General features: G+C 36.1%; 31 protein-coding genes (2 of these 31 cut by a window edge). 13 read left to right on the forward strand and 18 right to left on the reverse strand.

Annotated features, from left to right (window positions below; translation table 11 throughout):
- On the forward strand, positions 1-2,239 hold the 3' portion of the coding sequence (locus J2Y60_RS09860) for an efflux RND transporter permease subunit (RefSeq protein ID WP_309917048.1). Its footprint begins 941 nt before the window's first position; only the last 2,239 of its 3,180 coding nucleotides appear in the window; its start codon lies off the left edge, out of view; its stop codon occupies positions 2,237-2,239.
- Positions 2,240-2,246: 7 nt separating this feature from the next.
- Positions 2,247-3,665 carry an efflux transporter outer membrane subunit gene (locus J2Y60_RS09865; protein ID WP_309917051.1) on the forward strand — a complete coding sequence of 473 codons (1,419 nt, stop codon included), beginning with the start codon at positions 2,247-2,249 and terminating at the stop codon, positions 3,663-3,665.
- A 67-nt stretch (positions 3,666-3,732) separates the two neighbouring features.
- Here the strand turns inward: J2Y60_RS09865 and J2Y60_RS09870 are convergent, their stop codons facing one another.
- The 4 genes from J2Y60_RS09870 to J2Y60_RS09885 form a co-directional block, all read right to left on the reverse strand.
- Positions 3,733-5,256, reverse strand: coding sequence for a RagB/SusD family nutrient uptake outer membrane protein (locus tag J2Y60_RS09870; protein WP_309917054.1), 1,524 nt, complete (start codon positions 5,254-5,256; stop codon positions 3,733-3,735).
- Between the two features lie 68 nt (positions 5,257-5,324).
- On the reverse strand, positions 5,325-8,645 hold the full coding sequence (locus J2Y60_RS09875; protein WP_309917058.1) for a TonB-dependent receptor: 3,321 nt from the start codon (positions 8,643-8,645) through the stop codon (positions 5,325-5,327).
- Between the two features lie 38 nt (positions 8,646-8,683).
- A complete protein-coding gene (locus tag J2Y60_RS09880; RefSeq protein WP_309917061.1) occupies positions 8,684-9,586 on the reverse strand; it encodes a hypothetical protein in 903 nt (300 codons plus the stop codon).
- Between the two features lie 139 nt (positions 9,587-9,725).
- Positions 9,726-10,988, reverse strand: a complete 1,263-nt coding sequence (locus tag J2Y60_RS09885; RefSeq protein ID WP_309917064.1) for a YdcF family protein — start codon at positions 10,986-10,988, stop codon at positions 9,726-9,728.
- 411 nt (positions 10,989-11,399) lie between these two features.
- On the opposite strand from J2Y60_RS09885, the gene J2Y60_RS09890 reads away from it, so the two are divergent.
- Positions 11,400-12,029 (forward strand): murein L,D-transpeptidase catalytic domain family protein, encoded by a 630-nt coding sequence (locus J2Y60_RS09890; RefSeq protein ID WP_309917067.1) that lies wholly within the window; start codon positions 11,400-11,402, stop codon positions 12,027-12,029.
- An 83-nt stretch (positions 12,030-12,112) separates the two neighbouring features.
- Positions 12,113-13,786, forward strand: coding sequence for a L,D-transpeptidase family protein (locus tag J2Y60_RS09895; RefSeq protein ID WP_309917070.1), 1,674 nt, complete (start codon positions 12,113-12,115; stop codon positions 13,784-13,786).
- Between the two features lie 47 nt (positions 13,787-13,833).
- Here the strand turns inward: J2Y60_RS09895 and J2Y60_RS09900 are convergent, their stop codons facing one another.
- The 11 genes from J2Y60_RS09900 to J2Y60_RS09950 form a co-directional block, all read right to left on the reverse strand.
- Positions 13,834-15,114 carry a bile acid:sodium symporter family protein gene (locus tag J2Y60_RS09900; RefSeq protein WP_309917073.1) on the reverse strand — a complete coding sequence of 427 codons (1,281 nt, stop codon included), beginning with the start codon at positions 15,112-15,114 and terminating at the stop codon, positions 13,834-13,836.
- A complete protein-coding gene (locus J2Y60_RS09905) occupies positions 15,114-15,773 on the reverse strand; it encodes an aspartate/glutamate racemase family protein (protein ID WP_309917074.1) in 660 nt (219 codons plus the stop codon). The genes J2Y60_RS09900 and J2Y60_RS09905 overlap by 1 nt, the downstream gene beginning before the upstream one ends.
- Positions 15,774-15,803: 30 nt before the next feature.
- On the reverse strand, positions 15,804-17,141 hold the full coding sequence (locus J2Y60_RS09910) for a four-carbon acid sugar kinase family protein (RefSeq protein ID WP_309917076.1): 1,338 nt from the start codon (positions 17,139-17,141) through the stop codon (positions 15,804-15,806).
- Position 17,142: 1 nt separating this feature from the next.
- Positions 17,143-18,387, reverse strand: coding sequence for a ribulose-bisphosphate carboxylase large subunit family protein (locus J2Y60_RS09915; protein WP_309917079.1), 1,245 nt, complete (start codon positions 18,385-18,387; stop codon positions 17,143-17,145).
- Positions 18,388-18,394: 7 nt separating this feature from the next.
- Positions 18,395-20,428 (reverse strand): glycoside hydrolase family 127 protein, encoded by a 2,034-nt coding sequence (locus tag J2Y60_RS09920; protein ID WP_309917081.1) that lies wholly within the window; start codon positions 20,426-20,428, stop codon positions 18,395-18,397.
- A 28-nt stretch (positions 20,429-20,456) separates the two neighbouring features.
- Entirely contained in the window at positions 20,457-23,744 is a 3,288-nt protein-coding gene (locus tag J2Y60_RS09925; protein WP_309917083.1) for a glycoside hydrolase family 2 TIM barrel-domain containing protein, read from the reverse strand.
- Positions 23,745-23,960: 216 nt separating this feature from the next.
- Complete coding sequence (locus J2Y60_RS09930; RefSeq protein WP_309917085.1) at positions 23,961-25,034, reverse strand: mandelate racemase/muconate lactonizing enzyme family protein; 1,074 nt, start codon at positions 25,032-25,034, stop codon at positions 23,961-23,963.
- Positions 25,035-25,247: 213 nt separating this feature from the next.
- Positions 25,248-28,694, reverse strand: a complete 3,447-nt coding sequence (locus tag J2Y60_RS09935) for a glycosyl hydrolase (RefSeq protein WP_309917087.1) — start codon at positions 28,692-28,694, stop codon at positions 25,248-25,250.
- 74 nt (positions 28,695-28,768) lie between these two features.
- Complete coding sequence (gene galB / locus J2Y60_RS09940; protein ID WP_309917090.1) at positions 28,769-31,180, reverse strand: beta-galactosidase GalB; 2,412 nt, start codon at positions 31,178-31,180, stop codon at positions 28,769-28,771.
- A gap of 38 nt (positions 31,181-31,218) precedes the next feature.
- The gene (locus tag J2Y60_RS09945; protein ID WP_309917092.1) at positions 31,219-32,322 is read right to left on the reverse strand and encodes a glycosylase; all 1,104 of its coding nucleotides are present in this window, start codon (positions 32,320-32,322) and stop codon (positions 31,219-31,221) included.
- A gap of 22 nt (positions 32,323-32,344) precedes the next feature.
- Positions 32,345-35,107: a family 78 glycoside hydrolase catalytic domain gene (locus J2Y60_RS09950; protein WP_309917095.1), complete on the reverse strand. Its 2,763-nt coding sequence runs from the start codon at positions 35,105-35,107 to the stop codon at positions 32,345-32,347.
- 1,681 nt (positions 35,108-36,788) lie between these two features.
- Here J2Y60_RS09950 and J2Y60_RS09955 point away from each other — a divergent pair.
- Positions 36,789-38,189 (forward strand): replication initiation protein, encoded by a 1,401-nt coding sequence (locus tag J2Y60_RS09955; protein WP_309917098.1) that lies wholly within the window; start codon positions 36,789-36,791, stop codon positions 38,187-38,189.
- A gap of 85 nt (positions 38,190-38,274) precedes the next feature.
- Here the strand turns inward: J2Y60_RS09955 and J2Y60_RS09960 are convergent, their stop codons facing one another.
- The 3 genes from J2Y60_RS09960 to J2Y60_RS09970 form a co-directional block, all read right to left on the reverse strand.
- Positions 38,275-39,132: a hypothetical protein gene (locus J2Y60_RS09960; RefSeq protein ID WP_309917100.1), complete on the reverse strand. Its 858-nt coding sequence runs from the start codon at positions 39,130-39,132 to the stop codon at positions 38,275-38,277.
- Between the two features lies 1 nt (position 39,133).
- Complete coding sequence (locus J2Y60_RS09965) at positions 39,134-40,078, reverse strand: ParA family protein (RefSeq protein WP_309917105.1); 945 nt, start codon at positions 40,076-40,078, stop codon at positions 39,134-39,136.
- Positions 40,079-40,444: 366 nt separating this feature from the next.
- Positions 40,445-41,314, reverse strand: a complete 870-nt coding sequence (locus J2Y60_RS09970) for an AraC family transcriptional regulator (RefSeq protein WP_309917109.1) — start codon at positions 41,312-41,314, stop codon at positions 40,445-40,447.
- A gap of 452 nt (positions 41,315-41,766) precedes the next feature.
- Between J2Y60_RS09970 and J2Y60_RS09975 the strand changes: the two genes are divergently transcribed.
- From J2Y60_RS09975 to J2Y60_RS10010, 8 genes are all read left to right on the forward strand, one after another.
- Positions 41,767-42,459, forward strand: coding sequence for a DUF3826 domain-containing protein (locus J2Y60_RS09975; RefSeq protein WP_309917111.1), 693 nt, complete (start codon positions 41,767-41,769; stop codon positions 42,457-42,459).
- A gap of 272 nt (positions 42,460-42,731) precedes the next feature.
- A complete protein-coding gene (locus J2Y60_RS09980) occupies positions 42,732-46,016 on the forward strand; it encodes a TonB-dependent receptor (RefSeq protein WP_309917113.1) in 3,285 nt (1,094 codons plus the stop codon).
- 75 nt (positions 46,017-46,091) lie between these two features.
- Entirely contained in the window at positions 46,092-47,951 is a 1,860-nt protein-coding gene (locus tag J2Y60_RS09985; RefSeq protein WP_309917117.1) for a RagB/SusD family nutrient uptake outer membrane protein, read from the forward strand.
- A 315-nt stretch (positions 47,952-48,266) separates the two neighbouring features.
- Positions 48,267-49,907, forward strand: a complete 1,641-nt coding sequence (locus tag J2Y60_RS09990; RefSeq protein WP_309917119.1) for a polysaccharide lyase — start codon at positions 48,267-48,269, stop codon at positions 49,905-49,907.
- A gap of 474 nt (positions 49,908-50,381) precedes the next feature.
- A complete protein-coding gene (locus J2Y60_RS09995) occupies positions 50,382-53,528 on the forward strand; it encodes a DUF6298 domain-containing protein (protein WP_309917122.1) in 3,147 nt (1,048 codons plus the stop codon).
- Complete coding sequence (locus J2Y60_RS10000) at positions 53,525-54,934, forward strand: glycoside hydrolase family 140 protein (RefSeq protein ID WP_309917125.1); 1,410 nt, start codon at positions 53,525-53,527, stop codon at positions 54,932-54,934. Before J2Y60_RS09995 ends, J2Y60_RS10000 begins: the two co-directional genes overlap by 4 nt.
- Positions 54,935-54,941: 7 nt before the next feature.
- Entirely contained in the window at positions 54,942-55,865 is a 924-nt protein-coding gene (locus J2Y60_RS10005; RefSeq protein WP_309917128.1) for a glycoside hydrolase family 43 protein, read from the forward strand.
- A gap of 10 nt (positions 55,866-55,875) precedes the next feature.
- On the forward strand, positions 55,876-57,671 hold the 5' portion of the coding sequence (locus J2Y60_RS10010; RefSeq protein WP_309917131.1) for an exo-alpha-sialidase. It continues 46 nt past the right edge of the window; 1,796 of the gene's 1,842 nt are visible here — the first part of the coding sequence; its start codon is at positions 55,876-55,878; its stop codon lies off the right edge, out of view.

Consider the following 57,671-nt stretch of genomic DNA (forward strand, 5'->3'; position numbering starts at 1 on the left):
TAAAGATTTCCCAAAAGGTGTAAAGTACCTTATTTTATATAATACCAAGGATTCGCTTGACCAATCTATCCATCAGGTAATCACTACGTTAATAGAGGCATTTATCTTAGTGTTCATTGTAGTGTTTATTTTCTTACAGGATTTTCGGTCAACACTTATTCCTGCTATCGCAGTGCCAGTGGCTATTTTAGGAACATTCTTCTTTATGTCCCTTTTTGGATTCTCGATTAATCTACTTACTCTATTTGCTTTGGTATTAGCCATTGGTATTGTGGTGGATGATGCCATTGTAGTAGTAGAAGCTGTTCATGCAAAAATGGAACATCGACTACTTCCTCCGAAAGCAGCTACAACGTCGGCGATGAGTGAAATTACGGGAGCAATTATTTCAATTACTTTAGTAATGTCGGCCGTATTTTTACCTGTTGGTTTTATGAGTGGCTCAACAGGCGTTTTCTATCGTCAGTTCGCTTTTACCTTGGCCATTGCCATTGTTATTTCAGCTATCAATGCCTTAACGTTGAGTCCAGCGTTAGCAGCCTTATTTTTAAAAGCCAATCATTCACACCATACGGGCAGTCAAGAAAAACCTAGTTTTAAAGAGAAGTTTTTTATTGGCTTTAACAAAGGGTTCGATAAGCTTACTAATAATTATGTAAGAAGTCTATATTTTTTGGTAAGAAATAAATGGTTAAGTATTGGTGGACTGGTAGTGGTTATCGCAGTGACCATCTTTATGGTAAAAAGAACTCCAACAGGCTTTATTCCTTCTGAAGACCAAGGTTTTATTGCTATATCCCTTTCAATGCCTGCTGGTGCATCGTTAGAAAGAACTACGAATGTAATTCATCAAGCTGAAACAGTATTAGGCAGTATGGAATCTAAAAAAACTTTGATGGGTCTATCGGGCTTCAATATCCTCACTCAATCTTCAAGCCCTTCGTCGGGTGTTGCTTTCGTGTTGTTGAAACCCGCTAAAGAAAGAGGAGCCGTAACAGACATTAATGCAATTATGAATGAAGTAAGACAAAAGCTTGGCGGTATCAAAGGAGCGAATTTCTTTGTCTTTACTTTCCCAACTGTTCCAGGTTTTAGTAATGTCGATGGACTAGACTTAGTCCTACAAGATAAAACTGGTGGTAGTCTAGTTAAATTTAGTGAGGTCGGCAATAAATTCCTTGGTGAATTGATGAAACGACCAGAAATCGCATTTGCGTTTACTGCCTTTAAAGCAGACTATCCACAATACGATATGGAAGTGGATGATGTAAAAGCCGAGCAACTGGGCGTAAACGTAAAAGATATTCTTCAAACAATGCAAGCCTATTTTGGTAGTGCTCAGGCATCCGACTTTAACAGATTTGGGAAATACTACCGAGTAATGGTTCAGGCAGAAAAGAATGCTCGTACTGAACTCTCTTCAATGGACGGCATTTTTGTAAAGAATAGATTAGGCAACATGGTTCCTATCAATACTTTAGTAAAATTAAAACGAGTTTATGGCCCTGAAACAGCTTCTCGTTATAACCTCTTCAATTCTATTGGTGTAAATGCCATTGCTAAGCCGGGGTATAGTTCTGGAGATGCGATTCTGGCAGTAGAGGAAGTAGCAAAGCAACACTTACCAACAGGATATTCTTTTGAGTTTTCTGGTATGACCAAAGAAGAGATTTCTTCGGGTGGGCAATCTACCGTCATTTTTATGCTATCATTATTATTCATCTATTTCTTACTGGCTGCTCAATACGAGAGTTACATCTTACCTTTTGCCGTTATTCTATCAATACCTACGGGGATATTCGGAGTATTTGTTGCGATTGGTTTGAAAGGAATAGAAAATAATATTTATGTACAAGTAGCCTTGGTTATGTTGATTGGACTATTGGCTAAAAATGCTATTCTGATTATAGAGTTCGCCTTACAACGCAGAAAAGCAGGCAAGAAGCTCGTCGCAGCATCAATAGAAGCTGCAAAACTACGTTTAAGACCTATTATTATGACCTCATTAGCTTTTGTAGTAGGCTTAATTCCGATGATGGATGCCAAAGGACCTTCGGCTCAAGGTAACCACTCTATCAGTATTGGAGCAGCAGGCGGAATGGTCTCTGGCGTAGTCTTAGGCTTGTTTATTATTCCAGTGTTATTTGTAATTTTTCAATACTTACACGAAAAAATTTCTAGAAAAAAACCAGAGATTAATTCTATCATTCATGAAGATTTAGTCGCTACTTATAATTAAGCATACAATGAAAAATCATATAAAAACCTTGTCGATAATGTTATTATTATCGATAAGCATTATTTCTTGTAAAGTTTCAAAAGACGTTAAAATTCCCGAAGACGCTATTCCTGTTACTTTCAGAGATGTAAATATTTCAGATAGTACTACTAGCGTAGCAGATTTAAACTGGAAAACGTTTTTTACAGAAACTACCTTACAAAAACTAATTGATAGTGCCATTCATCGTAATAATGACTTGCTGGTTGCTCAAAAAAACATTGAAATTGCACAGTTGCAACTAAGGCAATCTAAGTTTAATAATATTCCTAATTTGAATCTTCAGATTACTTCAAATTCTACCAATCCTTCCAACAACAGTTTGAATGGAATTAGTTTGAATCAGTTTTTGAAAAAGGAACATATTGAAGACTTTACTGCGGCAGCAAGTTTATCTTGGGAGGCAGACATCTGGGGCAAAATTCGTAATCAAACGAAAACTACCCTCGCACAATATGCTCAGTCGGAGGAAGCTAAAAAGGCTTTGCAAACAACCATTGTAGCGGCTGTTTCAAAAGGATTTTACACTTTATTGATGTTGGATGCACAAGTGGAAATCGCTAGAAAAAATCTGGAATTAAATGATAAAACTCTTTTTATGATTAATCTTCAGTTTGAATCGGGTCACGTTTCACTATTGGCCAAACAACAAGCAGAAGCACAAAGACTAGTGGCTGCACAATTGATTCCTTTGTTGGAACAAAATATCGTTATTCAAGAAAATGCGTTGAGTGTATTAACGGGAGGTTTTCCAAAAGCAGTTGAACGCAAAGTGATGTTGAGTGCCATTGAATCTCAAAATCAACTTTCGGTAGGTGTACCGTCTGCTTTAGTTGGAAGAAGACCCGATGTAAAAAATGCGGAATTGCTATTGCAAGAAGCAAATGCAAAAGTTGGCATTACCAAAGCAAGTCTATATCCCTCATTGACAATTACCGCAACTGGTGGCTTAAATGCTTTTGAAGCAAGTAATTGGTTTTCTCTTCCTACTTCATTATTCGGAGTGGTTGCAGGAGGAATTACTCAACCTTTATTAAATGGCAAAAGACTTAGTACACAGTATGAGATTGCGAAAGTTCAACGAGAAAAAGCAGTGATTGGTTTCCGTCAATCCGTTTTAGTTGCCACTGAAGAAGTTTCAGATGCTTTGATTAAAATACAAAAAATAGAAGAGCAAAACACGAAGCTTTCTTTAAGAGTAAAAACCTTACAAGAAGCCATCGGGAATGCAGATATGTTATTTAAGAGTGGCATGGCTAATTATTTAGAAGTAATTACCGCTCAAAGTAATTTATTACAAAGTGAGTTAGAATTGGTTTCCTTGAAAAAAGCCAGACTAGAAGCAGATGTAGATTTATATCGGTCGTTAGGTGGTGGTTGGAAATAAGTAGTATTGCAGGATTTGTATTTAAACAAAACAGCTCAGCCCTATAGCTGAGCTGTTTTGTTATTAATTAATAACCAGTATTTTGATACATTTTCACTGGATTTAATTTGTATTCGTCTGCAGGAATTGGGAATAAATAATCCTTCAAACCAAAGTTAGACACTTTAGCCGTTCCATAATCTGCTTGTGGTTTACTTTGGATATATGATACCAACTCTGTCGCTGTAAAGAAACGAAGTAAATCAAACCAACGGTGATGTTCAAATGCTAATTCAACTCTACGTTCATGAAGAATAGCCAATTTTAAAGTTGGGTATCTCTTAGCGTAATCAGCATCATTTTTCATTACTTCATACGTTGGCATTTTAGCTCTTTCACGGACTTGATTTAAGTATTGAATGGCACTCGTTTCATCACCCAAATACATATTTACTTCAGCCAACATCAGTATTACATCTGCATATCTGATAATTGGCCAGTCGTTTCCGCCATAACCGTTGGCCGTAGCTGCCGCACTAGCATCTCTGAATTTAGTGATATACCAATCTTTTACAGTAGCATCATTAGCATATTTGATAGAAAAATCCTTACGTAAATCGTTCGTTTCGTATTCTTTTACTAAATCAAGTTTTACATTTCCACCTACGCCGCTACTTGGTTTCAACGAATTAATTGTTTCCCCTTTTGCTTGATTGTTAGCAGCAATTGAAGATGAATACGTTATATCGCCTTGTTTATTAACAATCTGGAAAATGATTTCTGGATTAGTTGATTTTTTATTTACATCAAAAACATCTACATAAGGTATTTCCTTTAAATCCGTAAAGGCTCTCATGTTATAAGCTGCCATTAAATACGTTTTTGCATTCGCTAAATTACTAGCACGGTTAGCTTGGTCTAAAGTAGTAGCCATTGTTAAGTACACCTGTCCCAATAAAGCGTTCGCTGCTGCTTTTGACACTCTTCCTTTACCTGTAAGTGGCTGTTGATTAGGCAATCCACTTGCTACAGCCTCTTTCAAATCTGCAATGATTTGTTCATATACTTTTTCTTTTTTCTCACGGAAAGTATTAGTAACAATCTCATCAGAATTTAGTTGTTTAGTAACCAAAGGAACATCACCCCATTTCCTTACTAAATGAAAGTAAATCATCGCACGAACAAACTTTACTTCTGCATTGTAAATATCTTTATTGGCAACAGTGGTAAATGTTACTTTATCAATGTTTGAAGTAACTTGATTACAACGGGCAATTGTTTGATATAACGACAGCCAGTGGCTTTTTAAATAGGTGTTACTTGGCAAAATAGAAAAATCATTGAACTGAAAAGGCTCTCCTGCATTCGACTGGTTATCATTTCTACCAGCATCATCCGAACGCTCATCTGTATAAAGTCCGCTGTTCTCGCCAATATTATTTGAGCTACGAAGCGATTGGTACACACCATTGACTGCTAGAAGCACATCATTTTCTGTACGAAAATAATCAGAAGCAGCTACAGAGTTAGGGTCTGTTTGTAGGACAAAATCATCACTACAACTTGTAAGGGCTGTCGCCATTACAAGTAATACTATTAGTTTCTTTATCATTGTTATGAATATCGTTAAGGTGATTTTCGAGAAAGCATCACAAGAGATTACTTTCCTTGAAAATCAATTTAGAATGTCAATTTTGCACCAATATTATAAGCTCTCATCAAAGGATATTTTCCGTAATCAACACCAGGTGTAAGGTTCGCTCCGTCGTTATAATCAACTTCTGGGTTATAGCCTTTGTACTTTGTGATGGTAAAAGCGTTATCAATTCCTATATAAATTCTTGCATTTGATACCGATTTTTGTTTTCCTAACCATTGTGTTGGTACAGTAAAACCAAGCGTAAGATTAGTACAACGTAAGAAAGAACCATCTTGTAAATAGAAACTTGAAAGACGAGTACTATTACTTTGTGTACCACCACGAGAAGCACGATATACCGAACCATCTCCAGGTTCTGTTTCTGAACGATAACGATTTGCTACTGAAGCATATTGATTACCAGAACCTTCCATGTTATAAACATAGTAATCTTGACCGTCCAATACTTGGTTACCATAAGACCCATTGAAAGATGAGCTTAAATCAAAGTTTTTATAGGTTGCTGATAACGCAAACCCATAAGTAAATTTGGCGTAAGGTGTACCAATAACCGTTTTATCTAAATCGTTTACTACTCCGTCACCATTAACATCTTCAAAATAAATATCCCCTGGCTTTAAAGTATTGCTGGATGCGGTTGAGCGAGCAGGTCCTTTGATTTTATACCCTGCTGGGAAAGACTGCGTAGCCGTATTATACACTAAGTTATCAGCCGCTAAATTATCCATATCCGACTGACGAACCATTCCTTTTACCTTAAAACCATAGAACATACCGATTGGCTGGCCTTGCTGTGTAATATGTGTTAAATACGAACGCTCAGCACCATTAGTAATAATCGTGTTAGCACCACCAAGGTCTAATACCTCATTACGATTAATTGAGATATTACCGCTTAAATTAACTCTTAAATCACTTTTCTGTATGATACGTGTGTCAATCTGCAAGTCTAACCCTTTATTCTGTACTTTGGAGTTTCTTAGATTTGTTAACATCGTTGCAGCACCAGAAATAGCAGAAACGGGCTGATTAAACAATAAATCGGATGACTGACTGATATAATAGTTAGCCATTACAAAAATACGATTATTGAATAAACCGATGTCTGTACCAAAGTTGAACTGAGAAGTAGATTCCCATCCTAAGCGTTGGTCACGAATGGTATTTGCATAAACAGCAGACTGAATTGTTCCATTGCCAAAAACGACTCCTGTGGGGCTAGACATCGTTTGTAAATAGTTATAATTACCAATATTATTATTACCACTTAACCCCCAGCTTGCTCGTACTTTTATTGATGTTTGTTCTCCGAATCTATCCGCATAGAAAGGTTCTTGAGAAAGATTCCAGCTAGCAGAAACAGAAGGGAAATTACCCCAACGATTCAAAGGACCAAAACGAGAAGAAGCATCACGTCTAAAAGATGCCGTTAAGAAATATCTATCTTTATAATTATAAGCCACACGTGCTAAATATGAAAGTAAAGTAGCTGTCGATTTACCCGTGTTACTATTTAAGGTAAACAAAGTAGCATCAGCTCCTTTTCCAGTAATTTCCTCAATTCTATCGTTTTGGAAACCTTTAGCAGTTACGCTAATCACATCAATATCAAGCTCTTGGGCAGTATAACCAGCCAAAGCATTAATAGTATGATTTCCGAATTTACCATTATAATTCAAAGTAAACTCTGCCAATTTATCCATTTCAGATCTAGTCTGAGCAACTGCATTAGCAGCAGCAATAGATTGTGCAGAACCTGGAGGATTAGCACCATTACTCAAAGAGGTCGGCAAATAGAATTCATATTTTTCATTATATGTCTGTAAGCCTACATTTACTTTAGCAAATAAGCTTGGTACAATTTCATACGTAGCATTTCCACTAAAAGTACCACGAACACCTTTACGAGAAATATGGGTTTCGGTTGCCAATGCTACAGGGTTTTCTACCGATTGATAAGCATACAATGCAGATTTAGCAGCCGCCTCGTTTTTCTTTAAGCTTCCGTCTTCATTATATGCAGCAAAAAACGGCATATAAATTAAAGCCCCAAGAATTGGCCCTTGGTTGAAACGTCCTTCTTGTACTTCACGGTTTTCATTGGTAGTAACCGCTAAATTCCCAGCCACTCTTAGTTTTTTGCTTACCTGACCGTCAATATTTGCACGGAAATTAATACGTTCCTGCTTGGTACTTTTAATAATACCTGGCTGGTTTAGATAACCACCACTGATAGCATAACGAGTTGAGCTATTTCCGCCTGAAAATGATAAATTATGACGTTGTGCTAGCGATGTCTGATAAAGCTCATTTTGCCAGTCAGTATCAATCTTTGGTTTAATCAATGTCTGAGTACCAAAATTGTAGAATTCCTCAGGAATACTTACCGAAGAAGCATTTCCTACTTTAGCAACTCTGGTAGCGTTATCATCAGAGAACATCGCATCTGACCATACTCTACCAGAATTCACGATTAAATCACGATAAGTATTATTATGACCATCAATTAATAATTGGGCAAATTGTTCAGAGTTTAGCAAATCTACTTTTTTACTTAACTGATTCAGACCATATTGTACATCATACTGAAACTGTCCAGTTCCTTCTTTTCCTCTTTTAGTAGTAATCAACACTACACCGCCTGAGGCTCTTGAACCATAAATCGCAGCTGAAGCAGCATCTTTTAAAATGTCGATTGATTCGATATCGTTTGGATTAATGAATAAATCATTTCCTACAGGATAGCCATCTACCACATAAAGTGGGTCTGAACTCGCATTGATTGACCCTACACCACGAACACGAATTTTAGTACTTACATACGGTGCACCACTTACTTGTGATACCTGTACCCCTGCTACTTTCCCTACTAAAGCCTGACCTACTGTTGGCGTACTAAGGTTTAATTCTTTAGCTTTTACACTTGAAATCGCTCCTGTTACATCACCTTTACGCACTGTTGAATAACCAATGGCTACCACTTCTTGTAACTCTTGTGAATTCTCGGTCAACTTAACATTGATTACAGCCGATTTTCCAACAAGTATTTCTTTTGATTCGTAGCCTACAAAAGAGAATACCAATGTTGTTCCTTCGTTCGCTGTAATTGAATATTTACCATTAGCATCTGTAACTGTTCCTTTTTTTGCCGTTTTATCAAAAACGTTTACGCCTGGCATCGCTTGCCCTATTTCATTCGTCACGGTACCTGTTACAGGCACCGCCATTTGTTTTTGCTGGGTAAAAGCATTTGCTTTTACCGCCCCAATTACTTGAGAACCAGCCATTACAATTAACAGCAGGACTCTTAGCCACATCTGCTTTTGTAGTTGTTTTTGCATTTTTAATTGATTATTAATTGGAAACTAGGATTATATTCTTACCATTTTAAACTTGTTAGATGCACATTTGCTTTGCGAGAAGAAGTAACAGCTATGCCTTTTTGGAGATTTTTAGTCAACGAGAAGCCTTCTAACTCATCCGCTTTATCTACATCTATTACTTTTAATACTACTTCGTGACCACTTTCTAAAGATTTTTCAAAATCCAAGAAAGTAAATCGCCAGCGACGACCTTCTATTTGATTTTGAATTAATACTAACACCTTTTTTTCGGGTACCCACAATAGGTTTTGTACAAAAGGGCTACAAGTAAATTTCTTATAAAGGACACCTTCTTCCGAAGTCTTTTTAGCAGTTTTTAGCGCTAACGGATTGTATAAACGTACTTCATTTTTTTTGTTACCATAATCGGCTGTAGCTACAAACCATTTATTTTTGTATTGCACATATTCTGGTCGAGTTCCTTGAATACAAGCATCGTCGTCGATAGTATTTAATAGATTACCATCCAATGTTTTTGTTTTTTGCAAGCCTTCCCAATCCACTAAATAAATCACAGCCTTCCAGAGCGTCCCTTCTGGATTCAGCCGAATGCTATTACCAATAAAAGTGGGCTGGTCTTTGTGAAAAGCAATGCCCGTAGGATGATTGATAACGTCCTTCCCTTCTAAGCTTAATTTTATTTCTTTGCCCGTGTAAGCAAGCGAATCATCTTTCAAGATATATTCACGAATCATCCCTACTTCACGGTCGCCATAAATAAATGTTTTCTCATTTTGTATGCTGATACCTTGTCCAGCACCCAATGAATCTGTAGTAAACTCTTTTTGGAGTGTTAGCTGAATATCTTTAGGCAACGTTTTTTGCGATAAAAAGCAAAAACTCAAAATACCTGAGAGGATGAGTCCACTCATTTCGATGATTGTTCTTTTCCTTTTCATGATGAGATAGTAATTGTGAGTTAGTGAATTGTGAATGTGTGAGTTAGTGATTGAGCGAGTGGGTTTTATAAAGAATATCTTCTTTACATCAACGTAATAATACACAACTCACTCAATCTCACTAACTCACACCTAAATTCTATGGGTCAAGCGGTTCTAAGGGATTAATTTGCAAGGCTTCGATAAGCGGGTAAAATTCGGCTTCCGTTTCTGACAAACGTTTGCCTTTACGATAAGGCACATGATTCAATTCTTTTTCGCAACGTTTATCCAAATTCAATTCTTGGATATACATACTTTGTGATTTTGAAGTAGAGGTAATACAAGCTTTATCGAAAGGAATGCCATAACGGAAAATCAAACGAGCTGTATTACGCATATTGGTGGTAGTGTGGCGTGCATGGGGTTCTACAATCACGGCATTGGCTGGTACATGAAGTTTCTCAACCATAAACTTTCTCATTTCGATGGCCTCATTATAAGGAGTTTTATAAGGATGAACGTTACCCCCCGAAACAACAACTAAGGGTGCTAACCCTTCAAAATAGCGTAAAGCGGCTACTCTACAACGCAACATTCCCTCAGCACTTAAGGCTACCTTTGGCTCGTCGGGACCAGCACCAGGTACTAGAATTACAGCATATTTGTAGGCTTTCCAGTTGATAGTCTTGATACGCTCGAATGCTAATTTGTTTACGGTAGAAGCCATCGGTTCATAATCCGCCACTTGTTCACGTTCATTGATTTCTAAGGCAAGTAAAGCGGACGTTAAAGAAGGCTCGAAAAACAAAGTTACTTTTTTACTTTCTTCTTGAACAGTTGTGTGCAAATCTCCAACTAATTGGGAATAATTTTTATTACTAACCTTAAAACTGATGGAATCAATCGCTGGATAATTTGCTTTTTGTCCTTCTATGTAAACACCAATTGCAAAATTGATTCCATGTGCATCTTGCTCCCACGCCTTAATAAGTTGTTCTTTAGCAGAAAGTTTTTGTGATAAAATATAAGCCCCCGAAGGAATTAAATGATTGAACACCAACTTCCCCAAAGCATTATTATCATTATACAATTCGCCTAAACGACGACTAACTTCCTGAATATCAGCTTCACTTAATTTCATACTTTCGCTTAAGCAAAGGAATTTATTTTGGCATTCCTTAGAAGCCTCACTCAAACCTTTTAGTTTTTGCTGGGTGATTTTCTGTAAAGAAGCATCCTTACTAAGTAATTGTTTTACCTCAGGAAGATTTTGGAAAAGCGTTAAGAGGTAATAATTTTTTGATTGAACAAAGCTTTTTCCATGCATCAACGTATAATTTGCTTTCGCATTTTGGGCTTTTAATGCATGAAAACTACAAAATAATAGTCCACAAAAGACTAAACTGTATATTTTTTTCATCAATTTGATATTTATATAAATAAGTTATTTCTTCCGAAAAAGAGACCCCTTATTCAAGTTTTTGGATAATAGTATTATTAATGAAGTTGTCTTCTGCAAGGCATACTTTTAAAGCGTTGTTCGCTTAACGTCGGAAGGTGTTTTGAAAAATGTCATCTTTCTGGAGCACTTTTATGTTGCAAAAGTACACTGGCTGTTTAACCTGAAAATAATTATAATAATATCTGTTTGTTAATAAAAATATAATTTTTGAATCATTTTATGATTAAATTGCACTAATTAATGTATATGTACAAATCCTTCGTATTCAAGTGATTAGTAATTACTTTTTTTCAAAATATTCAGAAAATTTGCAATGTTAACGGTGCATTTGCTGTTAGTATAAAAACAAAACTCAAGGAAATTATCAATATGACATTCACTTTTCAAGTAATTGCTCTTCTGTTAAACCTTTGTTTAGCAACACCTTCTGCACACAAAGCGAAAACAATCGCAGTAGTAGATGAAATCCAAACCCTGTATATTGATTGCCAACTTAACGGTGTTGTTAGCTACGATGCTTTTAAAGAATCCGTTGAAGGCGTTCATACTTTTCACCCTTCAAAACCCATCGTTACCATTGTAGATTTTTCTCTACCATCCAGTGTGGAACGTTTTTTTGTGATTGACTTAGCAAAAAAGAAATTGCTTTTTTCTTCCTTAGTAGCGCATGGGAAAAAATCAGGTGATAACATTGCTCATTTATTTTCAAATAAAATAGACTCTCATCAAAGTAGTTTGGGCTTTTATTTGGTTGGCAGTAAAATTACGAGTCCAAAACATGGTATGGCATTGTTATTACATGGTTTACAAAAAGGAATTAACGATAATGCTCGCAGAAGAGAAATCATTATTCACGGAGCATCGTATGTAAGTCCTTCATTTGTTCACCAATTTGGTCGTCTAGGACGAAGCTTCGGCTGTCCAGCATTGCCGAACGATTTAATCCCTAAAGTGGTGCCTGTATTGGCAAATGGAAGTTTACTATATATTCATAGTTAACAAGTTTGTACATATTTGTAAATAGTAGATTTTTAACCGCGGTTAGCAATCTACTATTCATCAACCTCTAATCTTATACTCCTATGCAGAAAACTAAAATCACATATTTGTTATTTTTAGTATTGTTTGGTACTTTATTATTCCTAGTTGTAATGGAAGGATGTAATAAAAGGAAAAAGAAAAATAGAGGCGTTCTACCAGATTCAAGCATTTATCAGTCACAGAATTATAATGATTTATTACTAGATTCTGCCTCCATTACGGCTTTCCTCAAAACATTTTCTGTGTCAGATACCATCAAAGAGGAGATTAATGAATTTTATGTACGACGTAATTACCAATTCGCTTGGATTAATAATAACGGTTTGTCGAATTCAGTCTCTACCTTTTATAATCAATTACAGAACTACCAAAAGGATTTTGCGGATAATAGCCTTGATAACAGACAGATGGAAGAGCTTATATTAGCCTTTCAGGCCGATGAGAAAGGATTTCTTGCTCAAAAAAATCAAGTCCAACAATTAGAATTATTACTGACGACAACTTTTTTCAAGTTTGCCGAGAAGGCTTATGGTGGTATTAATAAAAGTCCATACGACCTTGAATGGTTTATCCCTAGGAAAAAGAAAAACTATCAAGTATTGCTTGACTCATTGGTTTCGCTTGCTAAAGGCGAAACTATTCAAGAACCTGTGAATCAATATTATTTACGGTTGAAAGATAAGCTTAAACAATATAGAGTAATTCAAAAAAATGGTGGTTGGAAAAGCGTCGTTACTAGCAAAAAGAAAATAGCGGTGGGCGATAGCGATTCTTGTGTCGTAAATATCAAAGAGCATTTATTTTTGACAGGCGACCTAAGAGCAAATGATAAAACTATGCTGTATACCGATTCACTCGCTTATGCTGTAAAAAGATTTCAGCAAAGAATGGGATTACCGCTAACAGCCAAAGTAGACCTTCCTACTATTAAGGAACTCAACCAAAGTGTCGATGTTAGAATTAGACAAATCATGATTAATATGGAACGCCTAAGATGGGTTCCAGTAGAAATTGAAAGTGATAATTTGTTAATTAATATCCCAGAATTTAAACTTCATGTCATTGAAAAAGGCAAACAAGTTTGGGAGATGAATGTAGTAGTAGGTAAAACAGCTAGTCAAACTAGTATTTTTAAAGGTAATTTATCCCAAATTGTATTAAATCCTTATTGGGGTGTGCCGACTAGCATCGTTCGCAATGAAATCTTGCCTAAGTTAAAACAAAGTACTTCTTATTTATCCCGAAATCATATAGAAGTACTTTCTGGCAATAAGGTAGTTAATCCCAATTCAATTAATTGGCGAAAATATGAAGGAAATGTTCCTTTTAATTTCAGACAACTACCTGGAGATGATAATGCCCTTGGTAAAATAAAGTTTTTATTCCCTAATAATTTTAATATTTATTTGCATGATACTCCTTCTAAAGGATTATTCAATGAACCAAAAAGAGCGTTTAGTCATGGTTGTATTCGTGTATCACAGCCGAATAGATTAGCCCTTTATTTATTAAGAAATGATAAGGCTTGGAATAAAGAGAGAGTAGATAAGATATTGAAAACCGATAAGGAATATGGGATTAAAGTCAGCCCGAGGGTTCCTGTTTATATTGTTTACTTCACTTCGTGGGTAGATAATACTGGACAAATCAATTTTAGAAAAGATTTATATGGCTTAGATGCTAAGCTTTCAAAAGAAATTTTTGGAGATAGTTAGAAAATAAAATCCCTTAAAATATTTTAAGGGATTTTGTTTTTTTATACCTATTCATTCTCAACACTTTTCTTTCGCCAGTAATTAGCTAAAATTGAGCCTGATATATTCATCCACGGACTAAAAACGGCTGCTGGTAAGCCAACAGTTCCGAGTTTGCCCATCCCCCCAGCTAAGCCAGAGGCCATTCCACCATTTTGTAAGCCTACTTCAAAAGCAATTGTCCTAGAAGAATTTTTATCTAAGCCAAACAAACGACTCAGCCAATAGCCAAAGAAATACCCAGAAGCATTATGAATTACTGAACTGATAAAAAGTAGTATTCCTACTTTCATCAAGTTATCTCGCCCTGCTGCCGTAGTTACTGTAGTAAAATAGATAATACCAAACATAGAAATATAAGGCATGATGGTATCAAGCTTTGGAAAATAATTAACCGCTTGATGATACAACACTCCGACTAATATTGCTGCCAATAAGAAACTTAGTACTTCTAAAGACTGAAGAATTTCAGGAGAAAGCTGTGATGATGCTAAAAAATGCCAAAGACCAAATGGTAAAGCAATTAACCAAAGTGAGGCAATTACCACAAGGATATTTACATTTTTCTTTCCTTGAGGTGAAGCTGTTTTCAAGTAATCATGCAATAAAGCCGCACTAATCGGTACAATCACGATTTTGATGATTTCCATCATCATATTGATAAAATGAATTTCTATTAATGTACCCGCTAATAGTTTCATGATTAAGGGTGTCAAAAATGGAGCAGCTAAAGTAGCCATTGCTGTTACTACCACCGATAAAACCAAATTTGCTTTGGCTAAATAAACCATCACATTAGAGGCTAACCCGCTTGAACATGACCCAATTAAAATAATTCCAGCAGCAATTTCTGGTTCAAAATCAAAGACTTTAGTAAGTAACCAACCCATAAAGGGCATAATTGAAAAATGACAAAGTAAACCAATCGCTACACCTTTGCCAGTAGAAGCCAAGCCAGAAAAATCACGAATACTCATCTGAATGCCCATACCGAACATTACAAATTGAATAATGATTAGTATAAGCCATTTGTTTCTTAAATCAATCGTTCCCCAGTGGGTGAAAGCAGCAGGATAAACCATCCCCGCTACTACTGCGACGATAATCCATGCCGTGTACTGGTAGCTTTTTAAAGCAGAAATGCTTCCCATTCCTAGTGTAAAACTCAGCACAGCCACTACAAGGGCTACTTTGCTGATAGCTGAATTTTCTTGTATAAACGTATATACCAAAACCAACAGAGCAATGGCACTGATTCCTAAAAGAAATTGCTGGATATTTTTCATCATCAAAGAATAGTAGCAAGGTGTTGAACAGCAATGATTGGACTCGCCAAGATGGGTACTTTTTTATCTGCTTCATCTAACGTATCTACTACTCTCGCCATAGAAGCCTGCGCCAGCAAAATAACATCTACTTGAGTAACTAACTTTTTCAAGGCTGCCGAAACAATCTCATCGTGCTTTCCTGCATCTCCACTCATCAATGCTTCAAAAGCTCCTTCACATAATATTGAAACTAATTCTATTTCCTTTCCTGCTTTTTGTGCACGACGCACTACTAAATCACTGGTTGGGCCTAATGTAGTTGGTAAGGTAGCTATTACGCCTATTTTCTTTCCAGTTTGAACCGCCAAATCAGCCATTGGTTGGTCAACTCTCAATACTGGAATACCCGTCAAGGCAGCAGAAGCTTCAACTGCCGAGCCAATGGAAGAACAAGTAACCATGATAAAATCTGCCCCTGATGCTTCAGCCGACCCTACATAGTCAACCACTCTCCTAGCAACATCTGGTCTGAGTTCTCCATGCTTAATCACATTTTTAATTAAACTATCATCTACAATATTAAATACCTGAACTCCTGGCAAGTATTCATTACAAAGTTGTTGGAAAATAGGCACCAATGTTGCCGAAGTATGAATAAGACTTAATGTTTTTGCTTGCATTTTTATATTGTTTTCTAAATTAGCTATTCATTATAATTTACCTTCTAATAAAATACCGAAGTATCGTTCATCACCTACCTGCCCTCCTTTGAAGTTGACTTCTATGTTATTAATCAAAGGGTTTGTAGAACGAGCTTTGCACAATGGTGCCCCAGCTACTAAAGGTGCTATCATTTCTACCGCTTCTATTTCCATGGCCCTTGCTGCATAGCTAGAAGTATCTCCCCCAGCAATTACTACCCTCCTGACATTAGTGGATTCCACCACCTTTTTAGCGATTAAACCTAAGGCTTTACCTAATTTTTCTGAAGATAACGTTGTCGAAACATTCTCTCTGCTTCCATTAGTATGAACAATTAGATGTTGTCCCTTTTTAGCAATATTTATTGCACTTTGTATATATTCATCAATAATCAACGTATTTAATTCAGACTCACAAATGGCTTGTGCATCAATTACCATCTCTTTAAACCCATGTTCTAAAGCCCAAGAAATTTGTCTGGATGTAACAGGCGAACAACTTCCTGCAATTACTAATAATGGGACCGCTTTTTCTAATGTCTGCCATGAAGTGACAGCGTGCAATATTTGAGTTTTATTCCAATACTTACCCAAAGCCATTTCTACACCAGAAGAACCTACTGAAAATAACAGCTGTTCTTTATCGCCTAATTCATCTATTAGCCGACCAATATTCAAAAATTGGTCTTCATACATGGCATCAATCAATACTACCTCGGCTTCTTCATCTATCAGTTTTGCTAAACTTGCTGATAGTTCTTGAAAAGGTTTAGCTACTTGAAGAATATCCAATAATCCTATTTTTTTGTCTGTCTGCTTAGCTAAATGTAACCTCAAATCGCTTTCGTCCGCAGGCGTTACAGGGTGTTTAATCATAGCAGGGTGGCGGTCGAGCCTATAAATTTGCCCTGTACTACCTATTCCCATTCTAGCAAATAAATTCCCAAAAGCACAGTATCGTCCTAACGATGGTGCCGCTACCAATAACGGAACACACGTATTTTGAAAAACAGAGATACCTACGTCAATGGCTTTTCCAATGCTTCCAGTTTCAGGAGAAGAATCAAACGTTGAGCAAACTTTATAATGTACATGCTTTACGCCTAATTGCTTTAAGGCAGAAAACGTCGGCAAAAGAGTTGTTTCCATTTGACTAGGCGACATAGAGCGAGACAAACCCGCCACGCCGATAGCATTCAAATCAGTATAAGCAGCCAATTGAGTAGCCGTTGGTGCATCAATAAATAGTGCGGTTTTTGCTCCTGCCTTACTCAAAAATTCTAGTGCATCAGTCGAGCCCGTAAAGTCATCGCCATAATATGCTAAAAGTAAATTATGATTGACCATCTTATTTTGTACCAAATTTTTCTACAGATTTAGCAAATTCGGGATATATTTTAGCGGCATCTTCAATCCCTAAACCATCCACTGCGGCTTGCCAAGCTTGTTGTAGTGCTGTTACGCCAGCAGCTGGCCCCATGGGATGTGCTAAAATACCCCCGCCCGCCATGTACAGCAAATCGGTAGTTTGTGTACGACGATAAGTTTCTGGTGCTTGTCCGCCCCATTGTCCAGACGAGACTACGGGCAAAATAGAATAACCACCCAACAAAGGCTTTAAGCAAGCTTTTATCGATTGAACCACAGAGTCATCGCTCTCCCAAAATTTATTCTGTATCCCATTTACATGCAGTTGGTCAACGCCAGCCAAACGCCAAAGCTTTTGATAGGCAGTAAAGTCTATTCCTAATAATGGATGTCTGGTAAGCATTCCCCAACCATTTCTATGTCCATGAATTGCCAAAGCACCTTGGTCGCATATCTTTTTTGTTCCTGCTATCCCAACGCTGTTGATGCTAATCATCGCACAGGTTCCTCCTGCATTGACTACCTTTTCATAGCGTTCCAACATTTCATCTATTTCTCCACTAATATTGAAAGCATACATGATTTTCTTACCCGTTTTATCAACGTGCTTGTTGATTACTTTCATTACTTCGTCAACTCGTTCATTAAAAGGAGAATTGGCCGTTGAAGAAAGCAATTCATCATCTTTGATAAAATCAATGCCTGCATTGGCGAGGGTTTCTACTAAAGTTGCCGTTTGCTGAGGTGTCAAGCCAACACTAGGTTTAATGATGGTTCCAATTAATGGACGATTTTGAACCCCAGTCAATTTTCTACAGCCTTCTATGCCAAATTTAGGTCCTGAAAAATGATTAGCATAACTCGCTGGAATATCAATATCCATTAATTTTAGTCCTGTAAATTGGCGAATTTCGTATAAATTACCTTGTAGTGTGGAAATCAATACAGGAAGGTTATACCCAAAATTCTCTATTGACCAAGAAATCTTCACGATGGCTCGATGGTATTGATGATTGCTACTTTCAGCCCCAGGAATAGCAGGTGTTGAAACCGTTTCTAAAAATTCAACAGATTCTACCCTTGCCGCAAATCTTTGTTTTAATTCTTCGGTTTCACCCGGTACTGCTGTAAAAGTGCCAGACGATTGTTCTCCTGCTAACACCGTTGCAGCGGCCTCTGGTGCAAAGGGTGTTTCTATAAAATATGTTGCCGTTATTCTTTCCATAATAATTTTATCTACTTATTGGAATCCATACTTCCATTTCAGAATGCCCACGATTGCTCCAAGCATAATAGGGAATTAAGCGTACCTTGGTTGAAACAGGAGCTTGTTCAGAAACCTCTCTATATAGTTTATTAGTCCACGTATCTGAACCATCAATAATTTTAGCTTCGCCTTCTAATGCGGTGATTGGGCTATTTTCTATCATCATTGAGGTTGTTTTCCATTTGCTTTTTGGAGAAATAGCAAGAGTATTTAATTTTAATTGGCTGTTATCAACTGACTCTAAGCAATATACAATTGGTCCTCTTTTTACTGCCACTTGGTTTCTAATTTCTTCTGCCAAGGGGTTAGCCTCAATTAATTTTACCGTCATTGGTAAAACAATTTCTATCTTATCAGCAAATGCCCATTTTCTATTCACTTCCACATAACTTCCAGTGGCTATCTTTCCAGTAAAAAGTTTACCATTGATTTTAATGCTAGCCCCTTTGCTCCATTCTGGGATTCTTACAAAAATTGAAAAAGCATTTTTGGGTACTTCCTTCAATGCTATGCTAATATTTCCATCCCAAGGATAATTGGTCTCTTGGGTAAGGCTAATTTTTGAACCATCTTTCAAAGAGGTAGAAAGAGTATTAGCACCATACAAATTCAGCCATAATCCTTTTTCAGAGATACTGTAAGCATAATTATTTATTTGGGCGATGGTTCTTACTGTATTTGGTGGACAGCAGTTTGACTTGCTGATATACTTTTGTCGACCACCCATCCAACGCAATTGGTAAGGATAAGCATCAGAGGCACTCAAAGGATTGGTATAAAAAAACTTATCGCCATCTAAACTAATACCCGACAAAATACTATTATACAAAGCCAATTCCATTACATCTGCATACTTGGCATCGCTCGTGATTTGAAGCATTCGCCAGTTCCATAATAGGTTTCCGATATTAGCACAGGTTTCATTATGTGCTGAATGGTTGGGTAATTGATACGATTTGCCATAAGATTGGTGTACTTTCTGCACTGTATCAGGCTTATAAGATGTCCCCTCTGGTGAAACACCGTCGTACAAAGCGCCACAGCCTCCCGTAATGTACATTTTATGATTAATGACATCATCCCACATCAAATCTAACGTTGATAGTAACGTGCTATCTCCTGTTTCTGCAAAAATATCTGCCGCTCCTGCAAACAAATAATTCGCTCTTACGGCATGACCAACTACTTTTTTCATTTGTCTGAACGGTACTCTATCTGAATTGTCGTCAGTGCCTTCTGAAAGTCCCCGAATATTGATGAGCTTTTTAGCTAACGTTAAATATTTTTCATCCCCAGTAGTTCTGTACATTTCAATAATCCCCATGTAATGCGAAGGACAAATGGCATTTCTTGCTTGCTCAGGACTTGCATTATTATAAAAACCAATCAGGAAGTCAGTTGCTTTTTTGGCTATATTTAATAGTGTTGTTTTGCCTGTTACCCTGTAATGTACACAACCAGCCGTCATTAAATGTCCAAAATTGTAAGCTTCAAAACTCAGCTTGTCATCAAACATCTTTTGTTCACCTGTTTTCTTTTGTTGAATAATTGCCTTGGTGTAAATATATCCATCGGGCATTTGGGCTTTACCAATCACCTCAATGGCATGGTCCATCAGCTCATCCAATTTCTTATCTTTCGTGGTGGCATACATACTGGCTACTGCTTCAAGTGTTTTATAAAAATCACCGTCATGAAACGATGGTCCTTTAAAAACGCCATTCTCTAACCCTGCCGCTATTTCAAAGTTTTTGAAAGAATGACTTAGGGTAGCATCTGTATAATTTTTCCATAAAGTTGGCACCATTTCCGAGCGACAAACGGCAAAACGGTCTGCCCAAAAACCAGAAGTCCATGTTACATCGCCAAAATCAATGCTTTGTAATTTAGCATTCGGACTTTTAGAGGTATTCACCAAGCCTTTATTTTGTGCTTGCAAATGATAGAAAGAAATCATCACTATAAGTAATGTTCCCACTTTCTTGATTTTTCTCTTCATATTTCTTTAATCATTGAAAATTTCTCAACTAAAACCTAAGTTCTTTTGCTTTTAATCCTACCGATTCTTTTACAGCATTAAACGGCATCATGAAAAACGTATATTGATACGGTTTTGCTTTTATTTGATACTGCTCTAAAGGTGCTGCAACATCACTCCAACTATCATTTCCTCCAACGCCCATTTGTACTAAATCAATGTTCAGGTTAATAAAACCAGCATCATTTAAATTAAAAGTGTGTTTGGCAGTTTCGATATTTTGGTCAGTATAAGGCCTAGCACTCATGCTCAACAAGCTATCTGCTACTACCAATAATCCTTCTTGTTTTTTGTTAGACAGATACATCCAGCGAACATCTGTTCTATTGCCGTTCTCTTGTGGAACGGCATAAGGCTCCATAAAATCTTGAATATTTTGCTGATAAATCCCTACATCAAATCCATAACGACGGTCAACATAGTTTTCTAATGCTCCTCTGCCATACCACGTTATGTTGTCAAAAGTGCTTTCAATACCACACTGCATCCCAATCTTAGGAATGTTGGGTAACGCAGAAGATGCTTTAAAGTCATAGTTTACTTTGACGATGCCATCGCCATTAATCGTATAATTTACTTGGACAGAGGCACTATCATTTACTAAGGTATAGTAGCTAGTAATTATGACAGCGTTTTTAGAACTCATCTTCACAGTACAGCTTTTTGTTTTTAACGCAACATTATACCATTGTTTTAACTTGCGTTGAGCCTTCCACCCACGACGGTCGTTATCAGTCAGTGGACGACTAAATTTTGGCAATAATGGATTAAAAATCTGTTCTTTACCTTTGAATAGATAAGATGCTAAAGCGCCATTTTTCTTATCTATTTTGATTTGAAAACTTTTTCCACTTAATAAAAAAGCATTATCTGTTTCTTGCAAATCAACAGCAGTGATAGTTTTCTTCTCTGATTGATGTGCAATTAATTCAGTTAAGGCAAATTGGTTAGAAGCTACTTCAAAACCTTTGTCTGCCCATGCTTCTTTTTTACTTAAAGTAAAATGCAATGTTGCAAAGTATTCTGTGTTTGCCTTGAATTTAGGTAAATACGGTAGGAGATTAACCAGTGTATCACTTCCTGCTAAAACATTCATTTTAGGTAATTCCTTCGTAAAAAGCACTTTGCCATCTTCTATTACTGACAACAAAACTGTATAGTCACCCAAAGATTTAGAAGCATGACGGTTTGTTATTTTTACAATTCCTTTTTCCGCATTTTCTAATACCGATTCCACGCCTTGGAATACTCTTTTACATTCATACATCGCGGCTTTAGGTCTGCCGTCAGAAGCAACAACTCCCTTAATAGTAAAATTATCGAAGTATTTTTCCCCAAAGTCCCCACCATACGCGTAAAACTCCTTACCAGAGGCTGAGTCTTTTTTCAATAATCCTTGGTCTTTAAATTCCCAAATACACCCTCCTATCACTCTTTTCATTTTACGGAATAAGTCCCAGAACTCCTTTAAATTTCCTGCACTGTTTCCCATAGCATGTGCATATTCGCAAAAGAAAATAGGTCTGGTATCACCATTGGGTTGATTTGCCAATAATTCAGGCGTGTACATGGCTGGGTACATTCTACTAACAATATCTACATAGTATTGGTCCAGTGGATTCTGGAGACGATGCGAATGGTCATTAGGTTTTAAATATTTCGGGTCTTTATTATCCATATACCCTTCCATATTGGGACTTCCCATGGCTGGCTCGTAATGCACAGGGCGAGTAATGTCAAAATCGTGTATCCAAGCAGCCATCGCAGCATGATTTGGTCCGCGACCAGCTTCATTCCCCAAGCTCCAAAATATAATAGAAGGGTGATTTTTATCTCTTAAAGCCATCCTACTACTTCGTTCTAAATAAGCCCCTGTCCAAGCAGCATCATTGCTTAGTTTTGAGCCTAGCCCGTGTGTTTCCAGATTGGCTTCATCGATAACCATAATACCATATTCATCACACAAATCGTACAAATACGGGTCGCTTGGATAATGACTTGCACGGATACAGTTAAAATTGAAGCGTTTGATAGTAAGAATATCCTGTAGAATATCTTCTCTGGATAATGCCTTACCTTTTGTAGCATGATGGTCTGGACGATTAACGCCATACAAATACGTTACTTTTCCATTTATTAACAATTTGCTATTTTCTTTTGAAAATTCAATTGAACGAAAGCCTAGTTTACAGCTTTTAGCTTCTAGCACCCGTCCCAGACTATCTTCTAAAGAAAGCACTAACGTATATAGATTAGGGATTTCGTCACTCCATTTTTCAGGGTTTTTAACTTTGCTTTCTAACACGCCAAATTTAGCATTATCTAATCGTGGATAGATTTCGTTGATAATAGATTCAACACTTTTTTCGAGAGGCTTCTCAAAAACAGGTAAATTATTTTTATCATATAATTGCGCTTTCAATTGATACCCCACAACCTCTTTTCCTGTTAGGTTTTCTATTTTTGGTCGGATACTTAACAAGGCATCTTTATAATCTTTATCTAATTTAGTTTGATAAAAAAAATCAGCTATTCTTACTTTAGGCTCTGCATGAAGATATACTTCACGATGAATACCACTCAAACGCCATTGGTCTTGGTCTTCCAAAAAAGACCCATCGCTCCAACGAATTACCCACACAGATAAAACGTTTTCTCCTTCTTGTAAATAAGGCGTAATATTGAACTCAGAAGAAAGAAAACTATCCTCAGCATACCCAACAAATTTGCCATTTAACCACACTTTATAAGCCGAACTTACACCTCCGAAATGTAGGGTGACATTACTTTCTTTCCAATTAGCAGGGATTGAAAAAGTACGCTGATAACAGCCTACACCATTATAATCTTTAGGAACGAAAGGCGGATTTACAGGCCTAAAAGGATATACCGCACTTTTATAAATAGGTTTATCATACCCTTGCATTTCCCAATTTGAAGGCACAGGGATTGTTTTCCAACCGCTTACCCTACTTTTATAAAAATCTTTCGGAGCATCTGCAGGTTTTAAGGTAAAGCTAAAATCCCAGTTACCATTTAAAGTCAAATAGCGATTGCTCTTTTCTCGATTGCCCGAGATAGCACTATGAATATTATCAAAAGAATAGGCTGTTGCTCTGGATGCATCCCTATTAATCCCACTGACGGTTGGGTCTTCATAAGGCTCAGTTTGGTAAACCGTTGGAGCATTTGGCACAGCAGCTGGTGTTTTATCGACCAATTGTGCGAAGCTTGCAACATGTATGAAACAGCCTAAGAAAAATAAATATTTTAACATCTTCATTTGATAAATACTAATAAACAATTGATAATGAATAAGAAGCTGTTTAAACTTTCCGTTTCTGAGGTGAAAGTATTGTATTTTTGAATTGATTTTTTCAAAATTTGCGAAGCATAGCACCGCTACGTTGAGTAAATTTTGGAACAAGCTATTCTAAAAGACTTAGTTTAACCTGAAAGGGAAAGTTTAAACAGCTTCTAAGATAAAAGCAAACTAGATTTCAGTAAGGTATTCATCTTTAAATGAAAAACCCCAACCAGCACGATCATGTGGTTTTGCCATACCATTCTTTATTTCCAAAGGATAATCTATCAACGGGTCAATCCAGTCGAATGATTCTGCCCCTACTCCGTTTGAAATGGTACAAAGCAATGGAATATCATAGTCTTTGTAATAATGTGGTAAAACAGGAATATTATAACTACCTGCTAATGCTGCACTATTTCGCCAAGCTTCTACCCCACCCAATCGTAAAATATCTGGTTGCCAAATATCAATGGCATTTCTTTGCAATAATTCCCGAAGTGGTAAGGTCGAGTATTCTCTTTCGCCCATTGCCAAAGAAATACCTGCTTGTGTTCTTAATAATTTATACCCTTCAAAATCTGTATGGTCGATTGGCTCTTCAAACCACTGAATATTCAGTTCTCTGGCTGCTCTCGCCAAGGCTAAAGCATTAGGCACTGTCATCCCTTGGTTAGCATCCATCATGATATTAATATCATTTCCAACAGCTTCTCGAACCAATTTCAAGCGTTCTAAATCTTCTTTCCACTCTGGTTTGCCTACTTTTATCTTTACTGCCTTGAAACCACGGCTTTTATAATTGCTAACCTCGTCAATTAATTCATCTGTAGAATACGAAATCCAACCACCACTGCCATAAATAGGCACTTCCCTTCTTGATGAACCCAATACTTTCCAGATAGGTTGGTTTAATATTTTACACCAAGCATCCCACATGGCAATATTAAAAGCTGCTTGTGCCCAACGATTTATACCTTCCATTCCAAAGTATTCGTTGGCATGGTTTAGCTTTTCGAAAACTTTTACGGTATCAAAGACCTGCTCGCCAATCAACATTTCACCGACGTCTTTTAAGGCTCCTGCAATGGCTCTAGGACTGTATTGAAAACTCAATAAATAGGATTCCCCAATGATACCGTTTTGCGTTTCGATTCTTAATACTAAAAAGGAGATTTCAGTCAACGTGTGCGTAGCATCAGAGATAGGTTTTGCTAATGTAGCTTTTGCAGTAAAAACTGAATATTTTTGGATTGAATACATATTAAAAGCGATTGTATAAAAAATCAAAATTAATAGTAATATACCTGTATTATATATAATATTTTCACAAGATATTGTAGGATGTTTGCATGAATGTAAATGCCATTTTTCAGCATTAAGTAGATATACAAATGTTTGAGATATATTAATCCCATCTTACTATTAGGGTGCGACTTAAGTCGCACCCTAATAGTAAGATGGGATTAATCGTTTTTATGGTTGACTCTCTAAGAGCTTCACTGGTCCTAATAAACCTGATTCATACAAGGGCTTTCCTTCTAAATATTTCATAGGCGCAGTAGTTTTAGTAGTTCTTTTATCTTCAGACAAAAGCATATCACCCATTAACCTATTCGCCCACGTATTAGTTACTTCTATTGTTAATTCATTGTTGCCGACTTTCAATGCTTTACTAATATCTACTCGATAAGGGGCTGTCCAGACAATCCCACAAGAGACACCATTTACTTTTATTTCGGCGAGGTTAGCAACCTTTCCTAAATCTAGCCAAATTTGTTGACTCTTAGTGGGTAGATTATTAACTTGAAAACGCTGATGATAAGTTGCTGTGCCGGCATAATAGCGAATCAAAGAATCAATATTCAAAGACCAGTCACTTAATGATTCAAATGTTTTAGAGACTGTTTGATTTGTTTTTGTACTGCTAAAATTGACATTCCAAGACTTGTCTAAAGTCTGAATAGGCTTGAATTCTTGCCAATTTTTAACTTTGTTAGGTCTTGTTATAGCTTTATCAGCTTTTGAAATGTTGACAAAGTTGTCTTTAAAAATTACAAAAACTGAGGCATTTGCATCCAATTTTAACTTCAAATTCGTTCTACCATTTACAGTTTCCCAAGCATTAGGCGAAAAAGTTTTATCATTCACAGCATCGTACAATTGAATATTTTTCCCTTTTGCTCTTAAAGAAAAATCTAATACTCTTTCCTTATTTTCCTGATTAGCAAGAAAGTACAATTCCAAATCCATTGCTTTTCTATGCGTATAAGCAATGCCTTTGGCATAATCGCCACGTTCATCTTTTACGATTACATCCTGTTCTATTCCAATTTTTACTAAAGTACTAGCCTCATAAGGACTTTTTACAACTTTTCCTTTTCCAATCGTTTTATAGAAAATTTTGTTGTCTCCATCTATCATTACTTCAAAATCTCCCTCCCAACATTGTTTTGCAAATATTGATACAGCATCATTATTTTTTGTTCCGAGTTCAACTATTGGTTTGTCACCAATAATCAATGTAGCTCCTTCCTTTACTAATGCTAATAATTTTTGAGCCGTTTGAGCAGACATTCCATTGGCATTGGGTGTCATTTGGTGTTTTTTTGGTAACACTAATACACTATAGCTAGTACCATCGCCAAAGATTATTTTCCCATTGTTCACTTTAGCGGTATTTAAAAGAGCATCTTGACTAAAAGAATCATAGGCATATCCCTTTAACGCATTCACCCAGTTTTCGGGGTCAGCCATATTAGCCGAATGTGTAACACTTGTAGGAATTTGTCTTAAAGGTTGTACTTCATTGGCTAGTCTTTTGGCTTCGGCATCAACGACTTCTTTGCCAAATAATCCGCTTAATGTTGGTACTAATCTATCTGGCAAAACCGAACGTCTTGGAATATCATCTCCTACAAAAACGGCTAAATCAGCAACTGGAGAGCCTATTTGTAATAATTCCTGACAACGTTGTGCATATTCAACCCACGCTTTACCTGTTTTCCACCAAGTTTGGTCTCTCTGAAAATACAAACCAACACCATCCAAAGTCATACCGGGTTTTCTATCCATCCAAGGATTGTGTATGAAAACATGGTACACTAATTTATTGATTCCCAAAGCATAGTTACGGTCTTGCAGGGTTTTTAACATCGCAGGATGTTCGTTCCATGTCATCCTTAAAGTAGTGAATGCTTCCGCTTGAATGACTGGCTTACCATAAATATGTCCTGCCGAAATGGCATCAAGCATATCGTTTGGTTTATCATGAGTAGGGCTATTCAACCAAAATTCCCCCATTGGAACATCTACTAATTTATAGTGTGCTAATCCGTCGCTAGTCATGGTTGGAGCTACACTTTCAGCAGTGAACTTCAACCCATTTGCTTTGGTTAATTCGGCTAGTGTTTTATAAAATTTATCAACCACCAATTCCGCAACTGTCTGACGATAATCGTACAAAAACTGTTCTGAAAATTGATTATTTTCTACTGGTAGTCCTGTAACGATGGGCAAATACGGCAATATATCATACCCTCTTCTTTGTTGAAATTCTTCTCTGAAAACGGATGACCAATTCTGACTTCCACATTCCCAACTATCTACATGAAAAACTTTCAAAGCTTTTTTACTCAGTTCTGGTCCAAGCTGACGTTGCGCTTCACCAAACCAATTATCAAACTGTAATTTGATAGCGATGGGGTTAAATTTATCACATTCTAACCCCTTGCCTGCTCCGCCTGTAGCATTGGTATGTCCTGTCGAAGTATGACCAATACGCAGAATCGTCCAAGATCCAACAGGAGCATCCCAAACTAATCTTCCGTCTGGGGTAAGTTTATCAGTAATATTAATGATTTTATTGAATGGAACACACAGGTTATCAGGTAGTTGCTCTGAAGAACTTTGCTTACTTATTCTCCACACTTCTCCTGTTTTACCTTCAAACTGATGAATACTTGGTTCAGATGATAGTTCAATACCGACAGTTTTAAAACTTGGTTTCCACTTTGCTGCATCTAAATCTTCTGAGCCTGGTTCACTACCTGTTTTATCATATACAAAACGGAAGTATTTAGCCCTTGTTGGCACGATTGAATGAGTAATATTAGCATCTGTATCTTGCCAGCCATGTCTGGGAGATTCTAGTCTTCCAATTGACCTAAAACTCTTTCCATCATCACTCACTTCAATCAATAAACGTTGAGCTTGATAATTGTTCCCTCCTGTTTTTACAACGATTGTCCTACAAGTAAAAGGATTTTCAAAAGCATACTGAATCCAGCATGGCTCATCGCTCTTAAAACTTTCTTTGTTGCCTTCTTTTACTAAAAATTGAGGATTGATGTCAGCTTTACTTGAAGTAACAACAGGGACAATATTTTTAGTAGATTGTTCTGCTCCTGTTAAAGAAGGAAAAGCGTAGATTGCTATGTCTTTATAATAATGCTCGTTGCTAGTAGGCTGTGGCAACTGTATGTCTATACGTTGACTACCTTTTATATACAATTTTGAAGAAACTACTTTTTGCATAGAAAGTTCGGGTGTAATCCACGGTCCACCTGCCAAAGCAAACCCATCACTAACATGCATTCCCATTTCTAAGTTCAATCGAGCGGCCTCATTCATAGAATGTTTTACCATGTCCCACCAAAGCGGCGTTAACTGTTCGGCTACTGGGGTAAAAATTGGAGGATTAGTCGCACCTTTTATAGGCATTAAATAGGCTCCTCCTATTCCTGCTTCTTTCATCGCTTCCAAATCTGCGGTAATACCTTCTTTAGAAACACTTGCCTGCATCCAATACCAAAATACCCACGGCTTAGCAGCTTTAATGCTTTGTTGATTTTGAGGAATAATAGTAGCCAATCCTCCTTTAGATTGTCCCCAACCATAATTTGCACTGCAATAAAAAAGCATGCTTATCAATAAAAGTCTACTGCTTTTATTGATAAGTATATTTCTTTTACTCAAAAATGTGTATTTAGACTCGCTCATTTCTTAGTTTCTATAATAATCGTATCCGACTGTAAACCTTCTGCACTAGCTTTTAAAACTATCTTTCCTACTGTTTCAGAAGCCTGTACAATAGCTAAACAAAGTCCGTTGAATGCTCTTCTATAATTGGCTTTAAAAGGTTCTAAACTAGCTTGATAGCCATTATCTACTCCCACAATTGCCCCTTCTCCTTCTATGCTAAAATTCACTAAATGATTGGCTTCTGGAACAGGATTTCCGTTTTCATCAACGATACTTATTTTTACAAAGGACAAATCTTTGCCATCTGCTTTTATCAATTGATGATCTGCTGTTGCCTTTATTTTAAAAGCTTTTCCTGCTGTTTTGATTTCATGCGTAAGTATTATTTTCCCAGCTCTTCTTGAAACTACTTTTAATATCCCTGCTTCATAATTAACCGACCATTTTACATGGAATTCATCTGCTCCTTTTCGTTTAATCCCTAAAGATTTATCATTCAAAAATAGCTCTACTTCCTCTGCTTGTGAATAATATGCCCATACATCAATGGTCTTGCCTTTTTCCCAATTCCAATGTGGTAATAAATGCAAAACAGGTTTATCTGTCCATTCACTTTGGTACATGTAATACACATCTTTGGGGAAGCCTGCTAAATCAATGATACCAAAGTAGGCACTGCGAGCTGGCCAAGGATAGGGATGTGGCTCACCTAAATAATCAAAGCCCGTCCATACATAAGTGCCTGCAATAAAAGGGGCGTTTTTCACAGCCTTCCAAGCTTCTTCGTGGGTTGTTCCCCAATACGCCGCCACATTGTCATAGGCCGAAACTGTCCAATCAGCATTTCTAGGCTGTGTTTTTACATCTCTTGATGAAAATTCAATTTTTTCCTGAGGCATTTCATAACGCCCTCTCGATTCTAAGGCAGAAGCGGTTTCAGAAGCAATAAATTTTTGATTTGGAAAATTCTTGAGAAAATCTGTATAACCCTCGTGTTTATAATTGAATCCTAATAAATCCAAAGCGCCAGATTGAAAGATAAAATTTTTAGCGGGTTCATTTTCTGTCAATGCTGAAGTAACTATACGAGTATTATCTAGTTTTTTTACAATTCCTGCTAATTCTCTCGTAATGGTAACGCCCGTACTATCAAACTGTTCTCTGATTTCGTTGCCAATACTCCACATAAAAATAGCAGGGTGATTGCGGTCTCTTTTGATAAAATCTTCTAAATCTTTTTGATGCCACGCATTCCAGTCAGCCGAATAATCCTTCTTTGATTTTCTTTTCTTCCACATATCAAAAGCTTCATCCATGACGATAAAGCCCATCTTATCGCATAAATCTAAAAATTCTGGTGCAGGAGGATTATGAGCAGTACGAATGCCATTACAACCCATTGCTTTTAATAATTCAAGTTGGCGTTCTATCGCTCTTACATTCACGGCAGCCCCCAATGCCCCTAAATCATGGTGCATACAAACGCCTTGAATCTTGGTTGGTTCTCCGTTAAGTGAAAATCCTTTTGCTGAGTCAAAATTGAAAAAACGCATTCCCAAAGGTATTTCATGCACATCTATTTCTTGATTATTCTGATAAACCTTCGTTACTATCTTATATAAATAAGGATTAGAGATTGACCAAAGTTTAGGTTTAATAATCTTCAATTGTTGAAAATGTTTACCTGTACTATCTTTTATCGAAATGTTTTTAGATGTTTCGCTCGCTATCGTTTTTCCATCCGCATCAACAAGGTTAGAAGTGATAGAAACCGATTGAGTTTTGTTAGTTTTATTGAGTAGGTTTACTTCTATGCTTACTTCCGCTTCTTCTGCATTTACTTTCGGAGTAGTCGCAAAAACGCCCCATTGGTCAATAGCAGTCGGGGCAGTCATAATCATCCTTACATTTCTGTAAATCCCAGAGCCTGTATACCAACGAGAATTGGGTTGTTCTGAATTATCAACTTTTACGGCAATTACATTTTTCTCTTTCCCAAATTTCAAATACTTAGTCAGCTCATATCGAAAACTAGCATAGCCATTGGGTCGCTTACCTAAATAATGTCCATTAATCCAAATTTCACTATTACGATAAACGCCGTCAAATTCTATCCAAACTATTTTATGCTGTGCTGTTGATGGCATTAAAAAACTTTTACGATACCATGCTAAACCTGTAGGCAAAGCACCACCCTGAGTAGTAGACAAGTGTTCTGCACTAAATTGTCCTTCAATACTCCAATCATGAGGAAGATTCAGTACTCTCCAATGAGCATCATTAAACTGATTAGTGATAGCCTTCTCGTTATTTTCAAATGAAAATTTCCAAGACTTATTAAAGTCGATTGTTTCTCTACTTTTTTGTTGAGAAAACCCTTCAATAGTGACAGCAATTAGTAATAATATATAAAAGAATTTCTTCATAGAAATTGATGTGGTTTAAATGCTAATAAAAGTAATAGTTACTTCACAAAAGTCTTTTTACTTTTTCCTAAATCTTTAGAAGTAGCCACAGCGATACCTCTTTGATCTTTTTTATTAACAGCGCAGTAAAAATGGTAAACGACTCCTTTATGCTTAACCACATAAGATTTATGGGCATACAATTCATCATAAGGTTCGGAAGACTGCACCAGATTATCACCGTTCCAATCTGTCCAATGAATCAAATCCTTTGAAGCGGCAAAACGGTTGAATGCTCCTTTTCTATCTTTCCAGAAAGCTCCGAAGTAAAACATTACCCAAGTATCGCCAATTTTTTGAATAACTGGGTCGCCAGTGATGCCAACAGGATGTTGAATGATTGGCTCATCAATCATTCTTTTCCAATCAAGCATATTATCCGAAACTGCCATCCCGATACGTTCGAACCAACGAGTTTTTACATTGTTTTTAGCAGAATCGCCATTGGCGTTATAAAACATCACAAATGGATATCCAGTAAGTTTTTGTTTATCTTCAATAACAGTGCTTTTAAATAATTTTCTATTTTCCCACCATCTTACGTCAGCATCTTTTGCTGTTAAAATTGGCGTAGGTTTTCTTTTCCATTCATGTGCCTTTGTTGGGTCTTCAGCAGTAAAGGCTATTCCTGCTGATAAATCACCTGCCTCATAACCACGCGTATTTCCTCCGAAATATGACATCCAATATTTTCCATCATATTTTTTCAAAGCATAGCTTCCCTCCCATTTGGTATCTCCCAAAGCTACATATCCTGCTTTTTGGCTACCATCCCACTGTGTAGAATCGGTAAACGACATGATTTTTCCTACATTTTCCCAATTCAATAAATCATTACTTTTAGCTAACCATGTTTCATACCCTTTCCCTCCAAAAATCAGGTAGGTCATATACCATTTCTTTCCTTTTTTAAAAACAGTTGGACAGTCCATTTTCTGAGTATTATCTTCAGGCGTCATCACTAAACCGTATTTATAAGGAGTTTTGACTGCTTGATAAATGGCTTGCATTTCAGCATCAGAAATATCATTTTTTACTGTTTGAGCAGAGATAGAAATAGCGCATAGGACAAACAAGCCTATTAGGGTATTGGTAATTTTCATTTTTTATGCTTTAAAAACTTTATTAATTCTCGACGACAAAATGGTAATTCCCTGAGCCTACTTTCAAGATTGTTTTCCCATTACTAAATCCAATTTTCTCAATCCCTTTCATTGAAGTGGTTTCTTTAATGTTTGAGGTGTTTTTTGATGGTAAATAAATCATAGCAGAAGCATTGGCAGGTATGCTGACTTTTAATTCAAAAGAATTATTGGTTTTATTCCATTCCGTGCGAATGATACCATAAGGGGAATCGTAATGCCCTTTGGCAAAACTAAGTCCATCAACGATTTGTGGATTTATTTCAATACTTTTAAAAGCATGTCCATTTTCTGGTTGCTTAATGCCTAATAGTCCGCTATAGAACCATTCCATTAAATGCCCCAACATAAAGTGATTATTAGAAACCGAAGGCAGTGCTTGCCAAGATTCTGTCAGAGCAGTAGCTCCCTTTGCTAATTGATAGCCATAGCCTGGTACATCAGAGCGATTGTTCATGTCAAAAATTACATCTGAACGCCCAGCATCTTCTAATACCCTTAATACATAGCGATAACCAATATCGCCGGCACTTAGGCTATTGTTCCTACTTTTAATTTCTTGAATCATGTTTTCCACTACTGCCTCTTTATCGGCAGGATCAACTAACTGCATATAAACAGCCATTGCATTAGCCGTTTGGCTACCAGTAGCATACTGCTTCGTTGCCTTATTAAAGAAGGTATCATTAAAGGCTTTTCTTACTTCAATCGCTAAATTTTTATATGTTTGAGCGTCATCTGTTTTATGTAAAATAGTCGCTATTTTCTCTAGGATTGTTAAATCATAGTAATAAGTTGCCGTTCCCGTAACGCCCATCGGAGTTAGTTGTGATACCCCAGGAGGCTTTGGACCAAGGTCATACCAATCACCTAGTCCTTGTGATAAGATATGATTTTTTGCTTTTTTGCCTAAGTAGGTTATATAGCGTTGCATCATCGGGTAATTTTCTTCCAATGTGTTTTTTTCTCCGTACCATTCATACAAATACCACGGGACAATAATACCACTACTCCCCCATTCTGGCGAATCTCTGAACATATCATTACCACCCCATTCAAATTTCACATACTCTGGTGCAATGGCAGGAATTAGCCCCTCAGCAGTCTGAGAGTTTTTCATGTCTTCGATGCCTTTTTTCAATAAATTTTGAATATTGTAATTATATCGAACTGAACTCCCCATTAAATGGAGTTCTTCTAACCAGCCCAATTTTTCACGATGCGGACAATCAGTAAATACAGAAACCATGTTACTCTTGATACCCCAGTCAATCAATTTATTGGTCTTGTTGAACAATTCATTTGAGCTACTAAAGTCACCAGCTGTTTCGGCGGCATTTCTAATATGTAATCCCTTCAATTCAATGACTGTTGGCTTATTACCAGTATTTTCTTGTCCTTCTGGAACGCCTCCTTTTACTTCTAAGTACCTAAATCCATAATATGAAAATCGAGGTTGCCAAGTTTCAATACCATCACCTTTTAGGATATATTCAAAATAATAAGGACTACCTGTGGCTTTTTGATTGGCAGAGCCATCTTCCTTTATCAACTCGGCAGGAATAACACGAACAGTATCGCCCATTTTCCCTTTTACTTTTAACTGAATAATTCCGGAAGCATTTTGGGCTAAATCGTATATCCAATTACCAGAAGGAAGTTTCTTGATACTTTTCGGTAAAAAGTTATCAAACACTTTTACAGGTTCTTGCATTTGTGAAGTGAGTTCAATATCTCCCTCTACAACCATGGCAGATTTCCACGTTTGGTCATTAAACGTTGGCGTATCCCATCCTTTTTGTACTAAATTTGCATTATAGTTTTCTCCTCCATAAATACTTGAAAAAGTAATAGGACTTGCTGTCATCTTCCATGTATTATCACTCACGATTGTAGCGACAGAACCATCCGAATATTCTAAGGCTAAACGGCAAATCATTTTTGGGTAACCAAAAGACACTTTCAGTTTTCTATAACGTTCTTTTACGGGGGGAATATAATAAAATCCATTTCCCAACATTACACCTACTACATTCTCACCTTTTTGTAGCTCTTGGGTTAAATCAAATGTTACATATTGTGCTTGCTTGTCGTATTTAGTCCAACCTGCATCTAAAAAATGGTCTCCTACTTTTTTACCATTCAAACTCATTTCAAAATGTCCTAAGCCTGCTATAAACATCGTCGCTTTTTTTACAGTTTTGGTTATCGCGAAGCTTTTTCTGAAAATTGGTAAAATATTACTTCCTTGTATTTTGTCTTTTTTTCCATCAGTTGGCAAACTATTTACCAAAGTATCAGCTAATTTTTGGTTGGTAATCCAGTGAGCACCTCTCCAATCGGCTTTATTTAATAAACCCATTTGCCAGAAATTAGCTTTACTCCATCCAGAAATATGGGCTTTGTTATCCCAAATTTTCACCTTCCAGAAATAGGTCTTCGTAGCTAGCAAAGGCTTTCCTTGATAATTTACTTGAATAGAGTTGTCTGAAACGATTTTGCCAGAATCCCAAACATTGCCTTGATTTTTAGCCAATGACTCGGGGCTATCCGCCACTAATATTTGATATGCACTTTGTAAGACATTGCGTTGTGAAGATTGTATTTGCCAACTAAGTTTTGGAGAAGTAGTTTGTACACCAAGAGGGTTCAAACGATACTCGCAACGTAAATTACTGATTTGTAGCGTTTGAGCAATAGCATTCAACGAAAGTAAACAACAAAACAACAACGTAATTGTTTTCATACAAAATGTATTTCTCTTCATTTCTCTATGTCTGATTTTTTTGTTGACAGGCTATCTCAAAAAACAAAATTTATGTTAATTTCTTGGAATAGTTCTGTCAGCGTACAAAGTTAAGAATAGCCAAAAATACATATTTGTACCATTTTCTCAATGTATTATACAATTTTATCTTTAAAAGAAAAGGCTCAATTGTACAATGTATGCATTGTGCTAAAATAGTTAAACAGCAGCGAAATATAGATTAATTTTTGGAAGGACATAAAAATTCCGATGATTTGCAGCATGAAATGCCATCAATCATCGGAATAATAAAAGACGTATTCCAATTACTTATTTTGCTTTATCAAAAAACAGATTGGTAAAATTTAGTCCCGCTTGTACTAATTCATCTGCACTAATCGTAACTGTATTGCTTACGTGCAATCGATACAGTTAGGTGTAAACTTGTTCATCCCCTAATTGGAAGACCACACACAGCTTCTGTTACTTATTTAGCTCTTCCGAGATTTGATTCATTATTGTAAGTAGTGCTTAAACAGTTTAAAGTTTTGGTTCCTGTTATTTTTAGCATTTTATTACCACCCTCTGCTTCATTCACTATAGGTAACAAAAACGACTTTTATGGGGCTATCATTCCTATATCATTATTAAAATATTAAAACGACTTTTATGGGGTAAGTATTTCTATGTTATCAGCAAGACAGTCTTAGTTTCTATTAAAAACGACCTTTATGGGGTGATGATTTACTTAATATTCGATTTATCCTACTATTAAAATAAAATCCTAATTACTTAAAACGACTTTTATGGGGCTGAAAAGAAAAGATGCATTAAATTGTTACGATTCCTTGAATAAGCACATATTTAAATCTTAAAACGACCTTTATGGGGTGCTTTACTATTAGTTTTTATACAACACAATATCAGACTAGCTAAACATCAAAAACGACTTTTATGGGGTATAACCTGTTCCTATCTTTTACATTTTATCCTTATGAAAACTTAGCTTATGATAAATCTTTTTAGCAATAGTACTATTTAGATGAGAATTTAACCTTAATAAATTGGCTTTTCAAAAAACGACTTTTATGGGGCTGAAATAAATTATCTTTTAGACTCATAAAATTTTACAATAACGACCTTTATGGGGTCAGCCATATTTTTAAATTTTTAAGAAAAATATAATATCACTTAATAGGACGTTTGAAAATATATTCTACAACATTCACGCTTAGAAACGACTTTTATGGGTTTCGTTTTTTTTTTCGCTATTTTTAAATTTTAAAAATTAAGAATTATTCACCAACAAATACTCTTTGTTGTCTTTCTTTTATCTTTCTTTTCTTTTGTCTTTCAGGGTTTATAAATGATTGAAAGTGAGCTTGTTGAGTGCCATTAAAACGACCTTTATGGGGTGTATTAACGACTTTTATGGGGTGTATCAACGACTTTTATGGGGTGTGTCACGACCTTTATGGGGTGTATCAACGACCTTTATGGGGTATATCACGACTTTTATGGGGTTTACAATAACGACCTTTATGGGGCGTGATAAACGACCATCTCTTTTTTGTTGTCGTTTTATTTTGATTTTATAAATTTATCTGTTTTTTTTGTAAAACGACTCTACAAAGTTGTAAGTCGTGTATTCTATTTTTCATCTCAAACTGTTGGAAAGCGAATGAGCAAAGAGAAAAGTGATAAAAGAGACAAAGCAATCAATGCAATATCAAACGATCCTTATAGAATAATCAAAGGTAATCCAATTATCAATGCAAAATTTGATATTTCAGCCATTCAAATGAAAATCTTTTTGCACATGATTGCCAGTATTGATCAAGCCAAAGATTCAATTCCTATCATAAAAATAACTGTTAAAGATTTTCAGCGACTTACGGGTATCAATAGTAATAATATTTACGCACACGTAGAAAAGGAAGCAATGAAGATGAGAGAAAAACGTATTTTTTTCTCAAACAACAAAATCACTTTTGATGCCAACCTTATCAGTGCTTTTGTATATTATAAAGACGAAGGATATTTTACGTTAGAAATTCCGCAGGCACTCCACCCCTTTCTCTTACAAATTAAAGAGAATTTCACGGTATTAGATATTCGTAATATTTTAAGGCTCGATAGCGTATATGCCATGAGGTTTTATGAATTCTGTAAAGAGTATGAACGATTTGGCAAATTCAGGTTTGATGTCGAAGAACTGAAAGCAACTTTAGGGCTATCGGCTAGGTATAAAAATTATTTTGACTTCAAGAAAAAAGTAATAGAACAAGCAAGGAAAGAACTTTCTCAAAATGCAGAAATATATTTTGAGTTTCAAGAAATCAAAAATGGAAAGAAAGTTGAAAGTATAGAGTTTATCATTAAAAAGAATATCATTATCAACGATGATATTCAAACTATCTCTATCATAAAAAACAATGATTCTGAAGATAGTATTGAAAACGAACAGCCTTCAATTGTTGAGCAAATTTTTGCGAAAGTCAAGGACTATGGAATTACGCTAAAAACAGTTGAACATTGGGTTAAGGAAGTGCCAGAAGAACAAATATTATTGGGGGTTGAGTATGTTTTAAAGGAAGTAAAATCAGGCAAGCAAATTATCAACGTCGGGGGGTATTTGAATCAAATGGTTCGAAATCCTACTTTGTTTGAAAAGAAGACATTAGACAAAGCCGAAGAGCTTAAGAAAACCCAACGGAAAAAAGAAGTACAAAAAAAGCAAAATGATGTTGAAAAAATTGAAGCTAAGAGAGAAGAACTGAAAATTTCTTATTCAAATGCTAAAAGAGAAGTAGCCTTAAGAATTTTACAGACGAATCCAGGTTTATACTTATTAATTTTGAATAAATTACAAGGGAGTTTACTTGGGCAAATGAACTATAATAGTTACATGAATTATTGCGAGAAAAAATTATCTAATGAATCTTTTATAAAATATTTCTCTGATGATGCCTCATTCTTTGCGGGCGTTATGAATGCTATGTCTTCTGAATTTCCAGATATAGTCGCTGTAAAAGCCCAATTTGATAAAGCGGCCAATCGTTTAGGTGTACAATTGATATAAAAAAACCAAAGTGACACGCTGTCACTTTGGTTTTTTTAATTGGTCTCATATTGGTAAGAAACCAAAGTGACAACGTGTCACTTTGCTATAGAATATCTAACAATTGATTAATTCTATTAAGAATAGACTCGCAATCACTTTTGTTTAAGCTACCTTTTGCAATTTCTCTAATTTCACTTTGCAATTTAACTACTTGAGGGCTTAATTGCTTTTCTGGAGAAGGATGGTTGATTTTTGATAATTGATTATTAATCTCTTCGATACTTTCTAATGGACTAGTCGTTTCTAGTTTTGAAATAGCATTGATGGTAGATTTTGGTAGTTTTTGTTTTCCCGTCAGAATTTCTTGTTTTAAATCTGTCGATAATTTATTTAAACCAGATGCAAACTCCCCGTCTCTTTTAATCGTTCTGCTACTAACACCATATTCTGTAGCCAATGCTATCGATACATCCTGTTGTCCTTCATTAGAAAACTTATCGCCACCACGCATTGATTTTTGTTGAAGATAACGAAGCCCTCTTAAATATGAAGCTTGTTCAGGTGTTAAGTTTCTGCGTCCTAATTGGAAATCAATCATGTAGTCTTTCACTTCATCTAACGAAGCAAATTTCAACAGATTGATACGATAATCTAAACGATTCTTCTTACAAATGTCATACCTATTGTGCCCATCAATCAACACAAATACAGGCGTATTGCTATCATCAATCTGAGCAATAGCTGCTGTAGTTTCCCAAATTGATAACGGATCTTTTACGCCATGTTTTAGAATGTTAAGTTCTAATTGATTTAATTCATCTACTGTAAGTGGCGGAATTAAATCACGCAATTGATCAAGGACTACAATTTGACTCTTTATATTTTCTTCTGATGATAAAAGAGAAGGGCGAAGGTCGCTGGTTTTCTCTTTCATAATATTCATAAAATCTTTTTTTGCCATATTAAAGGACCATTATTTCTGTTGCTAGAGTGTGATATTGAAGCCAAGAGGAAGATTTGGGTGCATAAGTAAACAAATCTTCTTTGGCTACTTGCGACTGCTTAATCACGGTTGAGCCTTCAATAATAGTGTTGTAAATGTGAAAACTTTTAAATTTTTCTTCAATGTGTGTCATCATACTTTTGTGCACACTTTGATTTTTATGGACCATCGTAAATACAATGCCTTTAACCGTTAGAGTCGGATTAATATAAGCACGCACTTCAGCAATCCTGTTAAATAAACTTTCTACACCATGATAAGCACTAGCTTCTGGTTGAATGGGTACTACGCAATAATTAGAAGCTACTAACGAACAGGTTGTACAAATGCCTAAACTAGGCGGGCAATCAATTAAAATGTAGTCAAAAAACTCTTTCACTTCATCAAGTTTCAACGAAAGGCGTCTGTCAGCACCAATAGCATTGGCTAATTCAGATTCTTTATAAGCCATTCTGATGTCAGATGGAGTTAAAAATAAACTATCGGTAATGGGAATAACGGGTAGTTCTGTATTGCTCAATAAAGCATCAATTACCTGACTTTGGGGTTCATGAATCCCAAAACACTGGGATAAATTCCCTTGTGAATCCATATCTACCATCAAGACTTTATTGCCAAGTAAACTTAATGCTTTCCCAACATTGATAGTTGTAGTAGTTTTCCCAACACCACCTTTATGATTTACGATAGAGATAACGGTTGCTTTATCAAACATTGTTTCAGAATAACCATATTGTCTGAGGGCTTCGTCGATGGCAGGTAAATGTTTTGTCGGAATATCTTTCTGTTCAGCGAGTGCTTTATGTAAGGTTTTAGAAGGAATCCCAGCTTCTTTTTCAATTTGAGTTAAGTTAAGTGCTTGTTTTGAGCGTAAAAACTTAACAACTTTTTCTTGTGTAATCATTTGCTAGAAGGGATAAAAAATTATCTTTTGTAAATGTAAAAATAACTTTTTTTATCCAAAAATATTTTGGTAAAAACTTACCTAAAAATCAAAAGAAATATTGAAAATAGTAATTCTGATAAAAAATGAGATTAGGATAAAGCAGAAAATAAGCAGAGTAGGAGGGAGATGTAAAATAAAGCAGGTATTATATTGCCGATTAATTCATGCATAGGACTGAAATTCTTAACAAAGATATGCTTTTATTTTTTTATGGACTTCTCAGGTGTTTAAATTTGACGAGCAAACGATGTAAGTTGTTAAAAATAAGCAGTTTAACAGTATTTATTGATAGCATATTAAACTGCTTTACTTTTTGGTTTTTTCTTATTGAGTTAAATATTTTCTTTTGTATTCCAACGGAGTGATGCCAGTTACTTTTTTGAAGTGTCTGTAAAAGTTTGAAACATTATTAAAACCACAATCAAAACAAATGACTTCCGTGGGCAGTTTATCTTCTACCAAGGCCCTGCAAGCATGACTTATCCTGATTTCAATGAGGAAGTCATAATAAGTTTTCTTAGTCATCAACTTAAAATAACGGCAGAACGATGTAACACTAAGATTGCTAATAGCAGAAATTTCTTCTAGTGTAATATCTTTTTTATAGTTTGATAACGTATAAGTACACACCTTATTCAAGCGAATAGTATCCGATTCGTTTGACTGATAAAAACTATGGTCAGTAGCAATGGTAGTATAATCATCTGTTTCGGCAAGGATATTCAGAATAGATAACAATAATATTATTCTTTCAAGATTACTTGCCTTGGTTACTTCTAGCATCAACTTCGCTACTTTCTCGCGTGCTTCTCCACCAATCACCATTCCACTTTTTGCTTTCTCATATAATTTAGGAATCATATAGACTTCTGGCAAAGTCAATAAGTATTTTCCTAAACAATCTGGTAAAAAATGAATGACAATTGCCTCAACACAAAGGTCGGGATTGTTTTCAAAATATTCTTCCTTACATCGCCAGGTATGAGGTAGGTTTTCACCAATAAGAACGATTTCTCCATAAGAAAAGTTGCTGATATTATCACCAATAAAACGAACGCCCTCACCCTTAATGATATAGTGCAATTCGATTTCTGGGTGATAATGCCAGATAGTATCAAAGTTCGGCCTTATATCATGACGAATGCTGAATGAGCTTTCGGGTTTTACAGGAACTTTATGAAAAAGTGGCTTCATTTATAATATATATTTTATTTAAAATAATTTTTTTGATAAAGAGTTGAACTATTATAATGCACAAGGAATAGAACGAAAATTCCTTGAAATTATGCTTTAAAGCATCAAATATAATAATTCATAGTTAAATTATGACAATATCATATACTAAGTTGGTAAAAATTTACACTAAAAGTCCTTTTTGATTGATGAAATTTGTATTCAAATCTAGTAATATCCCATTTCTCTAAAAGATAATATATTATAATGATTACGAAGGCTTAAACTTATTATAGCATTTTCTCTGTAATGTCTAAAAGCATTGAAAGTAGAATATATACTTACTGCATAACTGGAATGGATGGTAGAAAATTGAAAATTTTAGGATTAGTCTGTGTAGAAATAGATTTTTATCTTCAAGAAATAGAGATGATAAATTAGTACAGAAAACAACAGCTTTATCAAATATTAAAATGGAAAGAATAGGAAGAAAAATGATGGTTTTAGTGATGTTGATTATTTCAACACCAACAATGCTTTGGGCTCAGGATGTACAGACGAAAGAGCAAAAAGATGCTAATTATGTAAAAATGATTACTGACCGAGCCACTAAAATTGTAGCTACTCTTGGTTTAACGAATACAGACGCAAGCATCAGAGTGAGAGATATTATCAGTCAGCAATACAGTGATTTAAATCAAATACATGAAGCTAGGAATTTGAAGCTAAAATTAGCCAAAGAAATAGCCAAAGATGATAAAGTGAAAAGTGAAGCTGATATAAAACAAGCAGAGGCAGAAGCTAATGTAGCAATGGATAAATTACATGGAGAATACCTAAAAAAATTATCTAAAGAGCTTTCAGCCAGTCAAGTGGAGATGGTAAAAGACGGCATGACATATAGAGTTTTACCTATTACATATAAAGGTTATCAAGAGATGCTTCCAAATCTGACTAACGAGCAAAAGACGCAGATATTAGCATATCTTACAGAAGCTCGTGAGCATGCGATGGATGCGGAATCGTCAGAAAAAAAACATGCTTGGTTTGGAAAATACAAAGGTAGAATCAATAATTATTTATCAGCGGCAGGGATAGATATGAAAAAAGCAGGCTTAGAATGGGAACAGCGAATAGCCGCTGCAAAGGCATCAAAGCAAAATTAGTAGTACAATATAAAGGCAAAATATGTTTAATATTATCATAGAAAAAATAGTGCATGATAATATCTCATAATATCTTGAAAAAATTATATACAAAATTAGGCTTTCATTAGCCTAATTTTGATGCGTAATATTTTTATTCAGGTGGGCTATAATTTTGCCTTTTTTTGAATATAAATATTTTGTGAAAAAACCACATAAAATTTAGTTAGTCACTCGCTTTAGTAGCAATTAAGTGATTCTTATCATTTTAAAAATTAAGATCCAACGTAATTATGGAATTATTTTTACAACCACAGCCGAATTTGGTAAAGAGGTCATTGATGGCTTACTCACCGATTTTGGCTTTACTTTTGTTCTCAGGAACATCCTTTGCAACAAAACATAAAGAGGTCGTTTCTTCGGCACAATCAATTTCAGTAATTTCTAAAGCAACTACTCCTGTAAAAGGAATTGTGAAGGATATTTCTGGAGTAGCAATTCCGGGAGTAAGTGTAAGAGTGAAAGGAAGTAAAACAGGAGCTGTAACTGATGCAACAGGTGCCTACCGTTTAGATTTACCTAAAGGGGATGAAACATTAGTATTTACTTCGGTTGGTCTTAAAACTCAAGAAGTAGAAGTTAAAGGTCGTTCAGAAATAAATTTAACCATGGAAGATGATGTTTCAGCATTAAATGAAGTGGTTGTAGTAGGTTATGCACAGCAAAAGAAAATAAACTTGACTGGAGCTGTTGCAGTAATTGATATGAAAGCTATTGAAGATTTACCAGTAGGAAGTTTATCAGCTGCTTTAGTAAGTCAACAACCAGGAGTAGGGGTATCTGGTGGAACGAGTCGTCCAGGTGATAATGCTTCAATTACTATCCGAAATCCGATATTATTGTCTAAAGACGGAGGCTCATTACGTCCATTATACGTTATTGACAATGTAATTCGTACAGAAGACGATTTTAACGTACTAGATGTATCAGAAGTAGAGAACATTTCTATTTTGAAAGATGCTGCCGCGGCTATCTATGGTGCTCGTGGTGCTTACGGTGTTGTTGTGGTAACTACTAAAAGAGGAAAGACTGGTACACCGAGATTTTCTTATAGCACTTCATATGGAACGTCGGATGCTAAATTGCCTACCATGATGAATGGTTATGAGCTTGCAACCTACACAAATGACTATAACTTTCTTGCGGGAAAAAAAGCTACAGATAATAACTCAGTAATTTATACACAAGATGAATTAGATTATTTCAAAACACATAGCCAAGATTGGTTGAGTGATGCATGGAAAGCTTCAACAGTTAGCCGTCACGTAATGAATGTTAGTGGGGGTACAGAAAAAGCAACCTATTTTGCTGGTATTACTTATAACAACCAAAATGGTAATTTTGATAAAATTGACTTTAATAGATGGACATTCAGAGCAAGTACAGACGTTAAAGTATCTTCAAATGTAAGAGTTGGTTTAGGCTTGTCAGGCGACTTATCAGAAAAGAAAAGATATTTATTAAAACAAGGTGGTTCTGATAATGAAAAGGATTACAAATCGTTAATTTATGCAGCACCTTTCAGACCAGCCTATGTAGATGGTCTTCCCTTGAATACTACGGGTGGTGGTTCAACGAGTGAAAACTTTCACTTCTTTGAAGCTCAGAAATCAAACAACTATTTGTTGGCAAAAAATAATGGGTTGAACATCAACGCTTATATCGAATATGATATTCCATTTATCAAAGGATTAAAAGCAAAAGCTACCTACAATAGAACATTTGATAATAACTTCGGGAAAGAATTTGGTACAAAATATACGCTTTACAACTTTAATATGTTGGGAACAAACAAACATATTTATGGTGGGGGTGTAAAAAGTACTACTTCAATTAGCAACAGTAACCGTATTTATTTCGCACCAAACTACTCAGATGTATATCAGTTGAACGGTTATTTAAACTACGACCGTACATTTGGTAAACACACTATTTCTGCAATAGCATTATTTGAACAATCAGAGACGTATTCAGATGGTATCACTTCATACTTGGATAACTTAGTAGATGGTGCACAAGATAACGCTGGATATGCTTTAGGAGGAACAGCCTCAGGTGCGGGTGTAGGAACAATTTCTGAATCTGAATCTGAATCTGGAAGATTATCATTTGCTGGTCGTGTTAATTACACATACGCAGGTAAGTATTTAGCTGAATTTGCAATTCGTAGAGATGCTTCTACCAACTTTGCTCCTGAGAATCGTTGGGGTACTTTTCCTTCACTTTCTGTAGGTTGGGTTATTTCAGAAGAACCATTCTTTAAAAATAATGTACGCTTTGTTGATTTCTTAAAATTGCGTTTATCAGGAGGTCTTACTGGTATGGACAATACCAGAGCATATAACTGGTTAAAAAGTTATAACCTCATCCAAACAGGGAATGGTCCTGTATTTGGTGGAAACCTTGACCGTGCTGGAATCTTCCGTTTAAAAAATGCTATTCCTAACCCAGATGTACAATGGGATAGTGACACTAAATTGAATGCAGGTATTGATGCTAATTTCTTGAACAATAGACTTTCGTTAGGACTAGATGCATTTTATGATCACCGTTACAATATGCTAGTTACGCTAGCGTCGTCTGTTCCTTTATCAGTTGGAGCGACTCTTCCTTCTGAAAACTTTGCTACCATTGATGGTTTCGGTACAGAAATTTCATTAGGATGGGCTAGTAAAATCAACAAAGACTGGTCATATAAGGTAAGAGGCTTCTTCTCGTGGAGTGATAACAAGCAAATTAAAGTGGATTATGACAAAGGGCTTACTGGTACATACCTAGACCCAACTGGAAAATCTACAGACATGGGCTTCCTTGGTCTTCGTAGTGCAGGAATGATAAGAACTCAAGCAGATTTAGATGCACTTTTAGCAAAATACCCTAACTATACCATTTATGGTACAAAACCAGCAGTGGGTATGTTGTATTATGAAGATATTCGTGGTGCGAAAAGTACAACAGCTAATCCAGACGGTTCATATTCTTACGCTGAACCAGATGGAAAAATTGACGATAATGACAGACAATACTTAACGAATAAAAAAGATAATCACTATGGTTTTGGGATGAATTTTACAACGAGTTATAAACGTCTCTCGTTCTCGTTAGCAATGGGGGGCTCATTTGGTGGACAAGATATTCTTGAATCTGGTGCAAGAGGATGGGGAACTTCAGCACAGGTAACTGCAATTACTAATTTACCATCAATTTTAACAGACCACTGGACTCCAGAGAATCCAAATGCTAAGTATCCTGCACCAAACTATAGAGGTCAAAATAACTTAGATTCAGATTTCTGGTTTGTTAGCTCATTCCAAATGTCAATCAGAACGTTGAATGTATCATACGAATTGCCAGCTAATTTACTTAGAAAGTTGAATGTTAACGGTGCAAGAGTATACTTAACATCAACAAACCCATTGAACCTATACAATCCTTATACTTATAAGCAGTATTCAGGTTCTTATGATGTATACCCTGTATTGCGTTCATTCTCAATAGGTTTAAATTTGAATCTATAATTAGTTACACATTTTTTCTTATACAATTGATATATTTTTTATCAATTATATTGAAAACTTAATTATTACTGAAAAATGAAAAAGAAATATATTTTATATACAGCACTTTGTTCAATGCTTGCTCTAGCAAGTTGCGAGAGTGTGTTAGATAAAACAGATTTAGGAGCTGCCTCTCCAGATTTAATTGCAGGAGACTCAGTGTTAGCCAACATTGCATTAAACTATGTTTATAACCAAAATTTACCGGATTGGGGTGGACCAACAGCCGTAAGTGGTATTGGTGGGAGTGTATATTCTGAAGAATCATATAACCAAGGAAGTTCTGAAAATAAATATTTAGAAGGTACACTTACTCAAGCAGACGTTTCGGATTTTGGAACAGCCTTGAATGCAAACAATAATTATGGAAAAATCAGGACGATCAATTCTTTTATTTTCGATTTAGGAAATGATAAATTGATGGATAATGGTGCTAAAAACAGATTGTTGGCTCAAGCATATTTTTTCCGTGCTTGGCGTTATTTTGAATTAGTTAAACTATATGGCGGTGTACCGTTAGTATTAACGCCTCAAGATGCTGTAGGGCAAGAAGCACGTGATGCATCATTTATTCCTAGAAATACGACTACTGAATGTTATAATAGAATAGCAGCCGACTTAGATACAGCGATGAAATATTTACCAACAGTTTGGCAGAGTGCAGCAACTAACTGGGGGAGAATCACAAAAGGCGCAGCGGCAGCTTTAAAAGGTAGAGTATTATTATACGCTGCTAGTCCTCAATTTAATCCAAATGATGTAGTATCTAAATGGCAAACAGCTTATGATATTAATAAGCAAGCTTATGATATATTAACGGCGAGTGGTTCAAAACTTTTTGCAGATTATGGTAAAATGTGGTTTAGTGAAATTACTGGAGGTGTTGGAAATTCAGAAGCTGTATTTATCACAGGTTATAATACATCTCAGGGAGATCAACAAAAAAGAAATAATGGATGGGAAGCAAGTACTAGACCAAAATATTCTACTGGTTCAGGCGGTGGTTCGAATATTCCTTCGTGGGATTTAGTAAAGGCCTATCCTATGAAAGATGGTAAGAAGCCTGGTGCTTCAACGAAATATGCGTATTCAGATCAACTATTCTATAAAGACCGTGATCCTCGTTTTGAAAAAACAATTGCTTACAACGGTTCTACTTGGCCGATGACTAACGTAACAAATAATAGGCTTTGGACTTACCAACAATATGATGCAAATGCGAAAAAGTATGTTAGTGTTGAAAATGGAGGTACCAATGGTAGTAACACTGGTTTTTATTGTAGAAAAGCCCTTCAAACGTCAGATGTAGCAGGCTCTACATTAGATGCTTCAAGCACCATTTATTCAGGAACTGACTGGATGGAAATTCGTTTTGCAGAGGTGTTGTTGAATTTAGCAGAAGCTGCAACAGGTGTAGGTAGATTAGATGAGGCCTATACTCAATTAAAGGCTATTCGAGCAAGAGCGGGTATTGAAGCAGGTACTGATGGCTTATATGGTTTGAAAGCAAATATGACTCGTGCTGAAATGTTTACTGCCATTTTAGATGAAAGACAAATTGAGTTTGCATTTGAAGGAAAACGTTTTTGGGATTTGAGACGTTGGAAACTTATCGAAAAAACGTTGAACGGTACTAAAGGAACGAAAGTAGTGATTGCATTGAAAACGACAGGCGTACCATCAGATTTTGCTGCTACTCGCGATGGTTTAAAATTAGATGATATTTATACCAACTATTTTACCGTTACGATAACGCCAAATGCATTAATGACTAGAAATGCAATTGCTTGGAAACCAGAATACTATTATTTTGCTATTCCACAGGCTGCTATCAATAATAACCCATTGATTATTCAAAATAATACTTGGGGAGGAACGTTTGACCCTCTACAATAATTATGGTTAAATCTTGTTGATATTAAAATAAAGGCTTCATTCGAAGCCTTTATTTTTTGTTATATTTGTCCTGCTCTGTCTTGATTATTTTATAAAAAAACAGGATAGAATTGAGATAATATCATACAGTAAATTGAAAATTTTTTATAGATAATTATCATTAATTAGTACTAATTTTGGAAATAATATACTTTTTTAGCTAATTATAATTTTTGGTTTAGCGAAAGTTTTCATAAACTCAACATGCTTGGTTTTGATAGTCATATAAAGAGGTTTGTAGCTGATTATCAATACTAAATTTATTAACAATCACAGATGAAAAAGATTTCTTTCTCAACAATACTCCGAGTAGTATTGGTTTTGCTAACATTACAGCAATCGGCTTTTGCTCAGTATCCTCAAATTCCTGCCGATATCCAAAAACAAAGCGACTCGTTACTTAATGCAAGTAGAAAACAATCTGATATTGCTTGGCAAAAAGCTTTGCCTATTATTCAGAAAGAATCGCGTGAAGGAAAACCATATATTCCTTGGGCTGCTCGTCCTATTGATTTACCACAAGCAAGTATTCCTGCGTTTCCTGGTGCTGAAGGTGGCGGAGCGTACTCTTTTGGTGGCCGTGGCGGAAAAGTATATGTCGTAACAAGTCTGGAAGATAATGGCCCAGGTTCTTTGCGTGAAGCTTGCGAGCAAGGTGGTGCAAGAACAGTTGTTTTTAATGTGGCAGGTATTATTCGTTTAAAAACACCTTTGATTATTCGTGCTCCTTATATCACAATCGCTGGTCAAACAGCTCCAGGCGATGGTGTCTGTGTGGCGGGTGAGTCTGTTTGGATTAATACACACGACGTAGTAATTCGTTTTATGCGTTTTAGAAGAGGAGAAACCAATGTTGGCCGTCGTGATGATTCAATCGGAGGAAATCCAATTGGTAATATTATGATTGATCACGTTTCAGCAAGCTGGGGCTTAGATGAAAATATGTCTATGTATCGTCACATGTACAATGATAGTACAGGTAAAATTGAAGATAAATTGCCTACTGTTAACATTACGATTCAAAACTCAATTTTCTCTGAAGCACTAGATACTTGGAATCATGCTTTTGGAAGTACATTAGGTGGTGAAAACTGTACGTTTATGAGAAACCTTTGGGCAGATAATGCTGGCCGTAATCCATCAATCGGATGGTTTGGTATTTTCAATTTTGTAAACAACGTAATGTTCAACTGGGTACACCGTTCGACAGATGGTGGAGATTACCGTGCTATGTATAATATTATCAATAACTATTACAAGCCAGGCCCACTTACGCCAAAAGATTCGCCTATTGGGTATCGTATTTTAAAGCCTGAATCTGGTAGAAGTAAACTAGGTTACTTAACGTTTGGTCGTGCTTATGTTCATGGAAACATTATGGAAGGTAATGATCGAGTAACCAAGGATAACTGGGACGGCGGGGTGCAAGTAGAGAATTTTGCCGATGCAGATAAATATACAGCAGATATTAAATGGAATAGTCCATTGCCAATGCCTAAACTAACTATCTTACCTGCGACACAAGCACGTGATTATGTATTAGCCAACGCAGGAGCAACCCTTCCTATCAGAGACGCCGTAGATACTCGTGTGATTGAACAAGTTCGTACAGGAAAAATTAAGTATACAGAAGGTGTTAAATTACCAGAAACTCAATTTAAGCACCGTCGTTTACCAATTGATTCATACAAGCAAGGTATCATTACTGACATCAGTCAAGTTGGGGGCTATCCAGAATATAAAGGAGTAGCATACAAGGATTCGGATAACGATGGTATGCCAGATACTTGGGAGCTAAAAAATGGATTAAATCCTAAAGATGCTTCTGACGCAGCTAAAGACAGAAACAAAGATGGTTATACAAACATTGAGGAATATTTAAATAGCGTGGTTGCTTTAAAAACGGTAAAACCATAATATTAAAAAAACTTTAAAAGTAAAAGGGAGATTGATGAATCAGTCTCCCTTTTACTTTTTTTAAATAATCCTATAAGAAATTACCCAAAAATACAGTATACAGATGATGTTTTTTCGCTTCTTACTATATATTGATAAATCCATAATAAAATACTGATAATCAGTATATATTGAAATATTTAAAGAAATTATAGGGAATATAAGATGAACTTGGAAAGCAATAGCCCTTATTTTTGACCTGATTTGTAGGGTTCTTACACTTGGATGGATTTGATAATATTGTATAATAGCTTGAGAAAATGATATAAATACATGAGATTGATTCTTTCTAATTTTGTGTTGAAGTATAGAAATAGCAAAAGAATAAATAAAATAAATGATATTCTTTAAGGATGAAATGATTATTATAAGCTTTAAGTGCTTAATTGTTGTTGAATTTAAAAAGGACTGATTGGTGGAAATTACCAAATGAATATGGTGAGTTTAATAAAGAAAATAACATTTGTATGCCTTGCTGTTTTATTGAACAGTATCCAGCTTTCTGCCCAGAAAGCTAAAGTTGTTAAGCCTCTTCCACCTGTCTATCTCGAAGCAAATTCGAAGTTGAGTTACACACCAGACGAACAAGGAAATCGTATTCCTGATTTTTCATATTGTGGTTACATGGCAGGGGAAGAAGCCATTCCTAATGTAACTATAAAAGTTATTGTTCCTGTAAAAACTGGAGACGCAACGGTTAGAATACAATCTGCTATTGATTACGTAGCTACATTAACACCTAATAAAGATGGTTTTAGAGGAGTAATTCTATTAGAAAAAGGCATTTATGAAGTATCAGGAAATTTAAGAATACATACTTCGGGTATAGTATTGCGTGGGAGTGGAATGGGAGAAGGCGAAACAACCATATTAGGGAAAGGAGACATTCGTGAAACGTTGATTACTGTTGCAGGGAAAAACGATAAAGTATTAGAGACCGCTGTAAAAATTATTGATACTTATGTTCCTGTAAATTCATCGAAAGTGAAGGTTGAGGCAAATGGTCATTTCAAGGTTGGGGATAAAGTAATGCTTCATAGACCATCTACAAAAGAATGGATTGAAAAATTAGGTGCAGACCATTTTGGTGGGGGAGTCACTGCCTTAGGATGGAAAGCTGGTCAAAGAGATATTTTCTGGGATAGAACAATCGTTGCCATTAATGATAATGAAATTACGTTAGATGCCCCAATCACTACTGCTTTGGATGCTAATTATGGTGGTGCTTATCTTTCAAAATATAGTTGGAATGGCAGAATTGCACAGGTTGGCGTAGAAAATCTCAGGTTAGTATCTAGTTATGATTTAAATAATCCAAAGGATGAAGACCATCGCTGGGGAGCAATTTCATTTGAAAATGTTACTGATGCTTGGGCTAGACAAATAGTGTTCAAGCATTTTGCAGGTTCGGCGGTGAATGTCTTAGAAACAGGAAAACGTATTACTGTAGAAGATTGTCAGTCACTAGCGCCGATTTCAGAAATCGGAGGTCAGCGTCGTTTTACTTTTTTTACTACTGGTCAACAGACGCTCTTCCAAAGATTATATTCAGAATTTGGGTATCATGATTATGCCCTTGGTTTTTGTGCCGCTGGACCAAATGCTTTTGTACAATGCGAAGCACATTTGCCTTTTAGTTTTAGCGGGACAATTGATAGTTGGGCTTCGGGCGTTTTGTTCGATGTAGTAAATATTGATGGACAAGCACTAAGCTATGCCAATCGTGGACAAGATGGACAAGGAGCAGGGTGGACTGCCGCCAATTCTGTTTTATGGCAGTGTTCAGCTTCAAGAGTCGATTGTTTTCAAGCACCAACAGCACAAAATTGGGCTTTTGGTACATGGTCACAATTTACTGGAAATGGCTATTGGGATATGTCTAACGAGCATATTAACCCTAGAAGTTTATATTATGCACAACTAAAAGACCGTATCGGTAGCAAATTAGATAATAGAGCTATTTTGCTACCGATACCATCAGAGGCATCTAGTAGCCCCAAAGTGGAAGTTGCGATGGCTTTGACTGAACAGGCTAAAAATCCAGCATTAACACTTCAAGAATTTATAGCACAAGCAAAAGATAGAGAAGTAATCCCTACTCAAGCAAGCGTGCCAACGATTGACCAAATAGGGATTAAAAAAGTTACGGTACCAGCTAAAGCAGAGGCTTTACAAATTACAAATGGTTGGCTGGTACGTGGAAAAGAATTAGTGGTTGGGAGAAAGCAAGAAGTGCCTTGGTGGTCGGGGAGTGCTAGACCTTATGGTTTAGAAAATGCGAAAGCTCATATTACTCGTTTTGTGCCAGGACAAACAGGAAAAGGGTTGACGGATAATCTGGAAGAGTTAACAGATTGGATGAAAACCAATAACATAAAAGCTATTGACCATAACTACGGACTTTGGTATGAGCGTCGTCGTGATGATCATGAGCGAATCCGTAGAATTGATAGTGATGTTTGGCCACCTTTTTATGAATTACCTTTTGCTAGAAGCGGTAAAGAAACAGCTTATGATGGGTTAAGTAAATATGACTTGACAAAATATAATAAATGGTATTGGAACAGATTAAAACAATATGCTGATTTAGCAGACCAGAAAGGATTGTTGCTGATTCATCAGAATTATTTCCAACACAATATCATTGAAGCAGGAGCACACTATGCCGATTTCCCGTGGAGACCAGCTAACAATATTAATAATACGGGTTTCCCAGAACCAGTGCCTTATGCTGGCGACAAGCGAATTTTTATGGCAGAACAGTTTTATGATGTTTCAAACCCTGTTCGTCGAGAAATCCATAGGGCGTATATACGTAAATGTCTTGATAATTTCAAAGATAACACTGGTGTGATTCAATTAATCGGTGCTGAATATACGGGCCCACTACATTTTGTTCAGTTCTGGATTGATGTTATCAAAGAATGGGAAAAGGAGACGGGTAAAAAAGTAATTGTTGGGTTAAGTACTACCAAAGATGTGCAAGACGCGATACTGGCTGATGATGAAAGAGCGCCAGTTGTTAATTTAATAGATATTCGTTATTGGCATTTTCAGGCAAATGGCAATGCTTATGCACCCTTGGGAGGACAAAATTTAGCTCCTCGTCAACATGCTCGATTATTGAATCCTAAAAAGACTTCATTTGAACAAGTATATCGTGCCGTAGATGAATACAGACAAAAATTTCCAGAGAAAGCCGTCATCTATTCAGCAGATAGTTTTGATGTGATGGGTTGGGCAGTGTTGATGGCAGGAGGTTCTTTGGCAAATATCCCTGTAGTTGAGAATCCACAATTTTTACAAGATGCTAGCTTAATGAAGCCTTTTGAATTATTGGACAAAACAGCGAGTCAATGGGCATTGGGAAATCCAGAGAAAGGGTTTATCATTTATAATGACCCTCAAAATGTGATAAAGCTTGACCTGACCCAACAAAAATCGACCTTCAAAGTAAGTTATATTAATCCAAAAACGGGACAAATTAACAAAGAGGAAGAAAAACTAAAAGGAGGAAAGATTATTCAATTAAAAAATAAATCATCAGAAACAGAGGTGATTTGGCTCAGAAAAATATCATGAAATACAATGCTATGCATAAAGGTTTAATCATCGTTTTTTGTTGTCTAATGGCTATGTCAGCATGTAAGACTGTTAAAGAGGGGAATGAATTGCCAGACTTAAAAGTATCTGCCAATGGAAGATTTATTGCTACTAAAGATGAAAAACCATTTTTTTGGTTGGGAGATACAGGCTGGTTATTATTCAATAAATTGACTCGTGAAGAAACCGAAATGTATCTTGAAGACAGAAAGCAAAAAGGCTTTAATGTAATACAAGTAATGGTGTTACATACTGTTGAGGCTGTGAATGTATATGGTGATTCTGCCTTGGTAAAAAAAGATGTAGCTAATCCTAAAGTGACAGAGGGCAATGATTTTGCGAATGCTGAACAATATGATTTTTGGGACCATATCGACTTTGTAATTAAAAAAGCAGAAGAAAAAGGAATCTATATGGCATTAGTACCTGTTTGGGGTGGTAATGTAAAGGCGGGGCATGTTTCACAAAAGCAGGGCGAAAAATATGCTACATTCTTAGCAAATCGTTACAAGAATCAGTCGAATATTATTTGGCTGAATGGTGGTGATATTAAAGGAAGTGATTCTTTGGCTGTTTGGAAAACCATTGGAAAAACCATTAATGACATTGATGAAAAACATTTAATTACTTTTCATCCAAGAGGTAGAACGTCTTCGTCGGACTGGTTTCACAATGAAAAATGGCTAGACTTCAACATGGTGCAGTCGGGACATAAATCTTATGAGCAAGATACTTCTGCTAATGAAACACGTCATTTTGGGGAAGATAACTGGAAATTTATCAATGATGATTATCGCTTAAAACCTACTAAACCAACAATTGACGGTGAGCCATCTTATGAAGGAATTCCTCATGGGTTACACGACTCGTTGGCTACAAGATGGACAGCCGACGATGTACGTAGATATGGCTATTGGTCAGTTTTGGCAGGGGCTTTTGGCTATACTTATGGACAAAATGAAGTGATGCAAATGCATAAAGGATTTTCGTCCTCTACTTCTTTTGGACCTAGAGAAAAATGGTCGGTTGGGATGAAGGCATTAGGTTCAAGCCAAATGATTCATTTAAAAAATCTGATGCTTTCTAAAGAGTTTTTTGATTTTGTGCCAGACCAGAGTTTAATACTTGATCAAGGAGTAAGGTACAATTATCTATTGGCTACAAAGTCGAAAAATTCGGTCTTAGTCTATACGTATACAGGCAGAAATTTTAAAGTAAGCATGGGTAAAATAGCAGGCGACCAAGTGAATGCGTCTTGGTATAGTCCACGAGATGGCAAATCCATAACAATAGGAGTATTTGAAAATAAAGGTGAACAAACCTTTAATCCTCCTGCTGAACCAAAAGACGGAAATGATTGGGTATTGGTACTAGACTCAAAATAAGTTTTTCATGAAAAAAATAGTTGGAATATTGTTGCTTAGTCTTTGCTTGAGTTCCTGCTCGAAAGATGTATATATGTTTAGTTCATTTCATGAACCTGCTACTGATGGATTACGATTCCTCTATAGCGAAGATGGCTACAAATGGACAGATATGAACCATGTTTTTTTGAAACCTACTATTGGTAATCAAAAAGTAATGCGTGACCCATCAATCGTTCAAGGGCCAGATGGCACTTTCCATTTAGTTTGGACGAGTAGCTGGAAAGGAGATAAAGGCTTTGGTTATGCTAGTTCAAAGGATTTAATCCATTGGTCTGAACAAAAAATGATACCAGTCATGGAACATGAACCTACTACCGTGAATGTATGGGCTCCTGAATTATTTTATGATGACGAAACCAAACAGTTTATCATCATCTGGGCTTCGTGTATCCCATTTCGTTTTCCAAAAGACCAAGAAGCAGAAGACAATAACCATAGAATGTATTACACTACTACGACAGACTTTAAAAACTTCTCGCCGACTAAATTATTAATTGACCCAAAGTTTAGTGTAATAGATGCGGTGATTGTAAAACGGAAAGCAAAAGATTATGTATTGGTTTTAAAGGATAATACTCGTCCAAATAGAAATATAAAAGTTGCCTTTGGCGAAAGTGCTATTGGTCCTTATACCAATGTTTCAGCACCTTTTACTAAGAATTTTACAGAAGGACCAAGCGTAGAAAAAATAGGGAATGATTGGTTGATTTATTACGATTCTTATCATGATAAAAACTATGGCTCGATGAAAACGAGTGACTTTAAAAATTTTACAGAAGTATCAGCACAGACGTCTGTTCCTGAAGGACATAAACATGGAACTATTTTTAAGGTTAAAAAAAGCATTTTGAAATCATTACAAAAAGAGGTTCAGCCAACCAAACAATAGCCAGATAAATATGAATCAATTAAAATATATACTAAGTTGTTTATCTATCATCTTGAGCTTTACAATTAAGGCTCAGGATACAGTGCGTTATATTGGAGAAACACTTTCAAATGTAGATTACCACCACGGGCAACTAAGTCCTGCGGTTGGAGTACACAATATTCAAGTATTTCATGCGAATAGAGAAAATCCTGCATTAGCAGGAGGGAATAATTGGACATATAATCATGCCCCAATGTTGGCATATTGGAATAATACTTTTTATTTACAATACTTAAGTAATCCATCAGGAGAACATATTCCACCCGGACAAACCCTATTGTTAACGTCAAAAGACGGCTATCATTGGTCGACTCCAACGGTTATTTTTCCACCATATAAAATCCCAGACGGTTGGACTAAGACAGGATATAAAGGGGTTGCCAAAGATTTATATGCCGTCATGCATCAACGAATGGGCTTTTATGTATCCAAGAAAAAACGATTGCTGACTTTAGCCTACTATGGCATAACCATGGATGCCAAAGATGACCCTAATGATGGAAAAGGCATTGGTAGAGTAGTAAGAGAGGTTTTTGGAGACGGTAAATTTGGGGAGATATATTTTATCAGAAATAATGCATCATGGGATAAAAGTAAATCTATTTACCCTTTGTATACAGCTAGTAAAGATAAAGGATTTATTGAAGCTTGCGACGAATTATTAGCTACTCCTTTAATGATGCAACAATGGGTAGAAGAAGCTGATAGAGACGACCCTTTGATTCCTCTGAAAAGAGAAGCCAAGGCATTTAGTTATTATCATTTGCCTGATAATAGGGTAGTGGGTTTATGGAAACACGCTCTTACTTCAATTAGTACCGACGAAGGCAAAACTTGGCAGTATAATCCATTAAGAGCACCAGGATTTGTAAATAGTAATGCCAAAATTTGGGGACAAAAAACATCAGATGGTAAATATGCTACCGTGTATAATCCCTCAGAATTTCGTTGGCCTTTGGCTGTTTCTACTAGTAAGGATGGGTTGAATTATACTAACTTACTGTTGGTCAATGGTGAAATTTCTTCGATGCGTTATGGCGGAAACTTTAAGTCTTATGGCCCCCAATATGTGCGTGGAATCATAGAAGGCGATGGCGTAGTGCCTGATGGAAATATGTGGCTTACCTATAGTATGAACAAAGAAGATATTTGGGTGAGCAAGGTTCCAGTGCCTGTGGTAGATGAAGTGAAAAATCACGTTAACGAAGTCTTCGCTACTATGAAAAATGGCGAAGAGCTAAAGTATTGGAATATTTTCAGTCCTATTTATGCCCCTGTGGCTATCGAAAAAATTGCTGATGGTTCAAAAGCATTGGTTTTAAGAGATAAAGATAAATTTGATTTTGCCAAAGCAGAAAGGGTAATTCCAGAATCTAAGAAGGTAGCAGTTGAATTTACCATTATTCCTCAACAATCAGATAAAGGGCTATTGCACATAGACTTTGTAGATGCCAAAGGTACTCCAGCGGTAAGATTGATTTTTGATGCTGATAGTGCATTTAAAGCCAAAGTGGGTTACCGAAATTCGGGTATTATGAAGTACGAAGCCCGACAAGAGTATGCCATCAGAATAGAGTTAGACAGACACAAACGGATGTTTAACGTGTTTGTAAATGGACAAAGCAAAGGAACAAAACTATTTTTTGCACCAGTGGCATCCTTTAAAAGAGTGATTTTTAGAACGGGTGAAATTCGTCGTTTCCCTGATTCAGATACACCAACAGACCAAAGCTATGATTTGAAAAATGCAGGAGAATTAGACAA

It is taken from the genome of Arcicella sp. BE140 (assembly GCF_031456255.1).
Lineage (GTDB): Bacteria > Bacteroidota > Bacteroidia > Cytophagales > Spirosomataceae > Arcicella > Arcicella aquatica.

Bases quoted from the DNA above. Each gene is read 5' to 3' on its own strand.
- galB (WP_309917090.1), bottom strand. From the start codon at position 31,180: ATGAAGAAATTCTTTTATATATTATTACTAATTGCTGTCACTATTGAA.
- J2Y60_RS09960 (WP_309917100.1), bottom strand. From the start codon at position 39,132: ATGGCAAAAAAAGATTTTATGAATATTATGAAAGAGAAAACCAGCGAC.
- J2Y60_RS09900 (WP_309917073.1), bottom strand. From the start codon at position 15,114: ATGATGAAAAATATCCAGCAATTTCTTTTAGGAATCAGTGCCATTGCT.
- J2Y60_RS09930 (WP_309917085.1), bottom strand. From the start codon at position 25,034: ATGTATTCAATCCAAAAATATTCAGTTTTTACTGCAAAAGCTACATTA.
- J2Y60_RS09975 (WP_309917111.1), top strand. From the start codon at position 41,767: ATGGAAAGAATAGGAAGAAAAATGATGGTTTTAGTGATGTTGATTATT.
- J2Y60_RS09880 (WP_309917061.1), bottom strand. From the start codon at position 9,586: ATGAAAAGGAAAAGAACAATCATCGAAATGAGTGGACTCATCCTCTCA.
- J2Y60_RS09885 (WP_309917064.1), bottom strand. From the start codon at position 10,988: ATGAAAAAAATATACAGTTTAGTCTTTTGTGGACTATTATTTTGTAGT.
- J2Y60_RS09925 (WP_309917083.1), bottom strand. From the start codon at position 23,744: ATGTTAAAATATTTATTTTTCTTAGGCTGTTTCATACATGTTGCAAGC.
- J2Y60_RS09995 (WP_309917122.1), top strand. From the start codon at position 50,382: ATGGTGAGTTTAATAAAGAAAATAACATTTGTATGCCTTGCTGTTTTA.
- J2Y60_RS09935 (WP_309917087.1), bottom strand. From the start codon at position 28,694: ATGCTTTTTTATTGCAGTGCAAATTATGGTTGGGGACAATCTAAAGGA.
- J2Y60_RS09985 (WP_309917117.1), top strand. From the start codon at position 46,092: ATGAAAAAGAAATATATTTTATATACAGCACTTTGTTCAATGCTTGCT.
- J2Y60_RS09945 (WP_309917092.1), bottom strand. From the start codon at position 32,322: ATGAAAATTACCAATACCCTAATAGGCTTGTTTGTCCTATGCGCTATT.
- J2Y60_RS09870 (WP_309917054.1), bottom strand. From the start codon at position 5,256: ATGATAAAGAAACTAATAGTATTACTTGTAATGGCGACAGCCCTTACA.
- J2Y60_RS09920 (WP_309917081.1), bottom strand. From the start codon at position 20,428: ATGAAGAGAAAAATCAAGAAAGTGGGAACATTACTTATAGTGATGATT.
- J2Y60_RS09915 (WP_309917079.1), bottom strand. From the start codon at position 18,387: ATGGAAAGAATAACGGCAACATATTTTATAGAAACACCCTTTGCACCA.
- J2Y60_RS09910 (WP_309917076.1), bottom strand. From the start codon at position 17,141: ATGGTCAATCATAATTTACTTTTAGCATATTATGGCGATGACTTTACG.
- J2Y60_RS09950 (WP_309917095.1), bottom strand. From the start codon at position 35,107: ATGAAAACAATTACGTTGTTGTTTTGTTGTTTACTTTCGTTGAATGCT.
- J2Y60_RS09905 (WP_309917074.1), bottom strand. From the start codon at position 15,773: ATGCAAGCAAAAACATTAAGTCTTATTCATACTTCGGCAACATTGGTG.
- J2Y60_RS09875 (WP_309917058.1), bottom strand. From the start codon at position 8,645: ATGCAAAAACAACTACAAAAGCAGATGTGGCTAAGAGTCCTGCTGTTA.
- J2Y60_RS09965 (WP_309917105.1), bottom strand. From the start codon at position 40,078: ATGATTACACAAGAAAAAGTTGTTAAGTTTTTACGCTCAAAACAAGCA.
- J2Y60_RS09890 (WP_309917067.1), top strand. From the start codon at position 11,400: ATGACATTCACTTTTCAAGTAATTGCTCTTCTGTTAAACCTTTGTTTA.
- J2Y60_RS09865 (WP_309917051.1), top strand. From the start codon at position 2,247: ATGAAAAATCATATAAAAACCTTGTCGATAATGTTATTATTATCGATA.
- J2Y60_RS09980 (WP_309917113.1), top strand. From the start codon at position 42,732: ATGGAATTATTTTTACAACCACAGCCGAATTTGGTAAAGAGGTCATTG.
- J2Y60_RS09895 (WP_309917070.1), top strand. From the start codon at position 12,113: ATGCAGAAAACTAAAATCACATATTTGTTATTTTTAGTATTGTTTGGT.
- J2Y60_RS10000 (WP_309917125.1), top strand. From the start codon at position 53,525: ATGAAATACAATGCTATGCATAAAGGTTTAATCATCGTTTTTTGTTGT.
- J2Y60_RS09970 (WP_309917109.1), bottom strand. From the start codon at position 41,314: ATGAAGCCACTTTTTCATAAAGTTCCTGTAAAACCCGAAAGCTCATTC.
- J2Y60_RS10005 (WP_309917128.1), top strand. From the start codon at position 54,942: ATGAAAAAAATAGTTGGAATATTGTTGCTTAGTCTTTGCTTGAGTTCC.
- J2Y60_RS09990 (WP_309917119.1), top strand. From the start codon at position 48,267: ATGAAAAAGATTTCTTTCTCAACAATACTCCGAGTAGTATTGGTTTTG.
- J2Y60_RS09955 (WP_309917098.1), top strand. From the start codon at position 36,789: ATGAGCAAAGAGAAAAGTGATAAAAGAGACAAAGCAATCAATGCAATA.